This is a genomic window from Streptomyces sp. NPDC006655 (assembly GCF_040703965.1).
Classification (GTDB): domain Bacteria; phylum Actinomycetota; class Actinomycetes; order Streptomycetales; family Streptomycetaceae; genus Streptomyces.
This window is the reverse complement of the sequence record NZ_JBEYJU010000022.1, coordinates 1-56,599: the sequence shown is the minus strand read 5'-3', so window position 1 is coordinate 56,599 and position 56,599 is coordinate 1. Positions and strand designations below refer to the sequence as shown.

The 56,599-nt window shown below is 72.1% G+C and carries 50 protein-coding genes and 2 pseudogenes (1 of these 52 cut by a window edge); 30 read left to right on the top strand and 22 right to left on the bottom strand.

Going from position 1 to position 56,599, the window contains the following annotated elements:
• Positions 1 to 91, bottom strand: partial view of a hypothetical protein gene (locus tag AB0958_RS15525; protein WP_366890990.1) — the start only. The gene continues 143 nt to the left of window position 1, outside the view; the window shows 91 of its 234 coding nt (coding positions 1–91); it begins with the start codon at positions 89 to 91; its stop codon lies off the left edge, out of view.
• A gap of 178 nt (positions 92 to 269) precedes the next feature.
• Between AB0958_RS15525 and AB0958_RS15520 the strand changes: the two are divergent.
• Both AB0958_RS15520 and AB0958_RS15515 read left to right on the top strand, forming a co-directional pair.
• A pseudogene (locus tag AB0958_RS15520) lies at positions 270 to 1,019 on the top strand (DUF6879 family protein); the annotation flags it as partial.
• Between the two features lie 21 nt (positions 1,020 to 1,040).
• Complete coding sequence (locus AB0958_RS15515; RefSeq protein ID WP_366890987.1) at positions 1,041 to 1,892, top strand: helix-turn-helix transcriptional regulator; 852 nt, start codon at positions 1,041 to 1,043, stop codon at positions 1,890 to 1,892.
• Positions 1,893 to 1,895: 3 nt separating this feature from the next.
• On the opposite strand, the gene AB0958_RS15510 is transcribed toward AB0958_RS15515, so the two are convergent.
• Positions 1,896 to 3,398, bottom strand: a complete 1,503-nt coding sequence (locus AB0958_RS15510) for a CehA/McbA family metallohydrolase (RefSeq protein ID WP_366890937.1) — start codon at positions 3,396 to 3,398, stop codon at positions 1,896 to 1,898.
• Between the two features lie 154 nt (positions 3,399 to 3,552).
• Here AB0958_RS15510 and AB0958_RS15505 point away from each other — a divergent pair, with 154 nt between their 5' ends.
• The 3 genes from AB0958_RS15505 to AB0958_RS15495 all read left to right on the top strand — a co-directional run bounded on the left by AB0958_RS15505 (position 3,553) and on the right by AB0958_RS15495 (position 7,877).
• Entirely contained in the window at positions 3,553 to 4,398 is an 846-nt protein-coding gene (locus tag AB0958_RS15505) for an LLM class F420-dependent oxidoreductase (protein WP_366890936.1), read from the top strand.
• A 238-nt stretch (positions 4,399 to 4,636) separates the two neighbouring features.
• Positions 4,637 to 7,222, top strand: a complete 2,586-nt coding sequence (locus AB0958_RS15500; RefSeq protein ID WP_366890935.1) for a bifunctional FO biosynthesis protein CofGH — start codon at positions 4,637 to 4,639, stop codon at positions 7,220 to 7,222.
• An 88-nt stretch (positions 7,223 to 7,310) separates the two neighbouring features.
• Positions 7,311 to 7,877: a hypothetical protein gene (locus AB0958_RS15495; protein ID WP_366890933.1), complete on the top strand. Its 567-nt coding sequence runs from the start codon at positions 7,311 to 7,313 to the stop codon at positions 7,875 to 7,877.
• Positions 7,878 to 7,880: 3 nt separating this feature from the next.
• Here AB0958_RS15495 and AB0958_RS15490 read toward each other — a convergent pair whose 3' ends face one another.
• The gene (locus tag AB0958_RS15490; protein ID WP_366890932.1) at positions 7,881 to 8,894 is read right to left on the bottom strand and encodes a hypothetical protein; all 1,014 of its coding nucleotides are present in this window, start codon (positions 8,892 to 8,894) and stop codon (positions 7,881 to 7,883) included.
• A gap of 134 nt (positions 8,895 to 9,028) precedes the next feature.
• Positions 9,029 to 9,478 (bottom strand): peptidase inhibitor family I36 protein, encoded by a 450-nt coding sequence (locus AB0958_RS15485; protein ID WP_366890931.1) that lies wholly within the window; start codon positions 9,476 to 9,478, stop codon positions 9,029 to 9,031.
• A gap of 236 nt (positions 9,479 to 9,714) precedes the next feature.
• Between AB0958_RS15485 and AB0958_RS15480 the strand changes: the two genes are divergently transcribed.
• A complete protein-coding gene (locus tag AB0958_RS15480; RefSeq protein WP_366890930.1) occupies positions 9,715 to 10,689 on the top strand; it encodes a helix-turn-helix domain-containing protein in 975 nt (324 codons plus the stop codon).
• Positions 10,690 to 10,728: 39 nt separating this feature from the next.
• Here the strand turns inward: AB0958_RS15480 and AB0958_RS15475 are convergent, their stop codons facing one another.
• From AB0958_RS15475 to AB0958_RS15465, 3 genes are all read right to left on the bottom strand, one after another.
• A complete protein-coding gene (locus AB0958_RS15475; protein WP_366890929.1) occupies positions 10,729 to 11,268 on the bottom strand; it encodes a DUF2165 domain-containing protein in 540 nt (179 codons plus the stop codon).
• Positions 11,269 to 11,339: 71 nt separating this feature from the next.
• A complete protein-coding gene (locus tag AB0958_RS15470) occupies positions 11,340 to 11,693 on the bottom strand; it encodes a hypothetical protein (protein WP_366890928.1) in 354 nt (117 codons plus the stop codon).
• Positions 11,690 to 12,151, bottom strand: coding sequence for a prevent-host-death family protein (locus tag AB0958_RS15465; RefSeq protein WP_366890927.1), 462 nt, complete (start codon positions 12,149 to 12,151; stop codon positions 11,690 to 11,692). The genes AB0958_RS15470 and AB0958_RS15465 overlap by 4 nt, the downstream gene beginning before the upstream one ends.
• Positions 12,152 to 12,261: 110 nt before the next feature.
• Here AB0958_RS15465 and AB0958_RS15460 point away from each other — a divergent pair, with 110 nt between their 5' ends.
• Positions 12,262 to 14,646: a tetratricopeptide repeat protein gene (locus AB0958_RS15460; protein ID WP_366890926.1), complete on the top strand. Its 2,385-nt coding sequence runs from the start codon at positions 12,262 to 12,264 to the stop codon at positions 14,644 to 14,646.
• Positions 14,647 to 14,837: 191 nt separating this feature from the next.
• Positions 14,838 to 15,950 (top strand): ADP-ribosylglycohydrolase family protein, encoded by a 1,113-nt coding sequence (locus AB0958_RS15455; RefSeq protein WP_366890986.1) that lies wholly within the window; start codon positions 14,838 to 14,840, stop codon positions 15,948 to 15,950.
• Between the two features lie 377 nt (positions 15,951 to 16,327).
• Here the strand turns inward: AB0958_RS15455 and AB0958_RS15450 are convergent, their stop codons facing one another.
• The 3 genes from AB0958_RS15450 to AB0958_RS15440 form a co-directional block, all read right to left on the bottom strand.
• A complete protein-coding gene (locus AB0958_RS15450; protein ID WP_366890925.1) occupies positions 16,328 to 17,116 on the bottom strand; it encodes a hypothetical protein in 789 nt (262 codons plus the stop codon).
• Positions 17,117 to 17,210: 94 nt separating this feature from the next.
• Entirely contained in the window at positions 17,211 to 18,782 is a 1,572-nt protein-coding gene (locus tag AB0958_RS15445) for a sodium:solute symporter family protein (RefSeq protein WP_366890924.1), read from the bottom strand.
• A gap of 217 nt (positions 18,783 to 18,999) precedes the next feature.
• A complete protein-coding gene (locus AB0958_RS15440) occupies positions 19,000 to 19,785 on the bottom strand; it encodes an SDR family oxidoreductase (RefSeq protein WP_366890923.1) in 786 nt (261 codons plus the stop codon).
• A gap of 74 nt (positions 19,786 to 19,859) precedes the next feature.
• On the opposite strand from AB0958_RS15440, the gene AB0958_RS15435 reads away from it, so the two are divergent.
• Positions 19,860 to 20,708: a hypothetical protein gene (locus AB0958_RS15435; RefSeq protein WP_366890922.1), complete on the top strand. Its 849-nt coding sequence runs from the start codon at positions 19,860 to 19,862 to the stop codon at positions 20,706 to 20,708.
• Positions 20,709 to 20,752: 44 nt separating this feature from the next.
• Here the strand turns inward: AB0958_RS15435 and AB0958_RS15430 are convergent, their stop codons facing one another.
• Together AB0958_RS15430 and AB0958_RS15425 are read right to left on the bottom strand one after the other, a co-directional pair.
• Entirely contained in the window at positions 20,753 to 22,618 is a 1,866-nt protein-coding gene (locus AB0958_RS15430; protein ID WP_366890921.1) for an MFS transporter, read from the bottom strand.
• A 197-nt stretch (positions 22,619 to 22,815) separates the two neighbouring features.
• Positions 22,816 to 25,836 carry a D-alanyl-D-alanine carboxypeptidase gene (locus AB0958_RS15425; RefSeq protein ID WP_366890920.1) on the bottom strand — a complete coding sequence of 1,007 codons (3,021 nt, stop codon included), beginning with the start codon at positions 25,834 to 25,836 and terminating at the stop codon, positions 22,816 to 22,818.
• Positions 25,837 to 26,013: 177 nt separating this feature from the next.
• Between AB0958_RS15425 and AB0958_RS15420 the strand changes: the two genes are divergently transcribed.
• The 3 genes from AB0958_RS15420 (at position 26,014) to AB0958_RS15410 (ending at position 28,311) form a co-directional block, all read left to right on the top strand.
• Complete coding sequence (locus tag AB0958_RS15420) at positions 26,014 to 26,766, top strand: GPP34 family phosphoprotein (RefSeq protein ID WP_132891559.1); 753 nt, start codon at positions 26,014 to 26,016, stop codon at positions 26,764 to 26,766.
• A 293-nt stretch (positions 26,767 to 27,059) separates the two neighbouring features.
• Positions 27,060 to 27,917 carry a Scr1 family TA system antitoxin-like transcriptional regulator gene (locus AB0958_RS15415; protein ID WP_132891558.1) on the top strand — a complete coding sequence of 286 codons (858 nt, stop codon included), beginning with the start codon at positions 27,060 to 27,062 and terminating at the stop codon, positions 27,915 to 27,917.
• 202 nt (positions 27,918 to 28,119) lie between these two features.
• Positions 28,120 to 28,311: a DUF397 domain-containing protein gene (locus tag AB0958_RS15410; RefSeq protein ID WP_358973975.1), complete on the top strand. Its 192-nt coding sequence runs from the start codon at positions 28,120 to 28,122 to the stop codon at positions 28,309 to 28,311.
• A gap of 117 nt (positions 28,312 to 28,428) precedes the next feature.
• On the opposite strand, the gene AB0958_RS15405 is transcribed toward AB0958_RS15410, so the two are convergent.
• The 3 genes from AB0958_RS15405 to AB0958_RS15395 form a co-directional block, all read right to left on the bottom strand.
• Entirely contained in the window at positions 28,429 to 29,316 is an 888-nt protein-coding gene (locus AB0958_RS15405) for a MerR family transcriptional regulator (RefSeq protein WP_366890919.1), read from the bottom strand.
• A 253-nt stretch (positions 29,317 to 29,569) separates the two neighbouring features.
• Complete coding sequence (locus tag AB0958_RS15400; protein WP_366890918.1) at positions 29,570 to 30,076, bottom strand: glutathione peroxidase; 507 nt, start codon at positions 30,074 to 30,076, stop codon at positions 29,570 to 29,572.
• Positions 30,073 to 31,203 (bottom strand): helix-turn-helix domain-containing protein, encoded by a 1,131-nt coding sequence (locus AB0958_RS15395; protein ID WP_366890917.1) that lies wholly within the window; start codon positions 31,201 to 31,203, stop codon positions 30,073 to 30,075. The genes AB0958_RS15400 and AB0958_RS15395 overlap by 4 nt, the downstream gene beginning before the upstream one ends.
• Before the next feature lie 111 nt (positions 31,204 to 31,314).
• Here AB0958_RS15395 and AB0958_RS15390 point away from each other — a divergent pair, with 111 nt between their 5' ends.
• Positions 31,315 to 32,517 (top strand): MFS transporter, encoded by a 1,203-nt coding sequence (locus tag AB0958_RS15390; RefSeq protein WP_366890916.1) that lies wholly within the window; start codon positions 31,315 to 31,317, stop codon positions 32,515 to 32,517.
• On the opposite strand, the gene AB0958_RS15385 is transcribed toward AB0958_RS15390, so the two are convergent.
• Together AB0958_RS15385 and AB0958_RS15380 are read right to left on the bottom strand one after the other, a co-directional pair.
• On the bottom strand, positions 32,462 to 33,589 hold the full coding sequence (locus tag AB0958_RS15385; RefSeq protein ID WP_366890915.1) for a slipin family protein: 1,128 nt from the start codon (positions 33,587 to 33,589) through the stop codon (positions 32,462 to 32,464). The two genes, AB0958_RS15390 and AB0958_RS15385, sit on opposite strands and share 56 nt — an antisense overlap.
• A 121-nt stretch (positions 33,590 to 33,710) precedes the next feature.
• On the bottom strand, positions 33,711 to 34,121 hold the full coding sequence (locus AB0958_RS15380) for a tautomerase family protein (protein WP_366890914.1): 411 nt from the start codon (positions 34,119 to 34,121) through the stop codon (positions 33,711 to 33,713).
• 151 nt (positions 34,122 to 34,272) lie between these two features.
• Here AB0958_RS15380 and AB0958_RS15375 point away from each other — a divergent pair, with 151 nt between their 5' ends.
• Genes AB0958_RS15375 through AB0958_RS15365 form a run of 3 tightly spaced genes read left to right on the top strand, consistent with a single transcriptional unit; the run spans position 34,273 to position 35,723 of the window.
• Complete coding sequence (locus AB0958_RS15375) at positions 34,273 to 34,623, top strand: LysR family transcriptional regulator (protein ID WP_366890913.1); 351 nt, start codon at positions 34,273 to 34,275, stop codon at positions 34,621 to 34,623.
• A 9-nt stretch (positions 34,624 to 34,632) separates the two neighbouring features.
• The gene (locus tag AB0958_RS15370; protein WP_366890912.1) at positions 34,633 to 35,157 is read left to right on the top strand and encodes a LysR family transcriptional regulator substrate-binding protein; all 525 of its coding nucleotides are present in this window, start codon (positions 34,633 to 34,635) and stop codon (positions 35,155 to 35,157) included.
• A gap of 5 nt (positions 35,158 to 35,162) precedes the next feature.
• Positions 35,163 to 35,723 (top strand): GNAT family N-acetyltransferase, encoded by a 561-nt coding sequence (locus AB0958_RS15365; RefSeq protein WP_366890911.1) that lies wholly within the window; start codon positions 35,163 to 35,165, stop codon positions 35,721 to 35,723.
• A gap of 257 nt (positions 35,724 to 35,980) precedes the next feature.
• Here AB0958_RS15365 and AB0958_RS15360 read toward each other — a convergent pair whose 3' ends face one another.
• Together AB0958_RS15360 and AB0958_RS15355 are read right to left on the bottom strand one after the other, a co-directional pair.
• Positions 35,981 to 37,165 (bottom strand): SPFH domain-containing protein, encoded by a 1,185-nt coding sequence (locus tag AB0958_RS15360; RefSeq protein WP_366890910.1) that lies wholly within the window; start codon positions 37,163 to 37,165, stop codon positions 35,981 to 35,983.
• Between the two features lie 12 nt (positions 37,166 to 37,177).
• A complete protein-coding gene (locus AB0958_RS15355; protein ID WP_132891550.1) occupies positions 37,178 to 37,429 on the bottom strand; it encodes a hypothetical protein in 252 nt (83 codons plus the stop codon).
• 209 nt (positions 37,430 to 37,638) lie between these two features.
• On the opposite strand from AB0958_RS15355, the gene AB0958_RS15350 reads away from it, so the two are divergent.
• From AB0958_RS15350 to AB0958_RS15310, 9 genes and pseudogenes are all read left to right on the top strand, one after another.
• Positions 37,639 to 38,088 carry an HIT domain-containing protein gene (locus AB0958_RS15350; protein ID WP_366890908.1) on the top strand — a complete coding sequence of 150 codons (450 nt, stop codon included), beginning with the start codon at positions 37,639 to 37,641 and terminating at the stop codon, positions 38,086 to 38,088.
• Between the two features lie 62 nt (positions 38,089 to 38,150).
• A pseudogene (locus tag AB0958_RS15345) lies at positions 38,151 to 38,342 on the top strand (helix-turn-helix transcriptional regulator); the annotation flags it as partial.
• Positions 38,343 to 38,408: 66 nt separating this feature from the next.
• Positions 38,409 to 39,464 (top strand): transcriptional regulator, encoded by a 1,056-nt coding sequence (locus AB0958_RS15340; protein ID WP_366890989.1) that lies wholly within the window; start codon positions 38,409 to 38,411, stop codon positions 39,462 to 39,464.
• Positions 39,465 to 39,769: 305 nt separating this feature from the next.
• The gene (locus AB0958_RS15335) at positions 39,770 to 40,426 is read left to right on the top strand and encodes a toll/interleukin-1 receptor domain-containing protein (RefSeq protein WP_366890907.1); all 657 of its coding nucleotides are present in this window, start codon (positions 39,770 to 39,772) and stop codon (positions 40,424 to 40,426) included.
• Positions 40,423 to 42,723 (top strand): hypothetical protein, encoded by a 2,301-nt coding sequence (locus tag AB0958_RS15330; RefSeq protein ID WP_366890906.1) that lies wholly within the window; start codon positions 40,423 to 40,425, stop codon positions 42,721 to 42,723. The genes AB0958_RS15335 and AB0958_RS15330 overlap by 4 nt, the downstream gene beginning before the upstream one ends.
• A gap of 34 nt (positions 42,724 to 42,757) precedes the next feature.
• Entirely contained in the window at positions 42,758 to 43,663 is a 906-nt protein-coding gene (locus AB0958_RS15325; protein WP_366890905.1) for a hypothetical protein, read from the top strand.
• Positions 43,660 to 44,961 (top strand): OmpA family protein, encoded by a 1,302-nt coding sequence (locus tag AB0958_RS15320; protein ID WP_366890904.1) that lies wholly within the window; start codon positions 43,660 to 43,662, stop codon positions 44,959 to 44,961. The genes AB0958_RS15325 and AB0958_RS15320 overlap by 4 nt, the downstream gene beginning before the upstream one ends.
• Positions 44,962 to 44,974: 13 nt before the next feature.
• Entirely contained in the window at positions 44,975 to 46,438 is a 1,464-nt protein-coding gene (locus tag AB0958_RS15315; protein WP_366890903.1) for a hypothetical protein, read from the top strand.
• Positions 46,435 to 46,866 (top strand): hypothetical protein, encoded by a 432-nt coding sequence (locus tag AB0958_RS15310; protein WP_366890902.1) that lies wholly within the window; start codon positions 46,435 to 46,437, stop codon positions 46,864 to 46,866. The genes AB0958_RS15315 and AB0958_RS15310 overlap by 4 nt, the downstream gene beginning before the upstream one ends.
• Before the next feature lie 49 nt (positions 46,867 to 46,915).
• On the opposite strand, the gene AB0958_RS15305 is transcribed toward AB0958_RS15310, so the two are convergent.
• Positions 46,916 to 47,467 (bottom strand): ATP-binding protein, encoded by a 552-nt coding sequence (locus tag AB0958_RS15305; protein WP_366890900.1) that lies wholly within the window; start codon positions 47,465 to 47,467, stop codon positions 46,916 to 46,918.
• A 189-nt stretch (positions 47,468 to 47,656) separates the two neighbouring features.
• Here AB0958_RS15305 and AB0958_RS15300 point away from each other — a divergent pair, with 189 nt between their 5' ends.
• The 4 genes from AB0958_RS15300 (at position 47,657) to AB0958_RS15285 (ending at position 53,801) form a co-directional block, all read left to right on the top strand.
• On the top strand, positions 47,657 to 48,250 hold the full coding sequence (locus tag AB0958_RS15300) for a TetR/AcrR family transcriptional regulator (protein ID WP_366890899.1): 594 nt from the start codon (positions 47,657 to 47,659) through the stop codon (positions 48,248 to 48,250).
• 138 nt (positions 48,251 to 48,388) lie between these two features.
• On the top strand, positions 48,389 to 49,636 hold the full coding sequence (locus tag AB0958_RS15295) for a serine hydrolase domain-containing protein (RefSeq protein WP_366890898.1): 1,248 nt from the start codon (positions 48,389 to 48,391) through the stop codon (positions 49,634 to 49,636).
• Between the two features lie 287 nt (positions 49,637 to 49,923).
• Positions 49,924 to 50,964: a substrate-binding domain-containing protein gene (locus AB0958_RS15290; protein WP_366890897.1), complete on the top strand. Its 1,041-nt coding sequence runs from the start codon at positions 49,924 to 49,926 to the stop codon at positions 50,962 to 50,964.
• A 179-nt stretch (positions 50,965 to 51,143) separates the two neighbouring features.
• On the top strand, positions 51,144 to 53,801 hold the full coding sequence (locus AB0958_RS15285) for a protein kinase (RefSeq protein ID WP_366890896.1): 2,658 nt from the start codon (positions 51,144 to 51,146) through the stop codon (positions 53,799 to 53,801).
• Here AB0958_RS15285 and AB0958_RS15280 read toward each other — a convergent pair.
• The gene (locus tag AB0958_RS15280; protein WP_366890895.1) at positions 53,770 to 54,348 is read right to left on the bottom strand and encodes a fasciclin domain-containing protein; all 579 of its coding nucleotides are present in this window, start codon (positions 54,346 to 54,348) and stop codon (positions 53,770 to 53,772) included. The two genes, AB0958_RS15285 and AB0958_RS15280, sit on opposite strands and share 32 nt — an antisense overlap.
• A 242-nt stretch (positions 54,349 to 54,590) precedes the next feature.
• Positions 54,591 to 55,874, bottom strand: a complete 1,284-nt coding sequence (gene eno, locus AB0958_RS15275) for a phosphopyruvate hydratase (protein WP_366890894.1) — start codon at positions 55,872 to 55,874, stop codon at positions 54,591 to 54,593.
• Between the two features lie 100 nt (positions 55,875 to 55,974).
• Here eno and AB0958_RS15270 point away from each other — a divergent pair.
• A partial coding sequence (locus tag AB0958_RS15270) for a helix-turn-helix domain-containing protein (protein ID WP_366890893.1) occupies positions 55,975 to 56,599 on the top strand: 625 nt, incomplete at its 3' end.

Sequence of the window (56,599 nt, the reverse complement as noted above, 5' to 3'; positions counted from 1 at the left end):
CGACGGTTGGTTCTTCTCTGTCCAGGGCGGTTCTGAGCGCATCGACCGTCGCCTCTGTGTCGGTGGCGTCCTGCACGTTCTTCGGTGCCATGAACCGGACGCTAGAGCTGGGCAGTTCGTCGGCACTACGCGGTTTTCTCGATTTTTCTCATCTTGTTGATTTTTTGGCTCGGTTTTTCTCGCAAAGGCGGCTGGGCTCTATGGTCCCGGTCCCCGGGCCCGGCGATGCTGTGGTGATCGGTCAGGTCACCACGGAAGGGATGCAGGTCATGACCCGACGACTGCGCTTCAACGGCACAGGCAGCGGCGAGGGCGGCTGCCCTGCTGTGCATGAAGACCTTGACTCGGGCGAGATCATCGTGCACGGGCCACGCCTCACCGACCCCGAGGCCATCGCACGGCTCCAGCACCTGGGTACGGATGAGATCCCGATCGTGGTCCCGCGCAACACCCTGGTCGACTTCGGCCCTAAGCAGCGTGATCCGAGGCCGCGGATCATCGGTCTGGACCAGTTCGGCCGGCTCTTCGAGAAGTTCCAGCACAGTGCGTGGCACCTGGAGATGCGGAAGCGCTACGCTTCCGACGAACTCACCGACACATACGCTCAGTTCGTCCGGGGCGAGGCCCCCACCTGGGACCTGGACACCGAATGGAGCCGCACGATCCGTGCGAAGACCGATGACGGTGCGTACGTCGGGCGGGTCCGGATCGTCGACAGTCCGCCGACCACCGGCCAGCTGTATCTTCTCGCGTACGGCGACAAGAACGCGGCGTTGGGGGAGGACGTGCGCACCATGTGGCGTGAGGACGCCCAGCGGGTCCACCTGCCCGACGAGGATTTCTGGATCTTCGACGCGCACCTCGTCGCCATCCTCGTTTTCGATGATGACGACAACCTCACGGGCGCAGAGCTGATCACTGAACCGGCGACCGTGAACCAGTACAACCGACTGCGGGACATCGCGCTGCACTACGCGGTCCCGTACAAGCAGTTCGCGGCGGACATGGCCGCGAAGGAGGCGTTGAGCAGGTGTGGCCCGGTGAGCACGGACTACCAGAAGGCCCGCGAAGCCCTCGGAGCACGCCTGAGGGAGCTGCGGTTCTCGGCTGCTGACGGCCGTCTCACCGGCACCGCCCTGGCCGGAAAGCTCGGCTGGCCGGGCTCCAAGGTCTCCAAGCTGGAGCTGGGCAGGCAGACCGCCACTCCGGAGGACCTCAAGCAGTGGGCCGAGGCTTGCGGTCGGCCCGCCGCGTACGAGGAACTGCGCGCTCGCCTGGCGGGATTCGAGTCACACATCCGTTCGTGGCGGCGGCAGCTGGTGGGCGGACACAAGCCCGTACAGGACGCTCACAACGAGGCGCAGGCCGGCTCGAAGGTGCTGCGCGCCTGGGAGTCCTCGTGGATCGTCGGCATTCTGCAGACCCCCGACTACGCCCGTGCCGTCCTCACCCGCTTCGCCGATCTCCACCAGTCCCCGCGCGACATCGAGGCCGCCGTACGCTCGCGCGTCAAGCGGCAGGAACTGCTGTACGCCGGGGGCCGGAGCTACCACATCCTGCTCTGGGAGCCCGTGCTGCGCTCCCTGGTCTGTTCGCCCTCGGTCCTCGCGGCCCAGCTCGACCGTCTGGCAGGCGTGATCGGTATGGACACCGTCGAGCTGGGCATCGTGCCGCTCGGGGTGCCGCTCAAGGTTCCGCCAGGGCAGGGTTTTTGGATATACGACGATCGTGAGGTCGTCACCGAGACCTGGCACGCCGAACTCTGGCTCGACGACTCCGACACCCTCGCCCTCTACCTCCGCACCTGGAAGACCTTGCGCGAGTCCGCCGTCTACGGGACCGGCGCCCACAACCTCATCACCGCCGCCCGTCGTGCCCTGGACCCGTCCTGAAGGTCACCGCCCCAGGAAGATCGGGTTGGTGAGGGCCGCGAGGGCGCCCGGGACCGGGCCCGCCGCGGTTTCGTGGCGGATCTCGGCGCGGACGTACGCCGCGTAGGAGGGCGTCGTCTGCCATTCGACCGTGCCCGAGCCGGCCACCGGGAAGGGGTCGGTGGTGAGCAGGACGCCCTCGTCCGTGACGAGGCGCACCGTGCAGCGGGGGACGCCGGAGGCCTCCAGGCGGACGGTGATTGGGGTGTCGGCGGCCACGGCCAGGCGTTCGCCGATGCCCGCGCGCTCGCCCCGCCCGCCCGTCGCCGTGAAGCTCAGGGTCACGTTCTTCGACTCGGCGATGTAGGAGCGGCCCGCGCGCAAGCCCTCCTGGACGGCCTCGCGGGACAGGTCGTCGGCGAGGACGACCGTCTGGGGCGAGCCGACCACGTCCGGGTCGCGGTGGGCGTCGCTGTTGCCCATGCCGGGCAGCCACCGCCGGTTGTTCCGTACCGAGGCGACGAGCGTGGCGTCCCAGGCGGCGAGGGCCACCTCGTCGTCGGGGGTGTACGGCCCGTTCCAGACCTCCACCGCGTCCGCGTCCCCGAACCCGAACTTCCAGGCGCAGCCCACGCACGTGGCGTGCGGGTGCGCCGGTACGACCAGGCCACCGGCCTTGTGGATCTGCTGCGCGAAGTGGCCGAAGCGGTTGTCCCGGGCCCGGTAGCGCCAGTCGACGAAGGTGCCCGGGTCGGTGCCGAGGGCGACCACGTGGCCGTTCCTCGTGGTGATCTCCTCGCCGAGCATGATCAGCAGGTCGTCGCCGGCCTGGTCGGCCCAGTGCGCGTGCGCCGAGTGCGTGTTGTGGTCGGAGGAGTTGATGAAGTCCAGGCCGGCGGCCCGGGCGAGGGCGGCGATCTCGGCGGGGGTACGGCGGCCGTCGGAGTACCAGGAGTGCAGGTGGCAGTCGCCCCGGTACCAGTCCCGGCCGCGCCCCTTGGCCCGCTGCGGCGGGTAGACCGGGCGGACGGGGGTGCCGGGTTCGCCGTAGGTCAGGGTGATCGTCAGCTCGTACGACAGTCCCTGCGGGGCCACCGTGTAGGGGCCCAGCGCGATGTGCCAGGTACCGGCGCCCACCGGGCCGGGGAGGTAGCCGGGGGTCGCGTCGTCGGCGCGGACGAAGAACTCCGTGCGGGCGCCGCCGGACCAGCCCCGGAAGCCCTTGCCGCCCAGTTCGGTGCCGTGCTGGTCGAAGACGCCGATGTCGAGCGCGTTGCCCGGGGTGCCGGCCGGGACGCTCGGTCTGTCGTAGGTGTAGGAGACCTTGATCTCCCGTACGCCGGGCGGGACTTCGACCGGTACGTACACGAAGTCCGGGCAGCCGGGTGGCAGCGTGCCGCGTACCGTGCGGGTCTCCTGGTGCTGACCGTCCGCCGCTGCGAAGCTCACGGTTCCCAACGTAAGGGCTGCGGTGGCGCCCGTCACGATCAGCGCGCGTCTGCCGATGCCGTGCGTGTCCTCACACATGCCGCTCACTCTCCCCGCCGGACGTGAACTCCCCTGGAAGGAGAGGGGATCCACAGGCATCCGTATGTCATGTGCGGAGCGGTGTGAACGGTGGGACGGGTGATGCCGACCAGTCGGTATGGACAGATCGAGCCACCACCGGTACAGATGGGGCATGCGTATAGCCGTCACGATCTTCCTCACCGACGAGACCGTCGCCCCCGTCCGCCTCGCCCGTGAGCTGGAGGCGCGCGGTTTCGCCGGTCTGTACCTGCCCGAGCACACCCACATCCCGGTCGAGCGGACCACCCCGTATCCGGCGGGCGGGGAACTGCCGCGCGAGTACGGCCGCACCCTCGACCCCTTCGTCGCCCTCGGCCAGGCCGCCGCCGTCACCGAGCGCCTCGGCCTCGGCACCGGCATCACCCTGGTCGCCCAGCACGACCCGATCGACCTCGCCAAGCAGATCGCCACGCTCGACCACCTCTCCGGCGGCCGTTTCACCCTCGGCGTCGGCTTCGGCTGGAACGTGGAGGAGGCCGCGGACCACGGCGTGACCTGGCGGACGCGGCGGGAGCTGACCCGGGACCGGATGGCCCTGATGCGGGCGCTGTGGGCGGCGGAACCGACCGGGTACGAGGGCGAGTTCGGGAGCGTACGGGCCTCCTCCGCCCACCCCAAGCCGGTGCAGAAGCCGCGCGGGCCGGTGGTCGGTCCGCGCACGCTGGTCGGCGGGGCGGCGGGGCCGAAGCTGTTCGCGCACATCGCGGAGTACGCGGACGGGTGGCTGCCCATCGGCGGGCGCGGGCTGACGGAGTCGCTGCCGGTGCTGCGGAGCGTGTGGGAGGACGCGGGGCGGGACCCGGCGGCGCTCCAGGTGGTGCCGTACGCCGTGTACCCGACGCCGGGGAAGCTGGCGCACTACGCGGAGCTGGGCATCGAGGAGGTGGTGGTGCAACTGCCGCCGGCGGGGGAGGGGGAGGTGCTGGGAGTGCTGGACGCGTGCGCGCAGTACCTGTGAGCGGGGGAGCCGTCGCGGCTGCCGGACCGGGGTGACGGGGGGAGTGCGGGTCCGTCGTGGTTCCTCGCGCAGTTCCCCGCGCCCCTGAGGGGGCGCTCATCGTGGCGCCCGCTTGTCCGCGCCCCTTCAGGGGCGCGGGGAACTGCGCGAACAGCCACGACGCAGCCGCACCCGGCCCCGCACCGCACGCCCCCCCCGGTCCCGCCGGACCCGCGGAGCCCCTACGTATGCTCAAGGAATGACGACTTCCGCGACCTCCGGAACCGGCCCCACCGAGAACTCCATGCGTCGCGCCCTCAAACGCGCCCGGGACGGCGTCGCCCTCGACGTCGCCGAGGCCGCCGTACTCCTCCAGGCGCGCGGCGAGGCCCTGACCGACCTCGCCGCCTCCGCCGCCCGGGTGCGGGACGCGGGCCTCGAAGCGGCGGGCCGGCCCGGCGTCATCACGTACTCGAAGAGCGTCTTCATCCCCCTCACCCGCCTGTGCCGGGACAAGTGCCACTACTGCACGTTCGTCACCGTGCCCGGCAAGCTGCGCCGGGCCGGGCACGGGATGTTCATGTCCCCCGACGAGGTCCTGGACGTCGCCCGCAAGGGCGCGGCCCTCGGCTGCAAGGAGGCCCTGATCACCCTCGGCGACAAGCCGGAGGAGCGGTGGCCTCAGGCGCGGGAATGGCTCGACGCGCACGGGTACGACGACACGATCGCCTATGTCCGCGCCATCTCCGTCCGGATCCTGGAGGAGACCGGCCTGCTGCCCCACCTCAACCCCGGGGTGCTGTCCTGGACCGACTTCCAGCGCCTGAAGCCGGTCGCCCCGTCGATGGGGATGATGCTGGAGACGACCGCGACCCGGCTCTGGTCGGAGCCCGGCGGCCCGCACCACGGCTCCCCGGACAAGGAGCCCGCCGTCCGGCTGCGGGTCCTGGAGGACGCCGGCCGCTCCTCCGTCCCGTTCACCTCCGGGATCCTGATCGGCATCGGCGAGACGTACGAGGAGCGCGCCGAGTCGCTCTTCGCGCTGCGCCGGGTGGCCCGGTCGTACCACGGCGTCCAGGAACTGATCATCCAGAACTTCCGCGCCAAGCCGGACACGGCGATGCGCGGCATGCCGGACGCCGAGCTGGACGAACTGGTGGCGGCGGTGGCGGTGGCGCGGCTGGTGATGGGACCGGCCGGCAACATCCAGGCGCCGCCGAACCTGGTGGACAGCGAGTACGAGCGGCTGATCGCGGCCGGGATCGACGACTGGGGCGGCGTCTCCCCGCTCACCATCGACCACGTCAACCCCGAACGCCCCTGGCCGCAGATCGAGGAACTGGCGGCGAAGTCGGCGGCCGCCGGTTTCGAACTGCGCGAACGCCTCTGCGTGTACCCGGAGTTCGTCCGCCGCGGCGAGCCCTGGCTGGACCCGCGGCTGCGCCCGCACATCGCGGCCCTGGCGGACCCGGCCACCGGCCTCGCGGTCGCCGACGCGGTGGTCGAGGGCCGTCCGTGGCAGGAGCCGGAGGAGGTCTTCGTCGCCACCGGGCGCACCGACCTGCACACCGCCATCGACACCGAGGGCCGTACGGCGGACCGCCGCGACGACTTCGACGAGGTGTACGGCGACTGGGGCGCCCTGCGCGAGGCGGCGGCCCCCGGCATGGCACCGGAGCGCATCGACACCGACGTCCGCGAGGCCCTGGCCACCGCCGCCGACGACCCCACGAAGCTCACGGACGCCGAGGCCCTCGCCCTCCTCCACGCGGACGGCCCGGCGCTGGACGCGCTGGCCCGGATCGCCGACGACGTCCGGAAGTCGGCCGTCGGCGACGACGTGACGTACATCGTCACCCGCAACATCAACTTCACCAACGTCTGCTACACCGGCTGCCGGTTCTGCGCCTTCGCGCAGCGCCGCACCGACGCCGACGCGTACACGCTCTCCCTCGACCAGGTCGCCGACCGGGCGCAGCAGGCGTGGGACGTCGGCGCGGTGGAGGTCTGCATGCAGGGCGGGATCCACCCCGACCTGCCGGGCACGGCCTACTTCGACATCGCGAAGGCGGTGAAGGAGCGGGTCCCCGGCATGCACGTGCACGCCTTCTCCCCCATGGAGGTGGTGAACGGCGCGACCCGCACCGGCCTGTCGATCCGCGAGTGGCTGACGGCGGCGAAGGAGGCGGGCCTGGACACCATCCCCGGCACGGCCGCCGAGATCCTCGACGACGAGGTCCGCTGGGTGCTGACCAAGGGCAAACTGCCCACCGCCACCTGGATCGAGGTCGTCACCACGGCCCACGAGGTGGGCATCCGGTCCTCGTCCACGATGATGTACGGGCATGTCGACCAGCCCCGGCACTGGCTCGGGCACCTGCGCACCCTGGCCCGCATCCAGCAGCGGACCGGCGGCTTCACGGAGTTCGTGACGCTCCCCTTCATCCACACCAACGCACCGGTCTACCTGGCGGGCATCTCCCGCCCGGGTCCGACCATGCGCGACAACCGCGCGGTGACGGCGATGGCCCGGCTCCTCCTGCACCCCCACATCCCGAACATCCAGACGAGCTGGGTGAAACTGGGCACGGAAGGGGCGGCGGAGATGCTCCGCTCGGGCGCCAACGACCTGGGCGGCACGCTCATGGAGGAGACGATCTCGCGGATGGCGGGGTCGTCGTACGGCTCGTACAAGTCGGTACGCGACCTGGTCGCCGTGGCGCAGGCGGCGGGCCGTCCGGCGCGGCCGCGGACGACGCTGTACGGCGAGGTGTCCGAGGAGCGGCGGCTGGCGGCGGAGGCGTCCGACGGGCACCTGCCGGAGCTGCTGCCGGTGCTGGACTGAACGGCCGGGCGCCCGGGTGCGGCCCGGTACGATGATCCGACCTCTGTCGTCTGTACAGGGGGCCTCATAGCGGAGGAGATGCGTACCCGTGGCTGCCCTACTGCCCTCCTGGGTCACGGTCACCGGACTGACGGCGGGGGCGACGGTGGCCGTCGCCTTCCTCGCCGTACAGGCCGACAGGGGGCCGCACCCCACGGCCGCGACGGTCCGGCCGTCGGCGAGCGCGTCGGCGGGCGCCCACCCCTCCGCGTCCCCGGCCCCGGCGAAGGCCCCCGACGTCCCGGCGGCCTCCGGCACCGGCCGCCGGGTCGTCTACGCGCTGGGCGACAAGCGGGTCTGGCTGGTGGACGCGAGCGACAAGGCGACCCGTACGTTCACGGTGTGGCCGGGGACGGTGAGCCCCGACCCCGGCACCTACACGATCTCCAAGACGCTGGCGTCCACGACCGGCTCGGACGGCGTCCAGATCGAGCACATCCTCTACTTCGCCGCGAAGTCGGGCCTGTCGATCGCCTTCTCCAACGCGGTCGACGGCGCCTCCCCGCCCCCTGCCGCCGGCAAGCAGACCAGCGGCATCCGCATGCGCAAGGCGGACGGCGCGGCCCTGTGGACCTTCGGCACGGAACCCGACACCAAGGTGACGGTGGTCAAGTAGGCGTCAGCCGGCGGTGCCGGACGGCCGGACGATCCGCCGCGCGGTCGCCGTCGCCCGCTGCCAGTCCTCCGTCAGCGCCGCCATGGCGGCCCGCTGCCGTGAGGTGAGCGCGGAACCGGCCAGCCGCTTCCTGATCGTCACGACCTCGGAGGGGATCCGCAGCCGCAGCGCGCAGGAGCCGTCCGCCACCGCGGTCGCGATCTCCTGCCTGCGCAGCGCCCCAGTGGCACCGGAGCGCGCGTACGACGCCTTGAGCCGGGCCTGGGCGTCGCTCGGCAGCGCGTAGTGGTAACCCCGGGCCGCCATGCACGTGCTCCACTCGCGCATCAGGGCCCGATAGGCGCCGTCGCGCTGCACCCTGGTGGTGAGCGCGGCGTTCAGGTTCTGGGGGATGACCGCCAGCTCCGCGTACGTGGTCAGGCTCCCGTACAGCCGTCGGCGGCTGTCCGCCTCGCAGCCCTTCACCGAGAACTCCAGGGTGCCCTCCGCCATGCGGAACGTACGCAGGTCGGACGTGCCGCCGCGCAGTGCCGTCATGTAGGCGGCCGCGGCGGCGGCGGGCAGCCGGCGGACGTACGCGTCGTTCGCCGAAGGCGTCTCGGGGGCGGCGGCCGGTGGCTTCTTCCCGGTGGTCGCCGCGTACTGGTCGTACAGCCCGTACCCCTGGCTGCGCCGCCGCCCGAGGTCCACCTGGGCGCTCGGCGCGGTCGCGGCGGCGGACGCGGAGTCGACGACCACGTAACGCAGCCCCCTGGCCGTCATGCAGGAGGCGACGAGCTGGGACTCCGCGCGGGTCAGGGACCGCTCGGCGGCCGGGTAGGTCCCGGAGTCGGTCAGCAGGTCGAGACCGGCCGGCGTGATCACGGGGGTCCGGGCGGCAGCCTGCGGTGCCGAGGTGCCCGCGCATCCCGTGAGCGCGAGAGCACCCGCGGCGACGCAGGCGAGGAGGCCGCCGATGCCGGGCGTACGGAGGGGGGAGGCGGTGGGACGGGCGGTTTGCGGGGTGGCCGTCGGCATCGTGGAGGTGCTCCTGCGACTGGGACCGGCGAGGGGGACGAGCGGTGCCCGCGGTGGGCGACGGGGGGTGCCCGCGACGGGCGGCCGGGGTGGAGCCGGTCGCCCGTCACGGCGTCACCGGGGACGGGGCGCGGTCAGGGCGCCACCCACGAGTTGGACGAGATGACGTCGTTCCAGGCCGCGCTGACGTCTCCGCCGGTGCCCCTGGCGATCGTTCCGGAACTGCCCGAGTAGTTGGCGTCGGTGTACACCACGGCGTTGTCGTTCACGCCGTCGTTGTAGAGCGACGAGGCGCAGTCGTTCCACGTCTTGGTCTGGCAGGTCGAGTGCGGGAAGGCGGTCCAGTTGGCGTTCGACCCGGACAGCTTGCCCGGTCCGTCGTTGTAGCCGGCGTTGACCCAGAAGCACAGGTAGCCGGCGGAGCAGCCGGCGGGGACGGCCGCGGGTTTGGCGACCTGCGCGGACAGGGCCGACGACGCGGAGCCGGCGAGGACGGAACCTCCGGACGAGTCGGCGGCGGCGGTACCGGCCGCCGTGCCGAGCAGCAGGGCGACGCCGGCGGCGACGGCTGACATTCTCTTCATGTTCTCGCTCCCTGAACTGTGGCTGAGCAGGGTGGGGACGGCATGGACGGGATTCACGGTCGCAGAGGTGCCCAGCGGTGGCCACGATGTGTGGCGTGGCCTGAAAGGCACAGGTCAAGGAGGAGGAACCCGATGCTCCAGAAGTTTTTCGGGTTTCGTGGTGTTCAGTCGCGGACGGCGCTGGCCATGCTGGAGGAACCGGCTCCGGACCAGGGCCCATGGGGGTGGGGACCGCCATGCTCCGCATTCACTTCACGGACGTCGATCTCGCCCGGACCCGTGTCGTCCACGAGCCGGACCCGCTGTGGGAGATCGGGCAGAGTCTGCACCGCTTCCAGACCAGGCAGGGCCGCTGGGCGTACGCGCACTGGTACCGCGGCACGTGCCAGCGCTTACGGGAGGGCGGACAGCAGCGGGTCCTGCGGGAGATGCTGCTGCCGCTCTTCCACCGCGGGCCCTACTACCCGGACTTCCTCAATCCGGCCGAGTCGTCCGAGGGGCTGGCGGCGGGCCTGGAGGCCGTCCTCGCCACCCCGGCCCGGCGGGTGCTGGGCGAGCTGCGCACCCTCGCCGAGTTCTCGGGGGCCCCGCCCCGGCTGCCGGAACTGGCCCGCCCGGACGGGCGCGGTGAGCTGGTCCGGGCGCTGCGGGACTACCACGACACCGCGATCGCGCCGTACGGCGAGGAGATCCAGGCGCGCATCGACGCGGACCGGGCCGTCCGGTGCCGGGCGCTGCTGGACGGCGGGGTCGAGGCCGTGCTCGCCGGTCTGGGGCCGGACATCCGCTGGCGCCGACCGGTCCTGCACGTCGGCCATCCCACCGTCGACCGGGACCTCAGGCTCGGCGGTCGCGGTCTGAAGCTCATACCGTCCTACTTCTGCTGGCAGACCCCGACCACGATGGCCGACCCCGCGATGGAGCCGGTCCTCGTGTACCCGCTGCACCAGCAGCCGAGCCCCGTCCGGAGCGCCGGGGCCTCCCTGGCCGCGCTGCTCGGCGGCACCCGGGCCACCGTGCTGCGCGCGGCCGCCGCCGGCGCGACCACCGGTGAACTCGCCCGCGTCGCCGGGGTGTCCGCGTCCTCGATCAGCCAGCACACCACCGTGCTGCGCGACGCGGGCCTGATCACCAGCCAGCGGCAGGCCGCGAGCGTCCTGCACACCCTGACCCCGCTCGGCGCGTCGATGCTGCGGGCGAACGTCGGCTGACGAGGCGGCGGCAGGGCCGGGCGCCCGCGGCCGGCCCGCTCAGTCCTTCCTGGCCGCTTCGGTGGCCGGTTCGGTGGCCGGTTCCGTGGCCGACCGGCCCGACAGCTGGACGACGACGAGCGCGAGGCCGGTGAGGACCAGGACCCGGGTCGCGGCGTCCAGGCCGTTCCAGGTCTTGGACTGCCACATGGAGAACCACTCGCCGCCGATCCCGATGAACCCGGCGCCGAAGAGCAGGACGAGCATCAGCAGACCGTAGGTGGAGACGCGCCGCGCGCGGCCGTCGTCGCGCCGGAACCACAGCACGGTCCCGGCGATCAGTACGAGCGCGGCCAGCGTCTCCCACACGATGATGGCGACGTAGGCGGTGTTCTCGAGCCCCTTGTCCGTGATGGCCCGCCACATCAGGTCGTCGTCCTTGAACGTGGTGTCCATGGCCAGGACGTGCTGGACGAAGGCCTGGTTGGTGCCGAAGTCGGTGATGTTCCCGAAGGCGACGAGGGCGATGTAGAGCGCGACCGTGCCGGTGAGCACGGCGGCGGCAAGCGAGAGCGCACGGGGCGCGTGGGAGGTGGACATGACACCGTCCTTTCCCGGCCCCGGCCGATTACACCCCGACGCCGCCACCGGCGAACCCGTCGGTCTGCGCGCTATTCGGTGTCTTTGGGGTGGCGGGTGGACGCATACACGAGATGGACGGTGTGGCGCGCCTCGTCGACGAGGTAGCGGACGCGACCGCCTGCCGTCACCTCGTCCTCCCACTGGGGGTGGTCGCGACCGCCGAGGTTGCCCGAGGCCAGTCGGCCGCGCAGCCGATGCTGACGGTCGGGGTCCGTTCGGGACACGGGGTCGCTCCGCAGCGCCTCGAAGCAGCGCCGCGTGTTCCCCGGCGCCTCCGCGCCGAGCTCTCCCCAGCCCTTCGCCGCTTCGTTCGTCGCGAAACGCAGGCGCCATTCCCCACCCACGGGCGGCGGGGCGGCGTCGTCGCCGTGCTTGGGGCTCACGGGACGGTCACCTCGCCGTGCTCCTCGTCCGGCAGCCGACGGGTGAGCCGGGCCGTGAGCTCGGGGTCGGCGAGGACGCGTGCCGTGGCGCGCCATTCGACGACGACCCGGTGCAGGTTGGTGTGGACGTCGAGCTGGGCCGCGTCATGGGTGGCGTCGACGAGTTCGGCCACGAACTGCTTCAGCTCGTCCGCCGACAGGTGGCGGACCCACGGGAAGACGGACGGGAGCGCCTGCTGTATGGCTCTCTCGCCGGTGTCACTGCGTACGAGCGCGGCGAGAAGGCGGGCCGTGATGTCCGCCGTCTCCTCGCGCTGCTGATCGTGGCGGGCCGTCGTCAGGTAGAGGTCCTCGCCGTCCCGGCGGGTGATGTGCACGCGCTGGGACCGGTCGAGGGTCTCGGCGACCCGCTTCGAGTTCTTCGAGAGTTCGGAGAAGGCGACCGTGGGGGTGGGCATGATGCGACGATACTTCGGAACGTATTCCGAATTCAATCGCTGCGCTCGCCGGCCGGCTGCCGGGGCCCCTGCCAGACTGGGCGTGGGCCGGCTGCGGGGGTGGAGGGCGGATGGGGTCGACACGGCCGTCGATGCAGGAGCTGATCGGGCGGCGGCGCCGGGCCGGGTTCGTCGGGCGGGCCGAGGAGCGGGCCGTGTTCCGGCGGAACCTCGAACTGCCGCCCGAGGACGAGCGGCACCGGTTCCTGTTCCATGTGCACGGTGACGCGGGCGTCGGAAAGACCTTCCTGGTAAGGGAGTTGGAGCAGCTCGCCCGGGAGGCCGGGGCGCTGACCGCCTACGTCGACGAGGGTGCGGACAGCGTGCCCGAGGCGATGGCGGCGATGGTGCGTCAGTTCGGCGCCCAGGGAAGGCGGTTCAAGGAACTGGACCGGCTGCTGGCCGCGCACCGCGAGCGGCGGCACGAGGCGGCGGCCGCCCTGGCGATGGACGGACCGCAGGACCGGGAGGCACCGTCGGCGGGCAGCCTGGCCGCGGCCCGGGCGGCCCGGGTGGGCCTGGGGATGGTCCCGGTGGCCGGCGCCTTCGCCGCGGCCCTGGACACCGATCTCCTCGCCCAGGGAGCCGACCGGATCCGGGCCCGCTTCCGCAGCCAGGAGGACGTCCAGCTGGTCCTGTCCCCCGAGCGGGTGCTGACCCCGGTACTGCTGGCGGAACTGACCGCGGCCGCCGACACCGCCCCCTGGATCGTCCTCTTCCTCGACACCTACGAGCGCACCGGCCCCTTCCTCGACCCCTGGCTGCACGACGTGATGACCACCGACCGGTACGGCGCCCTCCCCGCCGACGTCGTCGTGGTCACCTCCGGCCAGCGCCCGTTCGACACGGCCCGCTGGGGCGGCTTCGCCGACTTCATGGCCGACGTCCCGCTGCGCCCGTTCACGGAGGCGGAGGCGCGCGGGCTGCTCGCGGACAAGGGGGTGCGGGACGAACCCGTGATCGCGGAGGTACTGCGGCTCAGCGGCGGCCTCCCCGTACTCGTCACCGCCCTCGCCGAACAGCGCCCCGCCGACCCCGACGACGTCGGAGACCCCAGCGCCACCGCCGTGGAACGCTTCCTGAAGTGGGAACCGGATCCCGCACGCCGGTCCGTGGCACTCGCCTGCGCGCTGCCCCGGCGCCTCGACCTGGACGTGTTCCGGGCGGCCGTCGACTGCCCCGCCGAGGAGGCCGAAGCGCTCTTCGGCTGGCTGCGCGGCCTGCCGTTCGTGACCGAGCGGCCCGACCGGTTGACCTACCACGACCTGGTCCGCGACGCGATGCTCCGCCTGCGGCGGCGACGCTCCCCACGGGACTGGACCCGCGACCACGAGGCACTCGCCGAGGCCTACGGCCGCTGGCGCGCGGAGGCGGCGCACGGGCTGCGCCCCGGCGCGGAATGGGATCACGAACCATGGCGCGCACTGCTCCTCGAGGAGACCTACCACCGCCTGTGCGCCCGGCCGCAGACGGCACTCGCGGAAGCGCTCGGCACCTTCCTGCCGGCCTGCGCCGCGGACCCGGCGGTCGGCCGCCGCTGGGCGGCGACCGTGGCGGAAGCGGGCACCGCCGCCGACGCCCCGGCCGTACGCGACTGGGGACGCCGCCTCACCGAGGCCCTCGCCGACGGGGTGACCGGCGCCGTGGACCTGCTCCTCGCCTGGCCCGGACTGGACAGCGGCGGCCGGGCGCTGGCCCATGTGGTCCGGGGCAGGGAACTGTGGAACGCCGGTGAACCCGCCCGCTCCCTGGCCGAGTACGACCTGGCGATCGCACTGGATCCGGAGCGGCCGATGGCCCACTACGGCCGCGCCCTGTGCTGCCGGGCCCTGGACGACCTCACCGGGGCCCTCGCCGCCCTGGACCGCGCGGACGGCCTCGCTCCCGGCACCGCGCTGTTCCTCGCCGCCCGGGGCGAGACCCTCCGGCTGGCAGGCCGCTTCACGGAGGCCGTGGCCGAGCTGGACCGGGCCGTCGCCCTGGAACCGGCCGACGCGAGCACCCTCGCCTCCCGCGCCGTGTGCCGGCACGCACTGGAGCAGTACGACGAGGCCCTCGCCGACTTCGACCGCGCGCTGGACATCGACGCGGGGCACCTGTGGGCGCGGGTGCGCAGGGGACGGCTGCGCGGGGCGCGGAACGAGTGGGCGGCGGCCTTCGCCGACCTCGACGAGGCGGTCCGGCGCGCCCCCGACTCACCCTGGATCGCCTCCGAGCGGGGCGACGCCTACCGGCGCGCGGGCCGCTTCACCGATGCGGTCACCGAATTCACCCGGGCCGTCACCCTGTTGCCCGCCTACCCGTCCGCCCTCGCCGGCCGAGGCGTGGCCCTCCACGAACTGGGCCGCGACGACGAGGCGTCGGCCGACCTCGACCGGGCCATCGCCCTGGCCCCCGACTTCACCTGGGCACGGGAGGCACGGGACCGGGTACGCGGCGGACCCCCTCCTGGATGACGCCGACCCGGTGCCGCACGGACGGGTCGCGGCGCACCGCCCGCCGCCCCTGCCGACCCGGTCGAAACCCGGTCAGCCGGGCGCACACAACCCACACCTCGCATACCCAACCGGCCCCTGAACCGACCGTTCCCGGTCGATTACAGTGCTCAGCGCTCGTATGTACGGACGGTGCCCGTGAGGAGGTCATGGTGAGTGCGACGTCGGGTGCCGTCTGGGGGCGTGTGGAGCAGCAGGACTTCCGGAGCAGGGTGCGGGGGACACTGCTGGGAACCGCCGTCGGGGACGCGCTCGGGGGGCCCGTGGACGGGCTGACGCTGGAGGAGATCCGGGGGGCGTACGGGCCAGACGGGATCGTGGATCTCGGGGCCGGGTACGGGCGGCGCGGGACGGTCACGCATCACACGCAGCTCACCCTCTTCACCGTGGACGGGTTGATAAGGGCCCAGGTGCGCAGGGACACCGGCGCCTGGCATCCGCCGACCGACCTGCACCGGGCCTATCTGCGGTGGGCGGCCACCCAGCGCGACTGGGGGCCCGACGAGCGGCGCGAGGACGACGGGTGGCTGGCCCGCGAGGAGTGGCTGTACGCCCGGCGGGACCCCACGCGGTCGTTGCTGCTCGGGCTGGGGGACGAGCGGATGGGGACGCTGGAGGAGCCCAAGAACCCGGAGGACATGGGGCCGGAGGCGGTCGCCAGGTCGGCGCCGTTCGGGCTGCTGGTGGGGTGGGAGCCGCAACTCGTCGTACAACTGGCCGTGGAGTGCTCGGCGCAGACGCACGGGCACCCCACCGCCTGTCTGTCGGCGGGCGCGTACGCGGTGATCGTGCACGCGCTGGCCCGGGGCGACTCGCTCGACGGGGCCGTCCAGCGGGCCCTCGCGCTGCTCGCCGTCCGGCCGGGGCACCAGCCCGTGTCGGACGCGCTCCAGCACGCGCTCGGCGCCGTACGGCAGGGGATGCCGTCCCCGGCGCGGGTCGAGGAGCTCGCCGGGGACGGGGCGGCCGACGGGATGCTCGCCGCCGCCGTGTACTGCGCGCTCGTCGGCGAGGACGTACGGCACGGGCTGTGCCTCGCCGTGAACCAGGCCGGCCCCTCCGCCGTCGCCGGCGCCCTCACCGGCGGCCTCCTCGGTGCCCTGCACGGCGAGACGGCCCTGCCGCCGTCCTGGGTGGCCGAGGTGGAGGGCCGCCCCACGATCCTCGAACTCGCCGACGACTTCGCGATGGAGATGACCCAGGGCCCGGCCCTGCACAGCCCGGTCGGAGCGGCCCCGGGCTGGCTCGCCCGCTACCCACGCTAGCCGCACCCGCCCCCGGCGCCTGCTCAACCGCCCCCCGGCGCTAGCCGCTCCCGCCCCCCGGCGTCGGCTCAACCGCCCCCCGGCGCTAGCCGCTCCCGCCCCCGGCGTCGGCTCAACCGCCCCCGGCGCTTGCCGCTCCCGCCCCCGGCGCCTGCTCAACCGCCCCCCGGCGCTTGCCGCTCCCGCCCCCCGGCGTCGGCTCAACCGCCCCCCGGCGCTTGCCGCTCCCGCCTCCGGCGTCGGCTCAACCGCCCCCGGCGCTTGCCGCTCCCGCCTCCGGCGTCGGCTCAACCGCCCCTTCGGCGCTGGCCCAACCGCCCCTTCGGCGTCGGCTCAGCCGCTGCTCGGCGTCGGCTCAGCCGCCTTCCGGCGTCCGCTCAGCCGGCGCGGTGGGTCTGGACCCCGTCGGGTTCGAAGTCGTAGACGACGTCGTTGAGGCGCAGGCCGTCGACGGCCCCGTTCCACATGTAGTCGCGGCCCTTGCTCACCCCGGCGGTGTAGACGACCGGTGGTGCGCCGCCGTCGTTCAGCGCGGCCAGCAGGGCGCGGAAGCCGCACGGGTGGTCCACGGTGCACTTGGCCGCGGCGCCCGCGCTGCCGGTGAGGTACCAGGTGCCGGTCCTGGTGGCGTCGAGGTAGGGGCTCCACTGGTCCACCACCGGGGAGGGCGGCGGGTTCCACACCATCGAGGAGTAGGTGGTGGCGCGGGCCGCGGCGAGGTTCGGGTCGATCTCGAACCTGATGTTCGGCATGTTCCCGGGGCCGCCGTAGGAGATGTTCTCGCCGGTCTGGAAGACGTGGAAGCCGACCTGGCGCAGACCCAGCACCGGGATGCCGTAGAAGTCGGTCTCGTTGCCGAAGTGGACGGCCTCGCTGGGCGGCGTGAGGGAGGTGGCGCGGTCCGCCACCGAGATGCCGAGGCTGCCCCGGCCGTAGGGCGGTCGCGCGGCCGCCGCCGGCAGGCCGAACGAGCCGAACGGGCCGGGCCGCAGGTCGGCGACGGGAGAGCCGATCGTGTCCCGTGCGATGACGCCCCAGTGGTCCGGGCTGGCCGGCGGCCCCGCCGCGTCGGCGGTGGCCGGAACCGGGACAACGGAAACGACGCTCGCGGCCACCGCCGTGACCGCGAGCGCCGTTCTCCTTCTCACCCCGAAGCGAGCCTTCACACCCACTCCTTCCGTGGTCCGTGCGAGGTCAGCCACGGTAGGGATCACCGGTGCGCCGACCTGTCACGACGCACCAGTTATATGGGGTGATTAATCACGATGGTGGAGCGACGGTCGTCTCTCCGCCGGCCTGGGCCCGGGCCGGGACCGGTACCGCCGCCGCGCCGTCGTCGTCCGTGTTGACGGTCTCGATGATCGCCAGGCGTTCCGGGGTGTCCTCCGGCTTCAGGTAGCCGATGAGGATGTACAGGACCAGGGAGACGGCCAGCGGGACCGACACCTGGTACTGGAGGGGGACCCCGCCGTCGACGTTCCAGTTGATCGGGTAGTTGACCAGCCAGAAGGCCAGCAGGCCCGCCGCCCAGCTGGTGAGCGCGGCCGTCGGGCCGGAGCGGCGGAACGGGCGGAGCAGACCGAGCATCATCGGGATCGCGATCGGGCCCATCAGGCCCGCCACCCACTTGATGACGACCGTGATGATGTCCTTGAAGGTGGGGGAGTTGACCTGGGTCGCCACCGCCATCGACAGGCCGAGGAAGACCACCGTGGTCACCCGGGCCGCGATCAGCCCGGTGCGCGGGCCCCACTCCCGGGCCCGCCGGGACAGCACCGGTGCCGCGTCCCGGGTGAACACCGCCGCGATGGCGTTGGCGTCGGAGGAGCACATGGCCATCGTGTGCGAGAAGAACCCGACGATGACCAGGCCCAACAGGCCGTGTGGCAGCAGCTGTTCGGTCATCAGGCCGTAGGAGTCGGAGCCGTCCGGCTTCTTGGCGTGGACCAGCAGCGGCGACATCCACATGGGGAAGAACAGCACCACCGGCCAGACCAGCCACAGCACGGCGGAGAGCCGGGCGCTGCGCTCGGCCTCCCGGGGGCTGCCGGTGGCCATGTAGCGCTGGGCCTGGTTGAGCATGCCGCCGTTGTACTCGAAGAGCTTGATGAAGAGGAAGGCGAGCAGGAAGACGGTCCCGTACGGCCCGACCAGTCCCTTGCCGTGGCCGTGCAGGGCGGGCTGGTTCCAGGCGTCGAAGAAGCCGATGCTCTTGTCGTTCAGCTTCACCACGACCGCGACGAACATCGAGATCCCGGCCAGCAACTGGATGACGAACTGCCCGAGTTCGGTCAGCGCGTCCGCCCACAGGCCGCCGATCGTGCAGTAGACGGCGGTGATCGCGCCGGTGATGAGGATGCCCTGGTTCAGGGTGAGGCCGGTGAAGACGGACAACAGCGTGGCGATGGCCGCCCACTTCGCGGCCACGTCCACGATCTTCAGCAGCATCCCGGACCAGGCGAGGGCCTGCTGGGTCTTCAGGTCGTAGCGGTTCTTCAGGTATTCGAGCGGGGACGCCACGTGGAGCCGGGAGCGGAGGCGGTTGACGCGCGGGGCGAAGAGCCTGGACCCGATCGCGATCCCGAGCGCGATCGGGAAGGACCAGGTGACGAACGACGTCACGCCGTAGGTGTAGGCGATGCCCGCGTAGCCGGTGAACATCACCGCGCTGTAGCCCGACATGTGGTGCGAGATGCCGGACAGCCACCAGGGCATCTTCCCGCCGGCCGTGAAGAAGTCGCTGACGTCGTCCACCCGTTTGTGCGACCAGACGCCGATCGCGACCATCACGCCGAAGTAGCCGATGAGCACGGCCCAGTCGAGCCCGTTCATGCGCCCCCCTTCCAGGGTCCGCCTTGTGAACTCCGCTCAGCAGGCTGGCACTTCGCATAAGCGGAGCGAGGACGGGGAAGGCCGCGAAGTGCCCGCTCATCGTGGGTTCGTTTACGCGGGCACGACAAGCGGGCGTAGGGTCAAAGGGGAGTAAAATCGTTCGGTTAGCTGACCTTGGTTTATGTACATGAACACCTGGATTGGCTGGAAACAGACCTCAGCGCATCAGCTCCCCCGCGTTGACCAGCAGCGACTGTCCCGTGACGGCCCGCGCCCGGTCCGAGGCCAGGAACACCGCCGCGTCCGCCACGTCCCCGTCCGTCGCCAGCTCCGGCAGCGCCATCCGTTCGGTCAGCCGCCCCAGCACCTCGTCCTCGGGCACCCCCTCCGTATGTGCCGTGAACTGCACGTACGCCTGCACCGGCGGCCCCCACATCCAGCCCGGCAGCACCGTGTTGACCCGGATCCGGTACGGCCCCAGCTCGCGCGCCAGCGAGTACATCGCGCTGGTCAGCGCGCCCTTGGAGGCGGCGTACGCGGCCTGCCGCACCTGCGAGGGCGCGGCGACCGCCGACTGCGTCCCGACGAACACGACCGCCCCGCCCTGCTCCTTGAGCCCCGGCAGGCACGCCCGGGTCATCCGCAGGCTGCCCAGCAGGTTCACGTCGATGACCGAGGCCCAGGTCGCGAAGTCCGCGTCCTCGATCCCGCCGAAGTAGGAGTCCCAGGCGGCCACGTGCACCACCGCGTCGATCCCGCCGAACCGCTCCCGCGCCAGCGCGGCCAGCGCCTCGCACTGCGCCTCGTCGGTGATGTCGGTGGCCCGGAACGCGGTCCTGGTGCCCTCCGGATCGATTCCGGCCGCGCTCTTCGCGAGGTTCGCCTCGGTCCGCGCACCCAGCACCGCGTTCCCGCCGTCCCGTACGACGGCCGCCGCGACCTGGTGCCCGAGTCCGGCGCCGACTCCCGAGACGACGACGGTCTTGCCCGCGAGCAGCGACATGGAAGCCTCCTGAACCCTGGCGCTTTATCTGACGGAGCGTCAGAGTATGGGCGACCACCGGAAAGGGGAACCGCATGAGCGACGACACCCGCAGTGACGTCTACGCCGAACTCGCCGCCGTCGGGCCGTACGGCGTCCGCCCCGGCCACGCCCTCATCACCATGGTCGAGCCGCACCCCGGGCACGAGTACGCCTACAACCGCTGGTACGAGGACGACCACTACTACGCGGGCGCCATGGCCATGCCCTGGATGTACGCCGGCCGCCGCTGGGTCGCCACCCGCGACCTCCAGCTCCTGCGCTACCCCGAGAAGTCGGCCGTCGCCCAGTCCGTCACCGCCGGCTGCTACCTCTCCACCTACTGGATCACCGACGGCCGCTACGCCGACCACATGAAGTGGACGGTCGGCATCAACAAGCGGCTGAACCGGGACGCCCGGGTCTACCAGGACCGCACCCACGTGTTCACGGCGTTCCAGGACCACGAGGCGACCGTGTACCGCGACGGCGCCGCCGGGCCGCGCGACTTCCACGCCCTCGACCATCCCTACCCGGGACTGGTGCTGGAGGTCGTCGACAGCGAGACGCCCGAGCAGCGGGCGGAACTGCTGGAGTGGCTGCGCGGCCGGCACCTGCCGAAGCGTCTGGCGGGTTCGCCGAGCGCCATGGTGACCGTCTTCCGGCCGACCCCGCTCCCCGGCGACCGGATGACGTACGTGAAGCAGGTGGAGGGGGTGGACACCCGGCTGACCCTGCTGTGGTTCCTGGAGGCCGACCCCCGGGAGGTGTGGGAGGAGCACTTCACGGCCCTGGACACCGAGGTGGCCGCCACGGAACTCGGCACCGTCCAGTTCGTCGCCCCGTTCATACCGACGATCCCGGGCACGAACCGGTACGTGGACCAGCTGCGGTCAGCCGGGTAGCCGGGCCCACAAGCCCGGCCACCCGGCTCGGCCGGGCACCGCGGTCACTTCAGTTCGTCGGGGCACGGGGTGCCGCGGGGGAGCTGGTACGGCGCCGCCAGGCGGTACGTGCCCGCCTTCGGTGCCAGCAGCTCCGTCCACTTGTCGCCCTTCGCGTCCTCGGGGGTCTCCGCCAGGCAGCCGTTGACGTTGACGTACGTCTTCGGCGTGCCCTCGGCCCGGTGCTTGGACGCCTGGGTCTCCTGCGGTGCCTTCAGGCTCTTGCCCTTGGCGTCGACGATGCTCAGCCACGGCGAGTAGGGGATCCGGATCAGGATCCGGCCGGCCTTGCGGACCTCGATGGTCAGTTCGCCCTGCTCGGCACTGTCCACCACCGCGTTGGGCTCGGCCAGCGGGACCGGGTCGGTCACCCTGAACAGCTGCCAGTTCGCGTCGCCCCAGATCTGTTTCAGGTACGGCATCCCGCGCCGCACCAGCGCACGCTCCCGCTCACCGCCGTCACCGTCCGGTTCCCCCTTCGGCAGGACCACGAAGTGGACGGCCCACCGCTGGAGCCACTCGTGGTAGTTCGCGGAGTTGAGGGTGTCGTCGTAGAAGAGCGGGTTGCGCTCCATGTCGGCCTGCCGGTTCCAGCCGCGAGCCAGGTTGACGTACGGCGCGAGCGCGGACGCCTCCCGGTGGGACCGGGCCGGGACCACCTCGACGCGGCCCTTCTCGGCGCCGACCTGCTGGAGCTGGTGGACCAGCGGGGCGAGCTCACGGGCCCAGGACGCGGCCGGGGTGGTGTGGATGATGTCGTCGACCGACTTGAAGCCGATCCAGCCCACGAAGCCGAGGAAGGCGAGGACGGTGACGTAGTACTTGCGCGAGCGCGGGACCGTGTACGGGAGGGCGGCGATCAGGGTCGCGCCGGCGAACAGCATCGGCAGCCGCGAGATGTTCGAGCCGATCTGCGAACTGACCAGCCACACCAGCACCACCCCGAGGCTGTACACGGCCGCCGTCAGCCGGACCGTCCGCCACTCCTTGGGGACGAGGAACAGGCACAGCAGGCCGTACGAGAGGGGCAGGATCACCGAGCCGATGGTCATGGGCTGGGTGCCGGAGAACGGGAACAGCCAGGCGGACACCGCCACCACGGCCGCGGGCGCCAGACCGAGCGCCCAGGCACCCGGCCGCCGCTTCTGCAGGAACAGCGCGACCGCGACCAGGCCGACGAAGAGCCCGGCGACCGGGGACGACATGGTGGCGAGCGCGGCCAGCGGCGCCGCGACCAGCGCCTTCGCCCACCGTTTGTGGCGCCAGCGGTACGGCCAGCAGAACACGGCGCCCACCGCGCCCAGCGCGAACACCGTGCCCAGCCCGAAGGTGACCCGCCCGGAGATCGCGTTGCAGATCAGCGCGAAGACCCCGGCGGACGCCGCCCACAGCGGGTTGCGTACCGCCCGGCTGCGGATCAGCAGCAGGGTCAGCAGACCGGCCGAGGCCGTGCCCGCGATCATCATCGTGGTACGGACGCCCAGCACCGACATCAGGTACGGCGACACCACGCTGTACGACACCGGGTGCATACCGCCGTACCAGGCGAGGTTGTACGCCGAGTCCGGGTGCCGCCCGACGAACTCGGCCCACGCGTCCTGCGCCGCCAGGTCCCCGCCGCTGTTCGCGAACGTGAAGAACCAGATGACGTGCAGGATCCCGGCGATGACGGTCATCGAGAGCACCGGATGGCTCAGCAGCCGCCGGCGCAGGGGTTCGGCGGCGCGCAGCAGCCGGGCGGTGCGGCTGTTACTTCCCGTACCGGCCGGGTCGGCTGTGACGCCCGGGTCCGCCGAGGACCGGGTTATTCGCCGGCCGGACACCGGACCCGGATCGGCGTTGTCGGCGCGTGTCGGCTCCGCTGTGGCCACCTGAAGGCACTCCCCGTGTCCCGTCTTCTGTTCTCGGCCGCGTTCCACGGTGTTGGCGGCCGCTTCCCGTCCAGTTCGCGGCCGCGTCACGGCGTCCGGCGACCTGCCCCGATTCGCGACGCTAGCACGCACCCCGCCGTGGGGCCCTGGGGTGGGCCGCCATCAGCGGGGTGCGGTGACGGAATGCCGGTTATGGGTCAGCCGAGGCGGGTCAGCTTGGCGGCGAACCCGGGCTCCGCGAGATCCTTCTCCAGGGCGACCGGAACCTGGACGGCGGAACCGGAGCCGTCACCCACGGTGAGGGTGCCGACCTTGGTGCCCGCCTTCGCGGTGTGCGGGACGTCGTCGGCGGCGAACGTCAGCTTCACCTTCAGCCCCGACCAGCCGACCGCGGTGACGTCCTTGGTCGCCACCACGGGGGTACGGCCGCCGAGGCGGTCGTCCACGTAACCGACGACATCGCCCTTCTTGTAGATCGTCGCCGACCTGAGGGCGCCCTGGGCCGCCCGGATCAGCCGGTCGCCGGCGTTCAGGGCGGCCTTGAGGATGCTGTTGTCGTTGCTGGCGTTGGCCGGCTGCCGTATCACCGCGCCGATGACCGTGCGGGTCTCGCCGTTCACGTCCTTCTTCGCGGCGAAGACCAGGTTGCCGAGGGCGGAGGTGGTGGTGCCGGTCTTGATGCCGACCACGTTGTTCTGGCCGACCAGCTGGTTCCAGTTGCCGTGGTTGACACCCTTGTAGTCGTCGTACGACATCATCGCGGCGACCTCGCGGAACACCGGCTCGCTCGCCATCGCCGCCTTCGCCAGCTTCACCTGGTCCACGGCGGTGGACACCGTCGAGTTCGTGAGGCCCGACGGGTCCGTGTACGTGGTGTTGGTCATGCCGAGCTTCTTCGCCGTGGCGTTCATCTTCGACACGAACGACTTCTCGGAGCCGGCGTCCCAGCGGGCGAGCAGCCGGGCGACGTTGTTCGCCGAGGCGATCAGGATGGACTCCAGGGCCTCGCGCTGGGTGATCGAGTCGCCCGCCGTCACGTCGACGGTGGACTCCTGACCGGCGTTCGCCTGGTCCTGGGCGGCCTTGTCGATCTTGATCTTCGGGCCCGCCGCGCCGCTCTTCAGGGGGTGGTCGCGCAGGATGATGTACGCGGTCATCACCTTGGCGACGCTCGCGATCGGCACCGGCTTCTGGTCACCGGAGGAGCCGAAGGTGCCGATGCCCTGCACGTCGAGCGCGGCCTGTCCGTCGGCCGGCCAGGGGATGTCCACCTTGCTGCCGTCGAAGGTGTACGTGTCCTTCGCGGTGAGGTCGAGGGTGGGCCGGGGGAGCGGGCGCAGGGTCTGTACGACCGCAAAGACGATCAGGAGGACGATGACCAGGGGCGTCCAGATCTTGACCCGGCGCAGGGCGGTCCTGACCGGGGTCTCCGGCGGCCGGGGCGTGTTGGTCAGCTCGGCGAGCAGGTCCAGCGGGGGCTTCGGGGGGAGCGGCTGCTGGGTGGTGTGCTCGGGGCCGACCTGGGGGATGACCGAGGTGCGGGTGGTGGACGCGGTCTCGGGCCTGCCCTCCGCACCGCCGTCCGGCTTGGCCTCCGGCTTGGCGCCCGGCTTGGCGCCGGGCTTGGCGCCGGGCTTGGCCTCCGGCTTGGCCGACGGGGTCGAACCCGGCTTCAGGTCCGACTTGAGGGCGACGAACTTGCTGGTGCGCTCGGCCTCGGCCTCGGGGGTCTTGGGCTTGGGGGCGCCGCCCAGCTTGAGCATCGTGGTGGGCTGGTCGACCTGCTGGGCGCGCGGAGCCTTGAGCGTGGTGGTCGGCTGATCCACCACCTTCCCCGGCCCCCGGCCATCGTTGTCAGCACCACCGCCGTCGGCCCCGGCGTCGGCTTCGGACGCGTCCTCGGGCTCGGCGTCGGCAGGCGTGGCGTCGGCTTCGGACTTGTGTTCGGGCTTGGCGTCCGTGGGTGTGGCGTCGGCCTTGGGCTTGTGTTCGGGCTTGGCGTCCGTGGGTGTGGCGTCGGCCTTGGGCTTGTGTTCGGGCTTGGCGTCGGCGGGTGTGGCGTCGGCCTTGGGCTTGTCTTCGGGCTTGGCGTCCGTGGGTGTGGCGTCGGCCTTGGATCGGTCCTGAGGCTTGGCGTCTTCGGGTGCGGCGTCGGCTTTGGGTCGGTCCTCGGGCTTGGCGTCGGCGGGTGTGGTGCCCGGCGCCCCTCCGGCTTCGGGGTTCGCGTCCTCGGGTTCGCCGTCCGTCCGCGCGCCGGGCTCGGGCTTCGCGTCCTCCGGGGTGGCGGGCGAAGCCGCCGCGACCGGCTCGGCCTTGGCGGCCTCGGTGGCCGACTTCGGCTGGGCCTCGGGCTCGCGGGCCGGGCGGGCGTCCTCCGGCTCGGTCGTGGCCACCGGCCTGGCGTCCTCGGGCTCGCCCCCGGCCGTGGACTCACCCTCGGCCTCAGCCTCTTCGGGCTCGGCGTCCGTCTGCGCGCCGGTCCCGGCCTTGGCGTCGGCGGGCGCGGTGCCCGACTTGCCTCCGGCTTCGGGCTTCGCGTCCTCGGGCTCGGCGTCCGCCTGTGCGCGGGTTCCGGGCTCGGCGTCGGCCGGTTCGGCCGGGGTCTTGAAGTCGCTCTCGGGGTCGGGGACTTCGGTTACGGCGGCGGCCTTGGGCTGCTCGGCGTCCCGCTGCGGGCCGGGTTCGGGCTTCGCGTCCTCCGCGTCGGCAGGTGAAGTCGCCGACGCGCTCGTGGACTTGGCGGCGTCGCCGTCGGCCTCCCGCTGGGCCGCCGGCGTGGCGTCCTCGGGCTCCGTCTCCGGCGCAGCCGTACCCTTCGGGGCGGTCGCCGCCGCAGGCTCCGCGTCGGGGGCGTCGGTGGCGTTCTCCGGGGCCCCGGGGGCCTCCGGGGCCTCCCGGCCCTCCTGCGGGCGCTCAGCGCCCTCCGCGGGCTCCGTGGCCGCCTCCGCCCCCTCCGGCTCCTCGTCGGAGGTGCGCACCCACGTCGCCACCGCCTCGCGGAGCTTCGTGTCGTCTTCCCCGGCCGCCTTCGGGTCCCGTACCGAGAAGACCCGGGTGGCGGTGTCCACACCGCCGGCCGTCTCCTTCGCGGCGGCCACCGCCAGCCGCGGATCGCGTGCTTCGGGAACCGAACCCGCGCTCCCCGACGTCGGTTCTGCCGACGACTCGCGCTGCTTCGACCTGTCGGGGGACTCGCCCGCCACCGATGCCTCCTCCACGCTTCGCACGTCTCCGTGCGCTGTCCGAACCATGTACCAGTGTCCTGTGTGCGGGCTTAACCCCTGGCGTAGACGAGAACGACATACCTACCGGTTCCCTTACGAACCGGTCACGCACCCTCGACAGACCAATGTGAGAGGGGTCACCCTGTCATTCATCCACGCGGGGAGGCATGGATGGGCAGGAGCCGCAGAACACTTCCGGAGGAGCTTCTGCTGCTGGCACTGGACCCGGCCACGGGTACCACTGCGCAGCCGCAGTCGCTCGACCTCGGTCTGGCCGGAGCACAGCTAGTGGAGCTGGCGCTGGCCGGACGGATAGCCCCAGACGGGGATCGTATCGCCGTGGTGCAGCCACGGCCGACTGGAGATCCGACTTTGGACTGCGCGTTGGAGTTGCTGCGAAGGCGTGGCGCTCCCGTGCGGGCTGTGCACTGGATCGGCGGACCCCGCCTGGGGCTCCGTCAGGTCTACCTCTCGCATCTCGAACGGTGCGGCATGGTCGCCGCCGTGGCGGGCCAGATGTGCGGGGTGCTGCCGACCACTCGCTACCAGGCGACGGACAACGCCGTCACCCGGGAGATCCGTGGCCGGCTGGACTCGGCGATCCGCACCGGCGTGCCGCCGGACCCGCGGACCGCGGCGCTCGCCGCCCTGGCCCACGCGGTGGGCCTCGGCAAGCACCTGTATCCGGGCAACGAGGGGCGGTCCTCTCGTTCCAGGCTGCGGGATCTGATCCGGCACGACCCGATGGGTGGGCTCGTGGCCCACGCCGTCATGGACGTGCAGAACGGCGCGGGCGCCCAGCCACGCCGTAACCAGGCGCCGGCTCCGGCCGGTCCGGGCCCCAGGCCCGGTGCGCCGGAACCCGCACGCGGTGTTCCGATGCAGCCGCGCCGAGGCGCGATGGCACGCGCCGTGGTGCACTGAGCGACACACGGCACCTCAGCACCACACCAGCACCAACCCAGCACCCTTGAGACCCGGTTCGGGAGCCGCTGGTCCGAGCGGGGCGACGAGGCACACGTGGCAGTGCGTGCCCCGCCGTCCCGCTCGGCCGTCTCCGGGGCCCGGGTCCGGGGTATCCGGAACGTGCCCGAACTGACGCGTACGCGCCGCATATCCGGTGTTTCCCAGCGGTAGGAAGCACCTTGGTGGCAGTCTGCTCAACAGCAGATACGCAAAGTGGTAGTTACAGGCAGGCAGCCGGAGGTGCACGTCCCGTGGCGTCCAATGTCAATCCCACCGTCAGGCGGCGCCGGCTGGGCCAGGAGCTGCGCAGGCTCCGTGAGCTCAAGGGCATGACGGCGGAGGAAGTCGCCGAGCGGTTGCTCGTCTCCCAGTCGAAGATCAGTCGGCTGGAGAACGGGCGCCGGAGCATCAGCCAGCGTGACGTCCGCGACCTGTGCGGGGTGTACGAGGTCGAGGACCAGCGGGTCGTCGAGTCCCTGATGGAGATGGCCAGGGATTCGCGCCAGCAGGGGTGGTGGCACGCGTTCGGCGACATCCCGTACAGCGTCTACATCGGCCTGGAGACCGACGCCGAGTCGCTGCGGGTGTACGAACCCCAGTTGGTCACCGGCCTGTTGCAGACCCGGGCGTACGCCGAGGCGCTGGTGCAGGGCGCGTTGCCGGAGACCTCGGCCGCCGACATCGAGAAGCGGGTCCAGGTCCGGATGCGGCGACAGGAACGTATCACCGCGGAGAGCAACCCCCTTCGGCTCTGGGTGGTCCTCGACGAGGCCGCGCTGCGCCGCCTGGTCGGCAACAGGCTGGTGATGCGCGAGCAGCTGGAGTACCTCATCGAGATGTCCCAGCAGCCGCACATCACCGTCCAGGTGCTGCCCTTCGAGTGCGGCGCCCATCCCGGCGTCACCGGCCAGTACGCGATCCTGGAGTTCGCCGACACGGCCGACTCCAGCGTCGTCTACCTGGAGGGCGTCACCAGCGACCTGTACCTGGAGAAGGCCCACGACGTGCAGAAGTACGCCGTGATGTACGAGCACCTGCGCGCCCAGTCGCTGAACGTCGAGCAGTCCCGGCAGTTCATCGCCGACGCGGCCAAGGAGTACGCCCGTTGAGCCGTCTCAAGCTGTGAGCGCCGGATAGTACACGGAGGACACGCTCCAGCGGAAGTCTCCAATGGAATATGCCATCCGGTCGAGTGAACGGGTACTCCAGGTGGGGAAGTTGCCTAGTAGCGTCGATCACGCCAACCGGTCAGAAAGGTTGGCGTGAATCGCACTACAGCAAGCACCACTGCAACTCGCTACAGGAGTGGACATGGCACTGCTTCAGGGCGCCACGGAGACGTGGACGAAGTCCTCCTATTCCGCAGGGAACGGGGCGTGCGTCGAGGTCAAGTCGCCGACGACCGCAGGACTCGCCGTACGCGACTCCAAGGTCGAGGAGGGCCCGGTCCTCGCGTTCCCGGCCACCGCTTGGAACACCTTCGTGGCCTCGGTCAAGGCGTAGGGGGGCATTCCCTGACCCACCGCGCACGCATCCGGCTACGACAACTGCACAAGCGTCACCCACAGAGCCCTCTCGACTAGCCCGCCGTCCTTGCCGAGGGGGCTCGGCTTGTGCCCGTCAGCCGTCCGACCGGCGGACGGGAAAGGCGACGTCGCACACCGGGTCCTCCGGCCCCGCCGCGTCCCAGTCCGCGAAGTAGACCTCCCGGCACGGGCCGTCGTACGACAGCCCGTCCTGGCCGGCGATCCACCGCTCCACCGCCTCGAAGGCCGCCATGATCTGCGGATTGGCCACCTGCGCCTTCCGGATCCGGGTGTACGCCAGCGTACGCGCCGGCTCGACGCGCACCTCCGTCTCCCAGGGCCGCCCGTGCCGCTCCGCCCACCTCCGGGCCGCCGCCTCGTCCGCCACCGGGACACAGGCCTGGGCCGGTCCGTCGCTCTCCAGGGACACCTCCGCGTGGTACACGACGAACGGCGACCCGGTCACACCCCCGCACTCCCGTGCCGCCGCCTCCAGGCGCCCCAGTGAGGCGCCGATCCAGGCCGGCAGCTCGTCCGCCAGCGTGTGCCGCGTCTCGGTGATCACCACCTGCGCGGGCACCTCCACCGTCTCCACCGCGAACGACTCACCCATCTCCGAACTCCTCCCGGAAAGCTGTCCACGGAGGTATGCGGCAAGGGTCCGCTGCCCGGCGAACCGCTGCTCCACGTCCGCCCAGTAGGCGGCCAGCAGCCCGGCGGCCGTGTCCCCGTCCGGCGCCGCCACCACCTCGGCGATCCCGGCCAGCGGCATGTCCAGCCTGCGCAGCAGCGCCACCAGCCGGGCGCGCCCCACCTGGCCGGCGCGGTAGTAGCGGTAGCCGGTCGCCCCGTCGACGTGCGCCGGGGCCAGCAGGCCGAGGCGGTCGTACAGCCGCAGGGCCTTCGCCGAGAGCCGGGACCGGGCGGCGAACACGCCGATCGGAAGCAGTTCCTCGTCCTCCACGCCCACATCCTCCGTCACCGGACGGTTCCCTCCCGCCCGACGACCAGGAGACTCCCCCCTGCCCCAGGGGCAAGGTCAACCCACGTCCGGGTACGGCCCGGCAACCACGCGGGAGGCGGCACTGCAACCGCGCCCCGGAGGCAGTGCGGCCGCCGCGTCTGGAGCGGGCACGGCAACCGCGCCCGAAGGGGGCGCGGCCACCGCGTCCGGAGGCGCACGGCCACCGTGTCCGGAGGCGGCGCGGCAGCCGCGCCCAGGCGGTGCGGTCGGATCAGCCGATGGCCTGCTCCACCGCCGCCACCACCTCCGGCGACCCCGGCTCGGTCTGCGGCGAGAACCGGGCGACGACCTGGCCGTCGCGGCCGATCAGGAACTTCTCGAAATTCCAGCGGATGTCCCCGGTGTGCCCCTCGGCGTCGGCGAACCCGACCAGGCGGTCGTAGAGCGGGTGCCGGCCCTCCCCGTTCACCTCGACCTTCTCGGTCATCGGGAAGGTCACGCCGTACGTCGCCGAGCAGAACTCGGCGATCTCCTCGGCGCTGCCGGGCTCCTGGCCCAGGAACTGGTTGCAGGGCACCCCGAGCACGGTGAAGCCCTGCGCCGCGTACTGCTCCTGGAGCTTCTCCAGGCCGCCGTACTGCGGGGTCAGGCCGCACTTGGAGGCCACGTTGACAATGAGCACGGCCTGGCCGGCGTAGCGGCTCAGGTCGGCGGAGCCGCCCTGTAGCGCCCCGATCTCGACGTCGAGCACGGACCCGTTGTTCTCAGTAGTCGTCATGAGCGGATGCTAACTCCGCCAGGTGACCGCCCAGGTTCCCCGACCTCGTTCCGCCCTCGTGCCGACCCTGTTCCGCCCTCGCTCCGCCCTCGTGCCGACCCTGTTTCGCCCTCGCTCCGGCCCCGTTCCGACCCTGTTTCGCCCTCGCTCCGGCCCCGTTGCGGCCCCGTTCCGGCCTCGACCAGCACGTCCCCCGCCGCCGTCCGCGAGTACAGCACCGACCGCCCGGCCCGCCGCCGCTCCACCAGCCCCGCGTCCAGCAGCACCCTCAGATGCCGGCCGACCGACCCCAGCCCCTGCCCGGTCACCGCGGTCAGCTGGGTCGTGCTCATCGGCGCGCCCAACAGCACCAGCACCCCGGCACGGGCGGCCCCCAGCAGCGCGGTCAGCGCCGCCGGGACCTGCTGCGCGGTGGGATCGGCGAGGGCCCCGGCGCAGGAGTAGACCAGGGCGTAACGGTCGGGCTCCTCCCAGGACACCCAACCGGACTTCGGCGTGACCGGGACGAGCAGGAGATCCGCGCCGGAGATCGCGCGCGGCGGGTACTCGTGCAGATTGACCTGGAGCCGGTTGGAGCCCAGCCAGCGGGTCCGGCCCGGTCGCAGCGAGTCCAGCACCTCGGCCCAGCCGCCCCGGCTGACCTGCGCGGTCCTGGCCACCACATCCGCCTCCAGGATCCGCCGCCGACGGTCCCAGTCGGGCCGTACGGCCGTCTCCCACACCCACGTCAGCAGCTCCGCGGCCCGGCCGGGCAGGTCGTCGCGGTCCAGGGCGGCGGGAAGGGGGCCGCCGAGGGAGACCCGCAGGTGCGCGCGGGCGGCGTCCGCGGGGGCCGCCCCCACCCGTGCGATACCCGCCTCCGCGCTCTCCCCGTCCCGCGGTGTGGGGGTGAGGAAGTCGGCGATCCACTCCCGTCCGAGCCCGGCCCGGACGAGCAGCGCGGTGACGGGGTCGGCGGCGAGCCGCGCCCGGTACGCGGGCAGGTACGCGTCCAGCCAGCGCCGCTCGCCGGGGTGCGCGGGCGCGCGGACATGCAGCAGCCTGAGGCTCGCGAAGGTCTCGGCGAGCGGCGACAGCACGAACCGGCTGCGGGCGAGCGTGTCCGCGTTGAGCTCCCACCAACCCATGGAGATCCCCCCGTGTCGGAGCCGCTCCCCAGGGCCTAGCGGGCGCCGAGGACCTTTCGCGCTCACGCGAAACAATAACGCCCGCCACACCCTCCCCCGAGACTCCCGACCATGCCCACCGCACCCACCGGTTACCGATCCCTGTTCCGCACCGCCGAGTTCACCCCTCTCTTCCTCGGCTCCGCCGCCCACAACGCCGGCGGCACCGTCGGCGGCCTCGCCTTTGGCACGCTCGTCTACCGCAGCACCGGCTCCCCGCTGCTCTCCGCCCTCAGCATGTTCGGCCCCTCACTCGCCCAGGTGCTCGGCGCGACCTTCCTGCTCTCCGGCGCCGACCGGCTGCCGCCCCGCACCACCCTCGCGGCGATCTCCCTCACCTTCGCCGTCGCCACCGCGGCCATGGCGCTGCCCGGTCTCCCGCCCGCCGTGCTGCTCACCGGCGTCCTGCTGCTGGGCCTGGTCGCCGCGCTGGGCGGCGGGGTCCGCTGGGGGCTGTTGAACGAGGTCCTCACCAAGGACGGCTATCTGCCCGGGCGTTCGCTGTTCAACATGATGAGCGGGCTGGTACAGGTCGCCGGGTACGCCACCGGCGGCGCCCTGCTCGCCACCGTCTCCCCGCGCACCTGCCTGCTGCTCGCCGCCGCCCTCTACCTGACGGCCGCCGTCGTGGTCCGCCTCGGCCTGAGCACCCGCCCGCCCCGTGCCGCGGGCCGTCCCTCCGTCGCGGCGACCTGGCGCACCAACGCCACGCTGTGGTCGTCCCGTCCACGCCGGCTCACCTATCTGGGCCTGTGGCTGCCCAACGGCCTGGTGGTCGGCTGCGAGTCGCTGTACGTGTCGTACGCCCCGAAGTCGGCCGGCACCCTCTTCGCCTGCGCGGCCCTCGGCATGCTGGCCGGTGACCTGAGCGTCGGCCGGCTGCTCCCGCCCGCCGTCCGCACCCGTCTCGCGACCCCGCTCCTGCTGCTCCTGGCCACGCCCTACCTGGTCTTCTTCCTGCACCCGGCGCCGGCGCTCGCCGCGGGCTGCGCCGCCGTCGCCTCCGTCGGATTCGGCGCGAGCCTGGTCCAGCAGGAGCGGCTGATGAAACTGACACCGGACGAACTCAGCGGCCACGCCCTCGGGTTGCACTCGGCCGGCATGCTGACCATGCAGGGCGTGGCCGCCGCGCTGGCGGGCTCGGTGGCTCAACTCACCTCGCCCGCCGACGCCATGACACTGATGGCGGGCGCGTCGCTCGCCGTGACGCTGCTGCTGGCTACGGCCGCTCGGCAGCACCGGACTGCCCCGGTGCCGGCCCCCTCTCGGCCGTGATCTCCGCGGCCGTGATCTCCGCGGCTGTGGTGTCCGTGGCGGTGGTGTCCGCGGTTGCGGTGCCCGTGGCGGTGGTGTCCGTGACGGTGGCCTTCACAGCCGTGGTCTCCGCGGCCGTGATCGCGGCCGGGGTTCCCGCGGCCGCGACCTCCGTGGCCGGGGCGAACTTGTCGGCGACGGCGGCGATCTGCTCGATCCCCGCCTTGAGCGCGGCCCGCCCGTCCGCGGCGTGCCGCCCGCCTGCCGCGTGCCGTCCGTCCGTCTCGTCCGGCGCGGCCGCCTCCCGGTCGTTCTTCTCGACCTCCTGGTCGAGCCGCTTCGTCGCCCGGTCGAAGTAGCGCAGCAACTCGACCGGGAAGGGCATCACCAGCGTGGAGTTCTTCTCGGCGGCGACCTCGACGACGGTCTGCAGCAGCCGCAGCTGCATCGCCTCAGGGGTGTCGGCCATGATCCGGGAGGCGTTGGCGAGCTGCTGCGCGGCCTGGAACTCACCGTCCGCCGTGATGACCCGGGCCCGCCGCTCCCGCTCCGCCTCGGCCTGCCGGGACATGGACCGCTTCAGCGACTCCGGCAGCTGCACGTCCTTGATCTCGACGCGGTCGATGTGGACGCCCCACGCCGCGGCCGGGCTGTCGATCATCAGGGCCAGCCCCTCGTGCAGCCGTTCCCGGTCGGTCAGCAGGTCGTCCAGGTCGCTCTTGCCGATGATGGAACGCAGCGAGGACTGGGCGACCTGGCCGACGGCGAAGACGTAGTCCTGCACCTCGATGGCCGCGCGCACCGGGTCGGTCACCCGGAAGTAGACGACGGCGTCCACCTTCACCGACACGTTGTCCTTGGTGATGCCCTCCTGGGTGGGCACCGGCATGGTGACGACCTGGACGTTCATCTTGCGCATCCGGTCGGCGAAGGGAATGAGGAAGGTGACGCCGGGCTGCCGGTACCCAGGCAGCGCCTTGCCCCACCGGAACACGACCCCGCGCTCGACCTGGTTGACCACGCGCATCCCACTGCGCAGCACCAGCAGTACCGCCGCGACCACCAGTACGACCCCTACAACGGCGCCGTCCATGGGCACACTCCGTTCTCGACGTGACCCGGACAAAAATCCGGCCAAGAAGAACGACACCGGCCGAGCCCGCCCGGATGCGGCCCCCGGCGTCAGGAGTGTGCAAAGAAAGCGGCTCGTGCCCTCAGGCCGCCGCGCCGGGGACGTCCAGTTCGCCCTCGACGTACTGGGCGCGGCCGAAACCGAAGGACCAGTCGGCCGCGGTGTTCTCGACGTAGCCGATGAACACGTCCTCCTTGGCGACCCCGACCTCCGCCAGCGCCGCGGCGATCGCGGCGTACAGCTGCTGCTTCACCTCGGTCGAGCGGCCGGCCTGGGTGAAGATCTGGATCATGACGACCCCGGCACCGCGTTCGAAGCCCAGTCCCGCGTCGAGCGCGACGACCCGTCCCGCCTCGTGTTCGGTGACGATCTGGAAGCGGTCCCGTGCGGGAATGCCGAGCACGTCGACGACGGCGGCGTGGACGGCGTCGGCGACGGCGCGGACCTGGTCGTCGTCGCGGCCCTTGACCAGGTCGATACGGACCAGAGGCATGGTGAACTCCTTCGGACGCGGCACCCGGTTCTGTTCCTCCAGCGTGCTCCGGAACGCCCGATAGCACAAAGACCTAGGTGTTCCACCATCGATAAGGAATCGGAATAGAGGCAGTTCAGCGCGGCGTAGACTGTGTTCATGGAGGTGGCTCATGGAGGTCCGCACCCTGCAGTACTTCCTCGCGGTGGCCGAGGAGAAGTCGTTCACGCGGGCCGCGGCGCGCTGTCATGTCGCCCAGCCGGCGATCAGCCGGCAGATCCGCGAGCTGGAGCGGGAGCTGGGGGAGGCGCTGTTCGAGCGTGACTCCCGCACGGTCCGGCTCTCCACGGCGGGCGCCGCGCTGCTGCCGCACGCCCGCGTGGTCACGGGTGCGGTGGCCGCGGCGAAGGCCGAGTTCGCGGCCCGCTCCGGGCTGCTCACCGGAAACCTCTCGCTGGGAGCCGCCGACGGTGTCGAACACAGCAGCCTGCCCGCCCGGCTCGGCGCGTTCCACCGCCAGTAGTACCCCGGCGTGAACGTCCGCCTCGTCGACGGCACCAGCGCCAGTCTGGTCCCGCAGGTCCGGCAGGGCTCGCTGGACGCGGCCTTCGTCGCCGTACCGCCGGGGGGCCTGGACCCGGACTTCGACCACCGGGTCCTGGTCCGGGACGACATCGTCGTGGTGGTGCCCTCCGACGGACCCGAGGCGGGGCGCCCGGAGCTGACCCCGGCCGAGCTCGCCGACACCCCTCTGATCACCTACGGCCCCGACAGCGGCCTGCGCCCCCACCTGCGCGCCGCGTTCGACTCGGCGGGCGTGCCCTTTCAGCCGGCCTACGCCACCAACCACGTGGCCCTGCAGATCGAACTGGTCGCGGCGGGCGTGGGCGTCGCGCTGGCGGCGGCAGCGGCCCGCGGCGCCGCCGACCCCCGGGTCACGACGGTCCCCCTGTCCCCCCGCGTCCCTTACGCCAAGGCCCTCATCTGGCGCCCGGGCCCCCACACCTCGGCCCCCCTGCGAGCCTTGCTGTCGACGACGACCACCGAAGGGACCTGAGGGACGTGACCGGCTTGATGGAGACGACGAGGCTGCTGTTGCGGAGGTTCGGGCCGCAGGACGCGCCGGCGCTGGCGGCGTACCGGTCGGACCCGGACGTGAGCCGGTACCAGTCCTGGGCCGCGCCGGTGCCGTTGGCGGAGGCCGAACGGCTCGCGGCCCGGTTCTCGGCGGGAGACCCCCGGGCCCCGGGCTGGTTCCAGTACGCCGTCCAACTGCGGGACGCACCCGGGCTGATCGGCGACGTCGGGGTGCGCCGCGACGAGGACGGGCGCCAGGCCGAACTGGGCTTCACGTTCGACCCGGCGTTCCAGGGGCGCGGGTACGCCACCGAGGCGGTGACCCGGGTGGTGGAGTTCCTGCTCCTGGAGGAGGGACTGCACCGTGTCTCGGCCGCCTGCGACGCACGCAACGTCCGCTCGGCGAGCCTCCTGGAGCGCGTCGGCTTCCGCCGTGAGGGCCACCTTCTCCAGAGCACCTGGATGAAGGGGGAGTGGACCGACGACCTCCTCTACGGCCTGCTCGCCTCGGAGTACCCGGCCACGGGTCCGGTCCGCCACCGCTGACAGCGACGGGCCCCGCGACCCGCGGCGCGCTCCTCTGACAGCGACGGCCGGGCCCCTGCGCCGGGCGGCGCCCGCTCCTCTGACAGCGACGGTCGGGCCCCTGCGCCGGGCGGCGCCCGCTCCTCTGACAGCGACGGTCGGGCCCCTGCGCCGGGCGGCGCCCGCTCCTCTGACAGCGACGGCCGGGCCCCGCGCCGGGCGGCGCCCGCTCCTCTGACAGCGACCGCCGGGCCCCGCGCCGGGCGGTACCCGCTCCTCTAGTCGACGTCCACCGGGCCGTCGTCCGACTTCTTCCCCTTGCCGCCGGGCAGTTGCAGCACGCCGCTGCCCTTGCCGTCCTCGGAACGGTGGCCGTCGGAGTCCTGGCCGCCCAGGTTCTGCCGCACCGAGTCGAGGATCGTCAGGCCCTGGGAGACGAGGCCGGCGGCGATCTCGCCGAGCCCGTCCGCGCCGTTGAGGACGTTGACGTTGGCGCCGGCGAGACCGCCCGCGGCCTCCTTGACGATCTGCGGGAGCTGGTCGATCAGCATCCGGTCGAGGGCGACCCGGTCGTACGACGCCGCGGCCTCCGCCTGGATCTTCATCCGCTGCGCCTCGGCCGCCGCGAGGATCCGCACCCGCTCGGCCTCGGCCTCGGCGGGCTTCACCACCTCGGCGACCAGCTGCTGCTGGCGCAGCTTGGCCTGGCGCTGGGCCAGCTCGGTCTGGGCGGCGAGCACCTCCTGCTGGGCGTGCGCCTGTGCCAGCGGCCCGGCCTGCCCGGCCTGCGCCTGGGCGCGGTCCACCTCGGCCGAGTACTCGGCCTTGACGATGGCGGTCTGACGGGCGTACTCGGCCTGCTTGCGGGCCGCCGCCTGCTCCGCCTCGACCGCGGCCTGGGTGGCCTGCGCCTGGGCGATCTGCGCCTGCCGTTGGATGGCGGCCTTGTGCGGCGCCGACATGGCGTCGATGTAGCCGGTGTCGCCGTCGTCGATGGACTGGATCTGCAGGGAGTCGACGATCAGACCGATCTTCGCCATCTCCGTCTTCGAGGTGTCCAGCACCTCCGCGGCGAGCTTCTGCCGCTCGGTGACGATCTCCTCGACGGTCATCGAGCCGATGATGGCCCGCAGATGGCCGGCGAAGATGCGGCCGGTCAGCACCGACATCTGCTCCTGGTCGGACAGGAAGCGCTGGCCGGCGTTGATGATGCTCTCGTGGTCGTTGCCGACCTTGAAGGCGATGACCGCGCGGACGTGCAGCGCGATGCCCTGCCTGGTCACACAGGTCTCGGTGACCTCGGACTCGCACATGGACAGGGTCAGGAAGCGGACCTTCCTGAAGACCGGCAGCACGAACTTCCCGTGCCCCGTGACCACTCGGAACGGCGCGCCCCCCAGTCCCCGCCTGCCCCCCGAGATCAACATCGCCTCGTCGGGAGCGGGAACGCGGTATCCGAACATTCCTGTTACTCCTCAGCCTGCCTCGGCGGTGTCCCCGCCGAGCGCGTCCAATGGATCCACCCACTCGATGACGCCGACCTCTCGGCATCCCCGTGATTCGATCACGAGCACGGTCGCACCCACCGGCAGGGGCTCCTCCGACCAGGCGAGGAACGTCTCCGAACCGCCCCTGACCCGGACCAGGACTTCACCGGGGCCACCGGAACCACGCGTTCCTATGAGTACTTTCCCCATGCAGCCGATCACGGCCTCATCCTGCGGCATCACCGACCGTCCTCCTCGCCCTGGCCTCGTGATTCCGACGATAGACCCAGCGACGCCCCTGCCCAATGCCCGGTGCGTCCCGGGCCTCCCCCACTTCCGCGGGCGCGGCACGGTCCTCTGTTCGGCCGGGTGTGCCCCGGGTATGTCTTGCGGCGTGGCCGGAGACCAGCCGGGCTCCAGGTACGACGCGGAAGCCGAGGAAGCGGAACGTGACGACAGAAGCGAAAGACGTCCCCGGCGACAGATTCCTGGAGACCGGGGCGGCTGCGCCCGAGGGCTGCCCGTTCTGCGCCATCGTGGCCGGCCGTGCCCCGGCCCGAGTCGTCCGGCAGTGGCCGGACTCCCTGGCCTTCGTGCCGCTGTCCGCGGTCACCGAGGGTCACACGCTGGTCATTCCCAAGGCGCATGTCGCCGACGTCGGGGTGGATCCGGCCGTCTCCGCGGCCACCATGCGCCGTGCTGCCGAACTGGCGGCCGAATTCGGTGCGTGCAACATCATCACCTCACGGGGCGCACTCGCCACACAGTCGGTGTTCCATCTGCATCTGCACCTCCTGCCCCGTCGTCATCGGGACGGAATCGCACTGCCCTGGTCGACCGAGCCGGAACGCCATGATTCCGCCGGGCCCCCTGTGTTTCAGCCATCGGTCATTGGATAAAACGTGAGTATTACTGCGGGGGTGCGGGAGTCTGGCTTGAACTTCCGCTCCCGAAGGGGGGCATGGTGCAGGCGAATTCTTTTGGCGCCGAGTTACGGAAGCGTCGCGTCGCATCCGGTCGGTCACTCGATGATCTCGCTCGGCTGATCAGTTATTCGAAAGCGCATTTGAGTAAGGTCGAACGGGGATACAAGAATCCCAGTCCGGATTTCGCTCGTGCGTGCGACCGGGCCCTGAAGGCGGACGGTGAACTGACCGCCTTGCTTCCGGCGCGGGACCGCCCGGGACTCGACGCCCCCGAAGCGCCGACCGAGTGGTCGATGCCCTGGGTGCTCCGGCTGTCGGTCGACCACGGGAACGACTTCGTCGCCTACGACGAGAAGGCGCTCGCCGACTCCTCGGTGACGCCCGGGGTCATGTCCTGGCGGCTGGCGTCCTCCTCGGTGTTCGATGTCGAGTGCCGGGAGGCGCTGACACACTTCTCGTCTCTGTTCGCCGAGTGCCGCAACCTGGGCCAGTCCTTCGGCCCCGTGGTCGTCACCCAGATCCTCGTCACATCGATGAACGCGTTGCGCGGCCTCGCCGCCGGTGCCTCCCACGGAGCCGACCGGGAGGCGGCCCTGCGGCTGGCCGCCCGGTATGCCGAGTACACCGGGTGGATGACGCAGGAGGCCGGTGACGAGAAGGCCGCCCTGTGGTGGACCGACCGTGCCGTGGCCCTGGCCGACGCGGGCGGTGACACCGAGTTCGCCGCCTACACCCTGGTGCGGCGGGCCGATGTCGCGTTGTACCGGATGGACGGACGGGCCACCGTGGAGTACGCGCGCATCGCCGAGGAGCGGTCGCACAGCAGCCGCATACGGGGCCTCGCCGCACAGCGCAGGGCACAGGGGCACGCCCTGCTGGGTGAGGACGCCGCGTGCTTCCGGGCCCTGGACCGCGCCGCCGCCCTCATGACCCGGGCGACCCGAGGCGCCGAGGCCGACCCGTCGGCGGGCACCGAACCGGTGATCGGCAGCATGCACCTCGCCGGGCTCGCCGACTTCGTCGCCGGTTGGTGCCTGCACGACCTCGGGCGTACGGCCGAGGCGGTGGGCCGTCTCGAGGGCAGTCTCGACGCCGTCCCGACCCGGGCCCGCAGGGCGAGGGCCCGGTATGCGGCCCGGCTCGCGCTGGCCCTCGCCGAGGCCGGCGAACTGAAACCCGCCTGTGCCGTGGTCGAGGCGGTGACGTCCTCGGTGTCGGTGGTCGACTCCGCCACCATCCGCGCCGACCTCCAGCGGCTGGGGCGCCGCCTCAACCGCTGGCCGCGCGATCCCGACGCCCGGCTCGCCGCCGGTCGTATCGCCGAGGCCCTGCACGTCGCGGACCGCTGACGGCCGCGCCGTACCACTTCCCTGGACGGAAGAGCCCTGGCCGGTTCCCCCCTTCTTCAATACCTCTCGAAACGGAACGGTGACTCACCGTTCCCGGCGGTGGTCGTACGGGGAAACGCGCTGCCGCCTGCTGTCCCGCTTCTTCATGATGCCCGGACGAGTGTTCCGTTTCCCCGGGCAATGGGCCGGGGAAACGCATTGACCCGCCCTTCCCAGGCTGAAAATCTCGCCAGAAACAGGCGTGTTGTCCGCTCTGCCGTCGGCAGGCGGAAGTGCTCTGCGTTCCACTAGTGAGGAGTCACCCGATGGCGAAAATCTTCATCAACTACAGGACGGGTGACGGCGGGCGAGCCCCTGAACTCGTGGACGAACGGCTCGTGGAAGTCTTCGGCGAGGAAGACGTGTTCAGGGACCGCCGGTCCATGCGGCCGGGAACGGATTTCCCCGACCATCTCCGTCGGGAACTCGAGTCGTGCATCGTTTTCCTCTCCCTGATCGGCCCTCACTGGCTCGACATCCGCGACGAGGAAACCGGCATGCGCAGGCTCGACGTACCGCATGACTACGTCCACGACGAGATCGCGACCGCCCTCGCGCTGAACAAGGTCGTCATTCCGGTACTGCTCGACTCGGCGCTCCCCAAGGCGAAGAAACTCCCGTCGGCCCTCGTCGGGCTCGCCGACCGGCAGGTCCAGCCCCTGCGCGAGGGCTACGCACACCATGACCTCCGCACCCTCATCGACGTGATCCAGGAGTACGTGCCGGCGAAGGAGCCCGAGAAGAAGCCGGCCAAGAAGCCTGCGAAGAAGCGCGACAAGGAGCGCGGGGCCGGGCGGAGCCGCGAGACCGGCGGAGCCTTCGCCAAGGCGAAGATCACCCGCAGCGCGGTCGGCTACGACCCCGTCTACAACGAGCACGCGGAACTGCGGGACGGGAACGAGAAGGGAAGGCGGCCGGCATGAGCGACCAGCCAGCGGAGACTCACGTGCCGGACTCTCCGCTGCCCCCGGAGTCGGCCACCGAGGCCCCGACCGGCGCCGCGCCGGACCGCGCGCCCGAAGGAGGGGAGGGCGTGCGCGACGGGGACGCCCCGCCGGCCGGCGATCCGACGGTCGGCGGGGCAGGGACCGAGTCGGCCGGCAGACGGCCCGAGGCGAAGGACCCCGCGGCCGAGGCCGACGGCAGGTCCGTGTCCGAACAGCAGGCCTCCTTCGAGGAGTCCAGCGCCGTCCGCGCACGGCACAGCCTCATCAAGGCCCACCGAGGTGCGATCGGCGTGGGCTCGACCGCCGTCTACATCGAGAGCAACTACAGCGGGGACGGCGCTCCGCGGAAGACCCTCGTCCAGGCGGTCCCCTTCCGCGAGGACGTCGTCACGGCGACCTATGTCGCGGTCGCCGGACAGGCCGAGATGGAGAGCAGCCTCGAACAGCACCGCGTCATCGGGTTGTGCGGGGAGGAGGGCACCGGGCGGCGGGCCACCGCGACAGCCGTCCTCACCCGGTGGAGCCGGCCCAGGTACGCGGTCAGCGCCCTCTACCGCGAGGACGCCGACGTCGTCCTGGGCATCTGTGAACAGGCGGACGACGTCCTGGAGGAGGGGCACGGGTACCTGGTGGAGACGGGTGCCTGGCCGGTCACCGCGACGATGCTGGAGCGCCTGGCCCAGGTGATGGAGCGGGCGCACGCGTACCTGGTCGTCACCGGGCCGCAATCCAGCTTCCCCGGCGCGGCCGGCGACGTCCCCGTCTTCGCACACTCCGGACCCGACTCCCTGCTGGTGCTCGAAGCCCACCTCAAGGTCCTGGTCACCCGCCACCGGCTGCACTGCCGGCGCGACGAGGAGGACGGCGGACAGCGGTGCGACGAGGACAGCACGGCACGGTTCCTCGACCGGGTGACCGGCGACGAGCAGTTGCGGAGCACCCTGGGCCTGGCCCGCTCGGTGACCGGGGTCGTCCAGCTGGCCCGCGTCCTCGCCGAGAACATCCACGCCCCGGACCAGGACCTCGGCGACGTCATCGGCCGGTGGCGCGACTGGCTGCGCCTGTTGGCCAGGGAGATGCTCGGGCTGGACGCCGGGCGGGGCGGGAACGGCGTACCGGCCCCCCAGCACCAGGCCTTCCGCATCACCTACGCGCTCTTCAACGGACACCCGCTGTCCGACATCGTCGAGGCGGGCGACCTGCTCAGCCGGATCATGCTGCCCCACTTCGGCATCGCGGAGGAGGACCTGGTCCACCACATGGCCGAGCAGAACATCAACCGGCTCGTGCCACAGGAGATGAGGGCCTCCGAGGCCGCTGCGGCCGATGCCCGCAACGCCTTCCGGCAGGCGCTGCTGGTGCACGACCAACTGCTGCACACCATGCTGGAGAGCACCTGGGACGCCTACAGCCGACTGCGCGTACCCCTGCTGGACTGGCTCGACCTGCTGGTCGGCGGACGGGGTCCCGGCCGGGAGCGGGTCCGGGTCAGGGTCGCCCAGCTGGTCGGCCTCCTCATGGGCCACGACTTCGACTTCGTCTACCAGCGCCGTGTCGGCCGATGGGCCAGGTCCGACTCCGGGGTGCGCCGAGTGTGCGCCGCTCTGGCACTGGAGATGGCCGCGGAGGAGGGCGGTGCGGCGGATCGCGTCGCCTCCCGTGTGCAGGACTGGGCCCGCAGCCCCGGGACCGCGTTGCAGGACAGCGCGGCCCGCGCCTACGGAACGTCGATAGGCCTGCGGGACGTACCCGCCACCCTCACCGAACTGGGGAGGCTCGGCCGCAAGCCCGATCAGGTCGCGTTCAGTTCGATCGCCTTCTCCACCGCCTGGCTGTTCCTGGCCGGCCAGGTGGAGGAGGTGATGGCGGAACTCGACCGCTGGGCGACGGCACGCGACGAGTACCTGCCGCGGCACGCCGTCCGCACGATGCTCGCCCTGGGCCGCTCCACGGTCAGCGCGGACCGGCCGGGCCGGCCCGCCCTCGCCGAACTCGCCCTGGCGAACGACAAACACGCCGAGTTGCTCGTCACCCTCCTCAACCGTGCACTGATCACCGGGGAGACCTCCACGCGGGCCTGGAACCTGCTGGCCCGTTGGTTGCCGGGCGCGGACGGCGCGGGCAACGAGGACCTCGCCACGCTCTACGAGTCTCTCGCTCCCCGCATCTTCACCGGCCCGCTGAAAGGGCGTGCCCGGTTCCACCTGGACCGGGTCTGGATGCCACGCCACGAGGACTCCGTGACGCTCCGTCGCGTCCTCGCCGCCGTCTGATCCGACACCACCGACCGTACGAAGGGACACGTCTGTGTCGAACAACCGCAAGAAGGGGTTCTGGGCCAGGCTGCGTGACTGGTGGCGGGGCAGCGGCGAACACGGCCGCGCTCGGACCACCGGCGCGACCTCGGAGCACGTCGCCGAATGGGAGTCGCCCGCACTGCTCTCCGTGGAGCCGGTCCGCCCCGAGGCGTACGCCGAACTGGCACCGGCCGCGGAGCCGTTGCTGCTCGCGGCGGAGGGCGACGTCTTCGAGTTCCAGGTGCTGCCCCACTTCCGTTGGCACAGCAGCGAGTTGTCTGTCGAGCAGCTGCGCCGGCGGGCCGGCGCGCTGTCGGCCGAAGCGCGCGACGAACTCCTCAAGAGGGCCTGGCCGCTTTCGCGCACCTGTGACCCGGTGGATGCGGCCAAGGCCGAGGAACTGATCAACTCCGAGCTGTCCGAGGGCTGGTGCTACGAGGACGAGGACGGACTCGTCAAGTGCCGTCCAACGGTCCGGATCCGTATCGATCCGGCCCTGCGCGACCGGATGCGGCCCACCCGGCTGGACGCCCAGGCGATGAAGGAGGACCTGAGCGTCGGACTGCTGCGGGCGGAGCACACCAGGCAGCTCACCGAGCTGTGGCTCCAGGTGATCGCGGGCCTCGAGCACTCGGGTGTGCTCACCCCGGTGCAGCGGCAGTTCCTGCTCCCCTTCGCGGCGGCTCTCACCGACAGCGACTTCGCGGCCGCGACCGACGCCCTGCGCACCGTGCGGCGCACCGGCGCCGTCGCCCTGGCCAACGTGCTCAACCAGGCCACCAAGAACCACGAGGAGATCGGGCTCTTCGAGTTCGCCAACGCCTACGACAAGGCCCTGAACAGCTTCTCCCAGCAGATGGGACTCACCCCCTTCTCCTGGATGCTGGGAGACAACCGGCCGGACGGTGAGCGGTGAGGACACGGCAGCAGGCCCGCTCCGGCCGCGTCGCGCGGTTCGCCCAGGCGCCACGCCGGGACCGCCCGGGCAGAACCGTCACACCCGTTCTTCTTCTGCCGGTGCTGGTGGCCGGGCTGCTCTCCGGCTGCACGTCGGGTACGGGCCACGAGGCCGCCGAATGCGGCTGGATGCGGAAGGCCGCGGACGGTGCGTCCTCCAACCGGCCGGGACACACGGTGATCCTCGTCGACGTCTCGTCGTCGGTGCGCGGCTCGACCCCGGACTCCGGCGGCGTCGACCAGTCCGCCGCCGTCAAGGCGAGGATCCCCGGCTGGCTGCACGGGGTGGGGACCGTGTCGGTCGCCACCTTCGGCGGCGCCGCGCGCGACGTCCGGTGGACGGCGGCCGACTGGGCGGCGAAACCCACCTCCCGCAATGAGATCACCCGGAGCAGACAGGCCGGTTCCGTACCGGGCTGCGTCGCGCGGGCGGTGGCCGAGGCCCAGTCCACGGTGCCCGCCCGCGGCGGTAGCGACGTGCTGGGAGCCGTACGGGAGGCGAGCACCGTCCTCGCGGGCAGCAGGGGGACCCGCAGGCTGGTCGTCCTCACCGACGGTCTGCCCACGACCGGGTGTGCCGACCTGCGCGACGCCGGTTTCGACGGGGGCCTGGAGACCGACGCGATCGTGCAGCGCTGCTCGGCCGACAAGGAGGTGACGACCAGGACACTGGCCTCCGTGGAAACGGTGTTCGTGGGTCTGGGGCAGACCGCGGACCAGGAGCCGCAGGCCTCACCCGCGCAGGAGGCGTGGCTCGACGGCCTGTGGCGGCGGCTCTGCGCGGCCGCCCACCCGAAGCCGGCCGACCCCGCCGACTGCGCGGTGAGCGAGGTCGCGGCGCCCCGGACGCTCAGCGGCAGGGCCGCGCCGCGGCGCCCCGGCGACCCGGCCGTCGAGTTCCCGGAGCGTACCTGGAAGCAGGCCGGGGCCAGGGCGCTGTTCGACCCGAACTCCGCGGTCCTGCGGGCCGCCGCGCTTCCTCAGCTGGCCAGGATCGCCGTCCAGGTCCGGGACCTGGCAGGGGTACGCGTCCGCGTTCTCGGCTACGTCGATCCGCGCGGCGGCTCGGGCAACAACCGGACGCTGTCCCAGGCCCGCGCGGACGCCGTGAAGAACGAACTCGAACGGCTCGGCGTGCGGGGCGTGACCGCCGTGGGCAAGGGCGTCCCGGACGGCTGTCCCGGAGCGGCGGACGGCCTGGGGACGGAACAGGAACTCCAGTGCGAGCGCCGCGTCGACATCGCGGTCGTCCGATGAAGGGAGGGGACAGATGAACAGCGAGAACGGCCACACGGCACGAGGCGGTGTGGTGCTGGGCGCGGCCAAGAACTGCCCGAACGGATGGGAGCCCGACCCGCGGGACGCGCCGTCGGTCCGCCTGGTCGACCGTACGGACAGCCGCGAACGGGCCGTGCTGATGCGGGCGTTCAGCGCCGGCAACTCCGTGCTGACCGACGACCGTTCAGGACTCGGTACCGCCTGCGCGGCCGTCGTCAGGTCCGCACAGCGCGTGGCGGGCGCCATCGCCGCCGTCGACCGGTTCAGGCACACCGGGGGAGTGTTGCCGGCCCTGCCGGCCCTGCCGGCACCGCCCGTGGCCGTCGTGCGCGGTGTTGCGGCCGGGGTGGTGGAAGAGCGGAGCCAGGAGGTGTCCCGGCGGCCCCGAGTGGCCGGGATGTGGCGTCGGCTGGTCTGGCCGGTGACCGCCGCCGGTGCGCTCTTCGACGCGGCTTTCATGGGTTCGGTGGTCCAGCAGATACTGGATGTCGACCAGGGCTCGGTGCAGTACTGGCTCGCCTACCTGCCCGGCCTCGCCATCTCGGTCTGCCTCCTGGCGGCCGGGACGTTCCTCGCCGAGCGCATGGCGCTCGTACGCGAGGGCCGTGAGGCCGCTGCCGTGGCCGGCCACGGCAGCCGGTACTGGTGGCGTCCGCTGGTGGTCCCCTGGCTGTTCGTCCTCGCCGTCCTCGGCCTCATCGTCACCTGCGGTGTGGTGCGGGTGCTGATCGCCACCGAGGATTCGGGCGACAGCTATCTGGCGCTCTTCCAGCCGGTCGTCGTGGTGCTCCTGCTGCTGCTCGGTATCGCGGCAGTGGCCACGAAGCTGCTCTCGCACGATCCCGAGGCGGCGGCCGACGCCGAGGCGGCGAGGTTCACCAGGAAGGCGCGCGAGGCCGAGCGCAAACGGGAGCGGGACGCCGAGAAGGAACGGCGGGTGCACGCCGCGACCGCGCAGAAGGCGCTGCGCAAGCGCATGAAGGCCGCCGACGAACTGGACGGCGCGGCACGCGACGCGCTGGTGGCACATGTCACGGCCTGGTTCGCGCTCAAGGCCGCGCTCGACGGGGCGGAGCAGGACGCCCGCAGGCAGGTGGAGGACGCGGCGTCCGGACTGGTGGAGGAACGGGCCCGCACGGGTATGGCCGGCATGTTCGACTTCCCGCTGCGAGCGGCCGAATGGCCCACGGAAGGGATCTCAGTGATCCCGTGCGCTCCCCAGGGTGTGCTCATGCCGGCACGCTTCGAGCCCGGCCCGCAGATCAGGCTGGACCTGCTCGCCGAGGCACGGGAGCTGCTCCGGCGTCATCATCCGGACGGCCTCTCCGGCCGTCTGGACGACGCCCTCGCGGCACTCGACCGACAGTGGCAGGGGCCGCGGGAAGCCGAAGGCGCCGACGGTGAAACCGGCAAGGGCGACCAAGGCGTAGCGGACGACAAGGGGGAAAGCGGATGAACACCGGGTCGGGGGTCCTGGACGAGACCAGGGTGAAGCACCTGGAACTGCTCCAGGTCACCATCAGCCGCTTCGGCACGAACTCGTTTCTCGTCAAGGGCTGGGCCATGGCCGTCAGCGGAGGGCTGGTCACCGTCGCGGCGGGGGGCGCCGGATGGGCCGTGGCGGTGATCGCCCTCGTGATGACCTCGGGTTTCTGGCTGCTGGACACCTACTACCTGGAACAGGAGCGGCTGTTCCGCTCCCTGTACGACCGTTCCCTGGCACCGGAGTCCAGCCAGGTCCCCGTGTTCAGCATGGACGTCGAACGCTACGCGCAGCCCGTCCCCTGGCGCGTGGTCGCCCTCTCCCGCACCATGAGGCTCTTCTACGGCACCTTCGCCCTGGCCGACACGGCGGCGGCCCTGTTCCTCCTCGCGGCGTCCTGACGCCCTGCTCCGTTGTCCTCGCTCACGGGCCCGCACCCACCGGCTCCGGTCACGCGGCCGCCGGAGCCGCCGGGAACCGGTCCACGGGCCCCAGCTCGAACCAGACGGTCTTGCCGGTGGCCGTCCGCGTGCTGCCCCAGGCGTCCGCGAGAAGGTCGACGAGTTCCGTGCCCCGGCCGCCCTCGTCGTCGGGTTCGGCGGCGCCGAGTACCGGGCCGGCCGACTCGGTGTCCTCGACCTCGCACAGCAGCCGGCCCCGGCAGAGCTGGAGGTTGAGCCTCAGCGGCCCCCGCGTGTGACGCAGGGCATTGGTGACCAGCTCGCTGACGAGAAGCTCCGCGGCGTCCGCGAAGTCGCCCACCTCCCACTCGCTCAACTGGGCCGTCACCAGCCGCCGGGCCCGGCGCACCGAGGTGAGCTCCCGTGCCAGGGGCCAGGAGGCGTCCCACGCGGTGGCCCGGCCCCGGGGGGCGTCGAACGGCCGCAGGGGTGCGAGCATGCGCGACCACAGGGCCCACTGCCTGGCGAACCAGGAAGGAGCGGCGCCGTGGACGAGCCGGACCTCCCCGGGGGCGGCGGAGTCGAGGGCTTGGACGGTCATGGCGAATCAATCCTTGGTGGAGCTGACAGGGCGGCGTGGTTCGTGCGTGTAGCGGCCGCTACATCCAAATATAGACGTAATGGCTGCTACGGTAAATACCTCCCCAAAAGTTACCCATCGGTCGCCCTGGCCAGCCCACCGCTCACGCACCTCATGCACCTCGCGCACCTCACGCATCAGGAGCCCCACATGCCCCGACCGCCCGACCCGGCCAAACGGCAGGCCCTGCTCGCCGGCATCCGCGCATACGTCCTGCGCAACGGCCTGGCGGACCTCTCGCTGCGCCCGCTCGCCCAGGCGCTGGGGACCAGCGACCGCATGCTGCTGTACTACTTCGGCACCAAGGAACGCATGATCACCGAGGCGATCTCGGTCTACGATCGTCGCCCCCTCCTGCGCGCCCGGACCCTGCTGGACACCGTCGGCACCCCCTCGGACGTCCAGGGCCTGCGCCGTTTCCTGGAGGAGATGTGGCGCAGCTTCAGCGACCCCGAGGTGCGCGCCGCGCTCCCCCTCTACCTGGAGGTGATGAGCGCCAGCGTGCTCCACCCGGACCGCTACGGCCCCGTCATGCATGACATCGTCACCGAGTGGACCGACATGATCACGTCGATCCTGCGCGAGCTGGGCCTGTCGGAGCACCGCTCGCGAACCCAGGCCACCCTCCTCACGGACGCCTCCCTGGGTCTCCTGCTCGCCCCTCTCGCGGACGGCCACTGGGACCGGGCGGAGGCGGCCTTCCGTGCCCTCCTCGACACCCTGGAGCCGGGCTGGACGAGCTGACCCGCAAGCAGGTGTCGGGGGTCGATCAGGGTCTGCTCAGGGGCGTTCCCTGATGAGGCGGTCCGCCGGCGCGGACGAGACTGATGGCCGGGCCGCTCGACCACCGGCCCGACCCTCACGAGTACGGAGCCTCTCATCGTGAACAACTCTGCCCGCCGGACCCGTTGGGCCACCCTGGCAGCCTGCTGCGGCCTACTGGCCACTCTGGCCACGGGGGTGGCCCGGCCCGCCTCCGCCACCCCGTCGGAGACAGCCCTCGCCTCCGCCACAGCACCGCTGCCCGGCCTTGACCCGGTCGCGTTGCAGGCGGCCGTCGGCGGCCTGCCGAACGCGGACGTCACCGGGGCGCTGCTACGGATCACCGGTCGTGCGGGCCACTGGTCGGGCACCTCGGGTGTGGGCGACCTGGAGACCGGCCGCGGCGTGCCGCCCGACGCGCACATCCGCATCGGCAGTATCTCGAAGGTCTTCACCGCCACGATCGTTCTCCAGCTCGCCGCCGAGCACCGGATCGACCTGGACGCGCCCGTCCAGCGGTACCTGCCGGGCGTCCTGCCCGCGGGCCTGCCTCCCGTCACGGTCGGCCAGTTGCTCAACCACACCAGTGGCCTGCCGCGCGGCGCCGACACCCCGGACTTCGGCGACGGCAGCCCCGAGTGGTTCGCCGCCAACCGGCTGAAGAGCTTCACCCCGCAGCGGGTGATCGACCTGATGGCGGGACAGCCGATGGAGTTCACGCCGGGCACCGCACAGCAGTACAACGGGGAGAACTACTACGTCGCAGGGGTGCTGATCGAGAAGATCACCGGGCACACCTTCGCCGACGAGGTCCGCTCCCGGATAACCCGGCCGCTCGGCCTGCACGACACCTACGTCCCCGACGCCGACGACCCGCGGCTGCCGAGCCCGCACTCCCACGGCTATCTGACGGTCAAATCCACCGACGGCACCACGCACCCGGTGGACGTCACCGAGCAGAGCCCCTGGCCCTGGGCCGAGGGCGGCATGATCTCCACCCCCGGCGACCTCGACCGTTTCATGACCGCCCTCTTCCGCGGCCGCTTCCTGCCACCGGCCCAGGAGGCCGAGCTCTTCACGGTCCCCGACGTCCCCAGTTTCCAGAGCAGTCAGTGCCGCACCGAGGCCGACGCCGGCCGGGCCTGCATGACCATGGGCCTGATGCGGGTCCAGGCCTCCAACGGTGTCGTGGTCTGGGGCAAGACGGGCTCCCGCCCCGGCTACACCAGCGGCGCGTTCGCCACCCGAGACCTCTCCCGGAAGATCGTCTACTCCCTCAACCCCAGGAACCTCGACGGCACCGAGATCCGTTACGTCCAGCGGATCGCCGCCGCCTCCTTCGGCACCGTGGTCCCGGCGGGCAGCTGACCCCGGGGCCGGTTCGGCACCTCGCCGACGGCTGCTCGCGGCGCCTCAGCGGGCGCGTCTCCAGGCGGCGACCGCCGCCCGGCCGAGGAGTGCGCTGATGACAAGGTCGCCGACGACCGAGACGGTGTCCGCCTCGTCGACGGCGCTGCCGACACCGCCGATCGCGACACCGTCCCGCCGAGCCCGCCGGTCATGGAGCCCGCCGGGCTCGCGGACCGCCGAGCCCCCGGAGGGCCGCCCTTGGAGAGAATGGGACCTGTTCGGAGACGGCGACGTGGGAGACGGCTATGGCGGGCGACAGCGGTCCGGTGACACTACGCGGGATCGCGGACCGGCTCGGGCTGCACGTCTCGACGGTCTCCCGGGTCCTCAACGGCCCGTCCGGGGAGCAGGGCCGCGCCGCGTCGGGCGAGACGGCGCGGCGGATCCGGGAACTGGCCGACGAACTCGGCTACCGGCCCAACCCGCACGCCACCAGCCTGCGCACCCGGCGCAGCAACCTGGTCGGAGTGCTGTTCCCCCGGTTGTCCGAGATCGTGGTGGCCACCATCTACGAGGGCGTGGAGGAGGAGGCGACCCTTCGGGGACTCTCGACCTTCGTCACCAACACCCATGACGATCCCGCCACTCAGCGCGAGCGGATCGGCATGGTCCTCGGGCGCCGGGTGGACGGTCTCGTCATCGGCGACGCGCACCTGGACGGAGCCGTGCTCGCCGACCCCGCCCTGGACGGCACACCCTTCGTGCTGGTCAACCGCCGCACGGACACCGGCCTTCCAGCAGTCACCTGCGACGACCCGCTGGGCGGCCGGCTCGTGGCCGAGCACTTCCTGGCCCTCGGCCACCGCCGGGTGGCCGTCGTCGCCGGTGAACCCTTCGCCAGCACCGGCACCGACCGCACCACCGGCTTCACCGACCGCTACCGCGCGGCGGGCCTGCCGCTGCCTCCCCACCTGGTGCGCCACTGCCGCTTCGACACGGCAGGTGGGCACCGGGCCGCCGTCGAGCTGTTGAGCCTCCCCGACCGGCCCACCGCGATCTTCGCCGTCAACGACCTGGCCGCGATCGGCGTCATGGGCGCCGCCCGCGACCTGGGCCTGCGGCTGGGTGAGGACCTCGCGCTGGCCGGGTTCAACGACACACCTCTCGCCGCCGAACTGCCCGTCCCGCTCACCAGCGTCCACTCCCCGATGGCCGAACAGGGGCGCCGCGCCGTACGGCTGCTCCTGCGCCGTATCGCGGGCGAGCCCGTCACCTCGGAGGCGCTCACACCCGAACTCGTGGTGCGGACCTCCACCGGCACCCCGATCGGTCCGAGCCTGCGGTGAGCGACGCGGTGTAACTCCGCCCCCTCGTCTGCCGGCGCGGCGCAACTCGACTTATCCGAGCGTCGGTTGGTACTCGCGAAACGCCATGGGCAATGTTGCCCAAACGATTGGCGCAATCGTTTGGGTAGCGCATACTGGCTACTCGGCGCACGTCCGGATCCGGCATTGGGGGAGACTCGATGAGGTGGTTGGGCAGAGGGCGCGGAACGCCGTCGAGCCGTAGCGCGCTCGTCGCGGCGCTGCGCGAGGGCGGCGAGGCGGCTGAGCTGACCGGCCGCCAGGGTGACGCGCGCAAGGCCGCCGAGCGCTACGGGGAACTCGTCGCGCGGGCGGAGGACGTGCTGGGACCGCAGAACCCCCAGACCTTGGCGCTGCGACACCAACTCGCCCACTGGACCGGTGAGGCGGGTCAACCCGAGGCCGCGGTCCAGCTGTTCGTGCGCCTGTTGGCCGACCGGGAGCGGATCCAGGGACCGCGCCACCGGGACACCGAACTGGCCCGGCACCAACTCGCCCACTGGCACGGCCGATCAGGCCGGCCGGAGGAGGCCGTGCGCCGTTACGAGGCGATGCGCCGGGCCGCCGAGCGGGAGAACCGCGTCGAGACCGCCCTCACCCTGCTGTGCGAGGTGGGCTACTGGCAGCAGAAGAGCGGCGACAACGCGGCCGCGCTGCGCGCGTTCTCCCAGATGCTGGGGACCGCCCAGCAGAACTTCGGCCCCACCCACCAGCTGGTCAGCATCGCCCGCCAGCGCTACGTCGAGGTCGCGGGCGTGCTGCCGTTCGGCAACGAGGGCGGCGCCGAGGGACTGCGGGACTTCTTCGCGACGGCCGCCGCGGTCGAAGCCGCCGGGGACTACTCGCGCGCCGGCCGGATGTACGGGCAGATAGCCGTACGGGCCGAGGAGCTCTACGGCCCGGCCGGCTCCGAGGTCCTCTCCGCGCTCGTCGCACAGGCGAAAGCGGCGGTGCTGGCGGAGGACCACGCGACGGCCGTCGACTGCTTCGACAAGGTGCTCGCCTGCATGGAAACCCAGGGCCAGTTGCCGGGCTCGCCGGTGTACGACACCTTGCGCGGGCAGCGCGACGGGCTCGCCCGGATGGTCGGCCGCACCGTACTGCGCGTCGCACAGCGGACCGCGACGCTGCTGGGGGAGACGGTGCAGGCGGCGCCGGACACGGCGTGCGCGGTGCTGGCGCGCGCGGCCGGCGCGGCCGTCGCGAACCGCCTCGCGGTCGTGAACGACATCGCGGACGAACCGGCGTGGCGCGCCTGGACGGCGGAGCAGTGGAAGGACGCGCTGCGGGGCCTGACCGCGCAGGGGTACGAGGTGGCGGCCCTGTGCTTCTCCCGCGACGACCTGCGGCCGACCCCGGAAGAGGCCTGCGCGTGCGCGGGGTTGGGGCTGCCGGGCGTCTACGTGTCCCTCATGAGCGACGAGAACGTGCAGGTCCAGGCGTACGTGTTCGAGGACGGCGGTCCGGAGGCGGCGCGGACGCCGCGGAAGGCGCTGTTCGTCGTGGTGGAGGACGAGCAGACGGAGCGGACGGCCAAGGGCGACGAAGGTCCGCGCGAGCGGGCGTCGGCCGCGGACGACGGCCGGATCGCGTTCCACCCGCAGGCCGCGGCCATCGGTACCTGGCGGGAGATGGAGCGGGCGCGGCCCGCGGCCGGGGCGGGCGGGGCGGACCAGCCGGCGGTCTTCGGTACGTACGAGGTCCTGGAGCGCGTCGGCGAGGGCGGTTTCGGGCGGGTCTACCTGTGCCAGGACGCCGACGGGCTGATGGTCGCCGTCAAGACGCTGCACGCGCACCTCGCGGCGGCTCCCCCGATCAAGCGGGGCTTCGCCCACGAGGTGCGGGCGGCCCAGCGGGTCGACGGACGGTTCACCGTGCCGGTGATCGCGGCGGACACCGACGGTGCGACCCCGTGGATGGCGGTGCCGTACGTGGCCGCCCCCTCACTGCAGGAACTCGTCGAGCACTGCGGGCGGTTGGAGCCCGGCCTGGTGCGCTCGCTGGGGGCGGGCATCGCCGTCGCCCTGAGCGCCATACACGCCCAGGGCATCGTGCACCTCGATCTCAAGCCGGCCAACGTGCTGCTGACCGAGGACGGACCGCGCGTCATCGACTTCGGCATCGCCCAGATCGAACGGCTCACCGAGCCACGGCGCGGCTTCGCCGGCACGTACGCGTACGCCTCGCCCGAACAGCTGCGTGAACAGGCCGCCTTCACCCCTGCGAGCGACGTCTTCTCCCTGGGGACCGTCCTCGCCCGCCTGGCCCTGGGGCGCAGCCCCTGGGGCCGGGACACGCCGTCCGTGGTCGCCCGCATCCGGGCCGGTACCCCCGATCTCGCCGGGCTGCCGAAGGACCTCGCGGAGCTGGTCCGCCGGTGTCTGCACCCCGACCCGGAGCGGCGGCCGACGGCGGGTGAGGTGGCCGAGGCGCTGGTGCCCGGAGCCGGTGAGGGCAGGCTCGATCCGCCGTCGCTGCCCGAGCGGGCGCGGGCTCTGGTCGCCGAGCACGCCACCACGCCTGCCACCCGCCGCGCGAAGACACAGGCCCTCACCCGCCCCCACGCCGCCGAGGACACCACCTGGGCCGCACCGCCCCCTCCCCACGCCCCACCCGCCACCACGACTCCGGCGATCCCCGCCGACACCGACAGCACCCTCACAGCCCCGGCCCCGGCCCCGGCCCCGGCCCCGGCCCTGACCCCGGCCCCGGCGGCCGAGCCGTTGCCGGAGCCGGAGCCGGAGCCGGAGCCGTTGCCGTTGCCGGAGCCGGACGGCGGTTCGGGAGTCAGGACGGCGGCTGGAGAACCGAGTCGATGACGTAGATCGTGGCGTTCGCGGCCTTGATGTTGCCGCAGACGATGCTCGCCTTGCCGTTGACCTTGAAGTCGCTGCCCGACCCCGACGTGGTCAGCTTGCTGCCCTCGACCGTCGTGAAGGAGCCGTTGGAGAGCTCGCTCGGGGTGATCTGCTTGTCCACGACGTGGTAGGTCAGCACCTTCTTCAGCTGCCCCTCGTTGGTGAGGAGCGAGGAGAGCTGCGACGTGGTCACCTTCTGGAAGGCCTGGGCGTTGGGGGCGAAGACGGTGATGGCGGGTTTCCCGTCGAGGGTGCCGGTCAGCCTGGCCCTGACCACGGCCGAGACCAGCTGGCTGAGCTGGGGATAGGCGGCCGCGGCCTCCACGACCTTGTCCTTGGCCGTGTCGGCCTTCTGGGAGAGCGCCGAGCAGCCGGGACCGAACGTCCCCGAGGGGCTGGGAGACGCGCCCTGCGCCTGACTCTGGGACGCCAGGCCGCCGAACGCGAGCGGGACGGCGACCAGGACGGCCCCCGTCGCCTTGGCGGTACGCATGCGGGTGAACCTCATCGCAACCTTCCTCCCGTGGAGCCTCCCGAGGAGGCGTGAACACTGCAGAGGTCTGGGACGGCGGAACTCTTCGTTTCCGCGGGCGGGGTGGGGCGAGTGCCGCGCCACGGCCCTGGGCCGTGGTCACCCGGCCACTGAGCGAGCGTATCCAGCAGGTGTGGTCACCGCATCTCGAGGTCGGGCCCCGCACGCACGCCCCGTCCCACCCCGAGATCGCAACCGGACCGGTGCGTGCGCGCGGTTCAGCGGCGCAGGCCCAGCGCGGCCGCCCCCGCGTAGCGGGCCTGCGGACCCAGCTCCTGCTCGATGCGGATGAGCTGGTTGTACTTGGCGGTGCGGTCGGCGCGGGACAGGGAGCCGGTCTTGATCTGGCCGCAGCCGGTGGCGACGGCGAGGTCGGCGATCGTGGTGTCCTCGGTCTCGCCGGAGCGGTGGGACATGACGACGGTGTAGCCGGCGCGGTGCGCGGTGGCGACGGTGGCCAGCGTCTCGGTGAGGGTGCCGATCTGGTTGACCTTCACCAGCACGGAGTTGGCGATGCCGTCGCGGATGCCGGCCCGCAGCAGGGTCTCGTTGGTGCAGAAGACGTCGTCGCCGGTGAGCTGGCAGCGATCGCCGAGCCGGGCGGTCAGCTCGCGCCAGCCGGCGTGGTCGTCCTCGGCCATCGGGTCCTCGATGGACGCGACAGGGTAGCGGTCGACCAGCATGGCGAGGTGGTCGGCGTGTTCGGCGGGGCTGCGGCGGACGCCCTCGCCCGTGTAGTCGTACACCCCGTCGTGGAAGAACTCCGAGCTCGCGGGGTCCATGACGAGGGTGATGTCGGTGCCGGGCTTGTAGCCGCTCTCCTCGACGGCGCGGACGACGAAGTCGAGGGCCTCCTCGGCGGTGCGCAGGTCGGGCGCGAACCCGCCCTCGTCGCCGACGTTCACGCTGTGGCCCGCGGCGAGCAGACTGCGGCGCAGGGTGTGGAAGACCTCGGAGCCCATCCGGACGGCCTCGGCGAAGGTGGCCGCGCCGATCGGGGCGATCATGAACTCCTGGAAGTCGAGCGGGTTGTCGGCGTGTGCCCCGCCGTTGACGATGTTCATCATCGGTACGGGCAGGAGGCGGGCGTCGACCCCGCCGACGTAGCGGTACAGCGGCAGGCGGTGCGCGGCCGCGGCGGCCTTGGCGGTGGCCAGGGAGACGCCGAGCAGCGCGTTGGCGCCGAGGCGGGCCTTGGTGTCGGTGCCGTCCAGCTCGGTCATCGTACGGTCGACGGTCGCCTGGTCCTCCGCGTCGAGCCCGGTGACCGCGTCCGCGATGCTCTCGTTCACGGCGTCGACCGCGCGCCGCACGCCCCTGCCGTGGAAGCGGGCCGGGTCGCCGTCGCGGAGTTCCACGGCCTCCCGGGCCCCGGTGGACGCGCCCGACGGGACGGCGGCGCGGCCGAGCGAACCGTCCCTGAGCTCGACGTCGACCTCGACGGTGGGGTTGCCCCGGCTGTCGATGATCTCCCGTGCGACGACCCGGCTGATGGCGGTCATGGTGCAACTCCTCACACTGGGCCCGCGGATCGGATCCCGCCGGGCGATAAGTTTCGCTCAGAAACAAAGTGAGTCCCGAAAGGGAACTTACTATGGCCCCATGAGGATGCACAACGCGGACGACACCTGCGGCGTGGCTCAGGCCGCCCTGGTGCTCGGGGACTGGTGGAACGTGCTGGTGCTGCGGGAAGTGGCCCGCGGGCACGTCCGCTTCGACGCGCTGGCCGCCGAGCTCGGTCTGTCCCGGAAGGTGCTCACCGAGCGGCTCGGTCGGCTGGTCGCCCAGGGAGTGCTGCGGCGCAGCCTCTACCAGCGGCGCCCGGTGCGGTACGAGTACCTGCTCACCGACGCCGGTGAGGCGCTGGTGCCGGTGCTGGTCGCCATGCAGGACTGGGGCGACCGGTGGGTGCTCGGCGACGGCACGCTCACCGCGACGGCGGCGGAGGGCGGCGCCGAACACACCCGCGTGCACGCGCTCGTCGGCACCCGGCTGTCCACGGACCTCCGACTCCCCGGCACGGGAGCCGAGACACCCCTCCTCGCCCCCGACGCCCGCGCCACCGTCCTGTTCACCTACCCCGGCACGCGGATCGAGCGGGACCCGCTCCCGGGAACCGAGCGGGACTCGACCCCGGGAACCGAGCGGGACTCGACCCCGGGAACCGAGCGGGACTCGACCCCGGGAACCGAGCGGGACTCGACCCCGGGAACCGAGCGGGACTCGA

Bases quoted from the DNA above. Each gene is read 5' to 3' on its own strand.
- AB0958_RS15510 (WP_366890937.1), bottom strand. From the start codon at position 3,398: ATGTGTGAGGACACGCACGGCATCGGCAGACGCGCGCTGATCGTGACG.
- AB0958_RS15505 (WP_366890936.1), top strand. From the start codon at position 3,553: ATGCGTATAGCCGTCACGATCTTCCTCACCGACGAGACCGTCGCCCCC.
- AB0958_RS15500 (WP_366890935.1), top strand. From the start codon at position 4,637: ATGACGACTTCCGCGACCTCCGGAACCGGCCCCACCGAGAACTCCATG.
- AB0958_RS15490 (WP_366890932.1), bottom strand. From the start codon at position 8,894: ATGCCGACGGCCACCCCGCAAACCGCCCGTCCCACCGCCTCCCCCCTC.
- AB0958_RS15485 (WP_366890931.1), bottom strand. From the start codon at position 9,478: ATGAAGAGAATGTCAGCCGTCGCCGCCGGCGTCGCCCTGCTGCTCGGC.
- AB0958_RS15480 (WP_366890930.1), top strand. From the start codon at position 9,715: ATGCTCCGCATTCACTTCACGGACGTCGATCTCGCCCGGACCCGTGTC.
- AB0958_RS15475 (WP_366890929.1), bottom strand. From the start codon at position 11,268: ATGTCCACCTCCCACGCGCCCCGTGCGCTCTCGCTTGCCGCCGCCGTG.
- AB0958_RS15465 (WP_366890927.1), bottom strand. From the start codon at position 12,151: ATGCCCACCCCCACGGTCGCCTTCTCCGAACTCTCGAAGAACTCGAAG.
- AB0958_RS15460 (WP_366890926.1), top strand. From the start codon at position 12,262: ATGGGGTCGACACGGCCGTCGATGCAGGAGCTGATCGGGCGGCGGCGC.
- AB0958_RS15445 (WP_366890924.1), bottom strand. From the start codon at position 18,782: ATGAACGGGCTCGACTGGGCCGTGCTCATCGGCTACTTCGGCGTGATG.
- AB0958_RS15440 (WP_366890923.1), bottom strand. From the start codon at position 19,785: ATGTCGCTGCTCGCGGGCAAGACCGTCGTCGTCTCGGGAGTCGGCGCC.
- AB0958_RS15435 (WP_366890922.1), top strand. From the start codon at position 19,860: ATGAGCGACGACACCCGCAGTGACGTCTACGCCGAACTCGCCGCCGTC.
- AB0958_RS15420 (WP_132891559.1), top strand. From the start codon at position 26,014: ATGGGCAGGAGCCGCAGAACACTTCCGGAGGAGCTTCTGCTGCTGGCA.
- AB0958_RS15410 (WP_358973975.1), top strand. From the start codon at position 28,120: ATGGCACTGCTTCAGGGCGCCACGGAGACGTGGACGAAGTCCTCCTAT.
- AB0958_RS15400 (WP_366890918.1), bottom strand. From the start codon at position 30,076: ATGACGACTACTGAGAACAACGGGTCCGTGCTCGACGTCGAGATCGGG.
- AB0958_RS15395 (WP_366890917.1), bottom strand. From the start codon at position 31,203: ATGGGTTGGTGGGAGCTCAACGCGGACACGCTCGCCCGCAGCCGGTTC.
- AB0958_RS15390 (WP_366890916.1), top strand. From the start codon at position 31,315: ATGCCCACCGCACCCACCGGTTACCGATCCCTGTTCCGCACCGCCGAG.
- AB0958_RS15385 (WP_366890915.1), bottom strand. From the start codon at position 33,589: ATGGACGGCGCCGTTGTAGGGGTCGTACTGGTGGTCGCGGCGGTACTG.
- AB0958_RS15380 (WP_366890914.1), bottom strand. From the start codon at position 34,121: ATGCCTCTGGTCCGTATCGACCTGGTCAAGGGCCGCGACGACGACCAG.
- AB0958_RS15375 (WP_366890913.1), top strand. From the start codon at position 34,273: ATGGAGGTCCGCACCCTGCAGTACTTCCTCGCGGTGGCCGAGGAGAAG.
- AB0958_RS15360 (WP_366890910.1), bottom strand. From the start codon at position 37,165: ATGTTCGGATACCGCGTTCCCGCTCCCGACGAGGCGATGTTGATCTCG.
- AB0958_RS15355 (WP_132891550.1), bottom strand. From the start codon at position 37,429: ATGCCGCAGGATGAGGCCGTGATCGGCTGCATGGGGAAAGTACTCATA.
- AB0958_RS15340 (WP_366890989.1), top strand. From the start codon at position 38,409: ATGCCCTGGGTGCTCCGGCTGTCGGTCGACCACGGGAACGACTTCGTC.
- AB0958_RS15335 (WP_366890907.1), top strand. From the start codon at position 39,770: ATGGCGAAAATCTTCATCAACTACAGGACGGGTGACGGCGGGCGAGCC.
- AB0958_RS15330 (WP_366890906.1), top strand. From the start codon at position 40,423: ATGAGCGACCAGCCAGCGGAGACTCACGTGCCGGACTCTCCGCTGCCC.
- AB0958_RS15315 (WP_366890903.1), top strand. From the start codon at position 44,975: ATGAACAGCGAGAACGGCCACACGGCACGAGGCGGTGTGGTGCTGGGC.
- AB0958_RS15310 (WP_366890902.1), top strand. From the start codon at position 46,435: ATGAACACCGGGTCGGGGGTCCTGGACGAGACCAGGGTGAAGCACCTG.
- AB0958_RS15305 (WP_366890900.1), bottom strand. From the start codon at position 47,467: ATGACCGTCCAAGCCCTCGACTCCGCCGCCCCCGGGGAGGTCCGGCTC.
- AB0958_RS15300 (WP_366890899.1), top strand. From the start codon at position 47,657: ATGCCCCGACCGCCCGACCCGGCCAAACGGCAGGCCCTGCTCGCCGGC.
- AB0958_RS15290 (WP_366890897.1), top strand. From the start codon at position 49,924: ATGGCGGGCGACAGCGGTCCGGTGACACTACGCGGGATCGCGGACCGG.
- AB0958_RS15285 (WP_366890896.1), top strand. From the start codon at position 51,144: ATGAGGTGGTTGGGCAGAGGGCGCGGAACGCCGTCGAGCCGTAGCGCG.
- AB0958_RS15280 (WP_366890895.1), bottom strand. From the start codon at position 54,348: ATGAGGTTCACCCGCATGCGTACCGCCAAGGCGACGGGGGCCGTCCTG.
- eno (WP_366890894.1), bottom strand. From the start codon at position 55,874: ATGACCGCCATCAGCCGGGTCGTCGCACGGGAGATCATCGACAGCCGG.